57 protein-coding genes, 7 tRNA genes and 1 other RNA gene (1 of these 65 running past the window's edge) are annotated in these 56651 nt (G+C 53.1%); 15 read left to right on the forward strand and 50 right to left on the reverse strand.

Annotated features, from left to right (window positions below; translation table 11 throughout):
- Positions 1 to 163: 163 nt before the first annotated feature.
- Positions 164 to 1186: a glycosyltransferase family 9 protein gene (locus OEV59_07130; protein ID MDH4227511.1), complete on the reverse strand. Its 1023-nt coding sequence runs from the start codon at positions 1184 to 1186 to the stop codon at positions 164 to 166.
- Positions 1187 to 1361: 175 nt separating this feature from the next.
- On the opposite strand from OEV59_07130, the gene OEV59_07135 reads away from it, so the two are divergent.
- The 3 genes from OEV59_07135 (at position 1362) to OEV59_07145 (ending at position 3506) form a co-directional block, all read left to right on the forward strand.
- On the forward strand, positions 1362 to 2273 hold the full coding sequence (locus OEV59_07135) for a PfkB family carbohydrate kinase (protein ID MDH4227512.1): 912 nt from the start codon (positions 1362 to 1364) through the stop codon (positions 2271 to 2273).
- Positions 2270 to 2932 (forward strand): TVP38/TMEM64 family protein, encoded by a 663-nt coding sequence (locus OEV59_07140; GenBank protein ID MDH4227513.1) that lies wholly within the window; start codon positions 2270 to 2272, stop codon positions 2930 to 2932. Before OEV59_07135 ends, OEV59_07140 begins: the two co-directional genes overlap by 4 nt.
- A 91-nt stretch (positions 2933 to 3023) precedes the next feature.
- Complete coding sequence (locus OEV59_07145; protein ID MDH4227514.1) at positions 3024 to 3506, forward strand: DUF2914 domain-containing protein; 483 nt, start codon at positions 3024 to 3026, stop codon at positions 3504 to 3506.
- 16 nt (positions 3507 to 3522) lie between these two features.
- On the opposite strand, the gene OEV59_07150 is transcribed toward OEV59_07145, so the two are convergent.
- The 7 genes from OEV59_07150 to OEV59_07180 form a co-directional block, all read right to left on the reverse strand.
- Positions 3523 to 4338, reverse strand: a complete 816-nt coding sequence (locus OEV59_07150; protein ID MDH4227515.1) for a radical SAM protein — start codon at positions 4336 to 4338, stop codon at positions 3523 to 3525.
- A gap of 7 nt (positions 4339 to 4345) precedes the next feature.
- Positions 4346 to 5059 carry a ribonuclease III gene (gene rnc, locus OEV59_07155; protein ID MDH4227516.1) on the reverse strand — a complete coding sequence of 238 codons (714 nt, stop codon included), beginning with the start codon at positions 5057 to 5059 and terminating at the stop codon, positions 4346 to 4348.
- Entirely contained in the window at positions 5043 to 6374 is a 1332-nt protein-coding gene (gene mtaB / locus OEV59_07160) for a tRNA (N(6)-L-threonylcarbamoyladenosine(37)-C(2))-methylthiotransferase MtaB (protein MDH4227517.1), read from the reverse strand. The genes rnc and mtaB overlap by 17 nt, the downstream gene beginning before the upstream one ends.
- On the reverse strand, positions 6371 to 7477 hold the full coding sequence (gene mnmA, locus OEV59_07165; protein ID MDH4227518.1) for a tRNA 2-thiouridine(34) synthase MnmA: 1107 nt from the start codon (positions 7475 to 7477) through the stop codon (positions 6371 to 6373). Before mnmA ends, mtaB begins: the two co-directional genes overlap by 4 nt.
- A gap of 85 nt (positions 7478 to 7562) precedes the next feature.
- Entirely contained in the window at positions 7563 to 7940 is a 378-nt protein-coding gene (gene nifU / locus OEV59_07170) for a Fe-S cluster assembly scaffold protein NifU (protein ID MDH4227519.1), read from the reverse strand.
- Between the two features lie 38 nt (positions 7941 to 7978).
- Positions 7979 to 9184, reverse strand: a complete 1206-nt coding sequence (gene nifS, locus OEV59_07175; GenBank protein ID MDH4227520.1) for a cysteine desulfurase NifS — start codon at positions 9182 to 9184, stop codon at positions 7979 to 7981.
- Positions 9185 to 9222: 38 nt separating this feature from the next.
- The gene (locus OEV59_07180; protein MDH4227521.1) at positions 9223 to 9684 is read right to left on the reverse strand and encodes an Rrf2 family transcriptional regulator; all 462 of its coding nucleotides are present in this window, start codon (positions 9682 to 9684) and stop codon (positions 9223 to 9225) included.
- A gap of 300 nt (positions 9685 to 9984) precedes the next feature.
- Here OEV59_07180 and OEV59_07185 point away from each other — a divergent pair, with 300 nt between their 5' ends.
- Complete coding sequence (locus tag OEV59_07185) at positions 9985 to 11148, forward strand: cation:proton antiporter (protein ID MDH4227522.1); 1164 nt, start codon at positions 9985 to 9987, stop codon at positions 11146 to 11148.
- Positions 11149 to 11184: 36 nt separating this feature from the next.
- Here OEV59_07185 and OEV59_07190 read toward each other — a convergent pair whose 3' ends face one another.
- Entirely contained in the window at positions 11185 to 12438 is a 1254-nt protein-coding gene (locus tag OEV59_07190) for a hypothetical protein (protein ID MDH4227523.1), read from the reverse strand.
- Between the two features lie 98 nt (positions 12439 to 12536).
- Entirely contained in the window at positions 12537 to 12824 is a 288-nt protein-coding gene (locus OEV59_07195) for a hypothetical protein (protein ID MDH4227524.1), read from the reverse strand.
- A 230-nt stretch (positions 12825 to 13054) separates the two neighbouring features.
- Here OEV59_07195 and OEV59_07200 point away from each other — a divergent pair, with 230 nt between their 5' ends.
- Complete coding sequence (locus OEV59_07200; protein MDH4227525.1) at positions 13055 to 13597, forward strand: ankyrin repeat domain-containing protein; 543 nt, start codon at positions 13055 to 13057, stop codon at positions 13595 to 13597.
- An 86-nt stretch (positions 13598 to 13683) separates the two neighbouring features.
- Here OEV59_07200 and OEV59_07205 read toward each other — a convergent pair whose 3' ends face one another.
- From OEV59_07205 to OEV59_07345, 29 genes are all read right to left on the reverse strand, one after another.
- Positions 13684 to 15990, reverse strand: a complete 2307-nt coding sequence (locus OEV59_07205) for an MMPL family transporter (protein MDH4227526.1) — start codon at positions 15988 to 15990, stop codon at positions 13684 to 13686.
- A gap of 23 nt (positions 15991 to 16013) precedes the next feature.
- Positions 16014 to 16361 (reverse strand): metalloregulator ArsR/SmtB family transcription factor, encoded by a 348-nt coding sequence (locus OEV59_07210; GenBank protein ID MDH4227527.1) that lies wholly within the window; start codon positions 16359 to 16361, stop codon positions 16014 to 16016.
- A gap of 142 nt (positions 16362 to 16503) precedes the next feature.
- Positions 16504 to 17244 (reverse strand): response regulator, encoded by a 741-nt coding sequence (locus tag OEV59_07215; GenBank protein MDH4227528.1) that lies wholly within the window; start codon positions 17242 to 17244, stop codon positions 16504 to 16506.
- Between the two features lie 181 nt (positions 17245 to 17425).
- Positions 17426 to 18607 carry a cell division protein FtsZ gene (gene ftsZ, locus OEV59_07220; protein MDH4227529.1) on the reverse strand — a complete coding sequence of 394 codons (1182 nt, stop codon included), beginning with the start codon at positions 18605 to 18607 and terminating at the stop codon, positions 17426 to 17428.
- Between the two features lie 78 nt (positions 18608 to 18685).
- Positions 18686 to 19912: a cell division protein FtsA gene (gene ftsA, locus OEV59_07225; protein ID MDH4227530.1), complete on the reverse strand. Its 1227-nt coding sequence runs from the start codon at positions 19910 to 19912 to the stop codon at positions 18686 to 18688.
- Between the two features lie 16 nt (positions 19913 to 19928).
- Positions 19929 to 20735: an FtsQ-type POTRA domain-containing protein gene (locus tag OEV59_07230; GenBank protein MDH4227531.1), complete on the reverse strand. Its 807-nt coding sequence runs from the start codon at positions 20733 to 20735 to the stop codon at positions 19929 to 19931.
- Positions 20735 to 21682, reverse strand: coding sequence for a D-alanine--D-alanine ligase (locus OEV59_07235; protein ID MDH4227532.1), 948 nt, complete (start codon positions 21680 to 21682; stop codon positions 20735 to 20737). The genes OEV59_07230 and OEV59_07235 overlap by 1 nt, the downstream gene beginning before the upstream one ends.
- A gap of 1 nt (position 21683) precedes the next feature.
- A complete protein-coding gene (gene murB, locus OEV59_07240) occupies positions 21684 to 22592 on the reverse strand; it encodes a UDP-N-acetylmuramate dehydrogenase (GenBank protein MDH4227533.1) in 909 nt (302 codons plus the stop codon).
- A 3-nt stretch (positions 22593 to 22595) separates the two neighbouring features.
- Positions 22596 to 23981 (reverse strand): UDP-N-acetylmuramate--L-alanine ligase, encoded by a 1386-nt coding sequence (gene murC / locus OEV59_07245; GenBank protein MDH4227534.1) that lies wholly within the window; start codon positions 23979 to 23981, stop codon positions 22596 to 22598.
- Positions 23982 to 23984: 3 nt separating this feature from the next.
- A complete protein-coding gene (gene murG / locus OEV59_07250) occupies positions 23985 to 25070 on the reverse strand; it encodes an undecaprenyldiphospho-muramoylpentapeptide beta-N-acetylglucosaminyltransferase (GenBank protein MDH4227535.1) in 1086 nt (361 codons plus the stop codon).
- Positions 25067 to 26167, reverse strand: coding sequence for a putative lipid II flippase FtsW (ftsW, locus tag OEV59_07255; protein ID MDH4227536.1), 1101 nt, complete (start codon positions 26165 to 26167; stop codon positions 25067 to 25069). The genes murG and ftsW overlap by 4 nt, the downstream gene beginning before the upstream one ends.
- A 30-nt stretch (positions 26168 to 26197) precedes the next feature.
- Positions 26198 to 27586: a UDP-N-acetylmuramoyl-L-alanine--D-glutamate ligase gene (murD, locus tag OEV59_07260; GenBank protein ID MDH4227537.1), complete on the reverse strand. Its 1389-nt coding sequence runs from the start codon at positions 27584 to 27586 to the stop codon at positions 26198 to 26200.
- 3 nt (positions 27587 to 27589) lie between these two features.
- A complete protein-coding gene (mraY, locus tag OEV59_07265) occupies positions 27590 to 28663 on the reverse strand; it encodes a phospho-N-acetylmuramoyl-pentapeptide-transferase (GenBank protein ID MDH4227538.1) in 1074 nt (357 codons plus the stop codon).
- Complete coding sequence (locus tag OEV59_07270) at positions 28664 to 30127, reverse strand: UDP-N-acetylmuramoyl-tripeptide--D-alanyl-D-alanine ligase (GenBank protein ID MDH4227539.1); 1464 nt, start codon at positions 30125 to 30127, stop codon at positions 28664 to 28666. It abuts the gene before it with no gap.
- On the reverse strand, positions 30096 to 31610 hold the full coding sequence (locus OEV59_07275; GenBank protein MDH4227540.1) for a UDP-N-acetylmuramoyl-L-alanyl-D-glutamate--2,6-diaminopimelate ligase: 1515 nt from the start codon (positions 31608 to 31610) through the stop codon (positions 30096 to 30098). The genes OEV59_07270 and OEV59_07275 overlap by 32 nt, the downstream gene beginning before the upstream one ends.
- Positions 31611 to 31620: 10 nt before the next feature.
- A complete protein-coding gene (locus OEV59_07280; GenBank protein ID MDH4227541.1) occupies positions 31621 to 33588 on the reverse strand; it encodes a transpeptidase family protein in 1968 nt (655 codons plus the stop codon).
- A complete protein-coding gene (locus OEV59_07285) occupies positions 33588 to 33983 on the reverse strand; it encodes a cell division protein FtsL (protein ID MDH4227542.1) in 396 nt (131 codons plus the stop codon). The genes OEV59_07280 and OEV59_07285 overlap by 1 nt, the downstream gene beginning before the upstream one ends.
- Complete coding sequence (rsmH, locus tag OEV59_07290; protein MDH4227543.1) at positions 33970 to 34884, reverse strand: 16S rRNA (cytosine(1402)-N(4))-methyltransferase RsmH; 915 nt, start codon at positions 34882 to 34884, stop codon at positions 33970 to 33972. The genes OEV59_07285 and rsmH overlap by 14 nt, the downstream gene beginning before the upstream one ends.
- A gap of 37 nt (positions 34885 to 34921) precedes the next feature.
- Positions 34922 to 35356 (reverse strand): division/cell wall cluster transcriptional repressor MraZ, encoded by a 435-nt coding sequence (gene mraZ, locus OEV59_07295; protein MDH4227544.1) that lies wholly within the window; start codon positions 35354 to 35356, stop codon positions 34922 to 34924.
- A 249-nt stretch (positions 35357 to 35605) separates the two neighbouring features.
- Positions 35606 to 36158, reverse strand: an RNA gene (rnpB, locus tag OEV59_07300) — RNase P RNA component class A.
- 177 nt (positions 36159 to 36335) lie between these two features.
- Entirely contained in the window at positions 36336 to 36878 is a 543-nt protein-coding gene (locus tag OEV59_07305) for a ribonuclease HI family protein (GenBank protein MDH4227545.1), read from the reverse strand.
- Positions 36879 to 36906: 28 nt separating this feature from the next.
- Positions 36907 to 37644, reverse strand: coding sequence for a C4-type zinc ribbon domain-containing protein (locus OEV59_07310; protein MDH4227546.1), 738 nt, complete (start codon positions 37642 to 37644; stop codon positions 36907 to 36909).
- 35 nt (positions 37645 to 37679) lie between these two features.
- Positions 37680 to 37755: transfer RNA gene (locus OEV59_07315), tRNA-Ile, on the reverse strand.
- An 88-nt stretch (positions 37756 to 37843) separates the two neighbouring features.
- Complete coding sequence (locus tag OEV59_07320) at positions 37844 to 38551, reverse strand: formylglycine-generating enzyme family protein (GenBank protein ID MDH4227547.1); 708 nt, start codon at positions 38549 to 38551, stop codon at positions 37844 to 37846.
- On the reverse strand, positions 38548 to 39357 hold the full coding sequence (locus tag OEV59_07325; protein ID MDH4227548.1) for a formylglycine-generating enzyme family protein: 810 nt from the start codon (positions 39355 to 39357) through the stop codon (positions 38548 to 38550). Before OEV59_07325 ends, OEV59_07320 begins: the two co-directional genes overlap by 4 nt.
- The gene (locus OEV59_07330) at positions 39341 to 40348 is read right to left on the reverse strand and encodes a formylglycine-generating enzyme family protein (GenBank protein ID MDH4227549.1); all 1008 of its coding nucleotides are present in this window, start codon (positions 40346 to 40348) and stop codon (positions 39341 to 39343) included. The genes OEV59_07325 and OEV59_07330 overlap by 17 nt, the downstream gene beginning before the upstream one ends.
- The gene (locus OEV59_07335) at positions 40345 to 40788 is read right to left on the reverse strand and encodes a cytochrome c (protein MDH4227550.1); all 444 of its coding nucleotides are present in this window, start codon (positions 40786 to 40788) and stop codon (positions 40345 to 40347) included. The genes OEV59_07330 and OEV59_07335 overlap by 4 nt, the downstream gene beginning before the upstream one ends.
- A gap of 264 nt (positions 40789 to 41052) precedes the next feature.
- Positions 41053 to 42099, reverse strand: a complete 1047-nt coding sequence (locus OEV59_07340; GenBank protein ID MDH4227551.1) for a FecR family protein — start codon at positions 42097 to 42099, stop codon at positions 41053 to 41055.
- A 169-nt stretch (positions 42100 to 42268) separates the two neighbouring features.
- Positions 42269 to 42355, reverse strand: a tRNA-Leu gene (locus OEV59_07345).
- 152 nt (positions 42356 to 42507) lie between these two features.
- Between OEV59_07345 and OEV59_07350 the strand changes: the two genes are divergently transcribed.
- A complete protein-coding gene (locus tag OEV59_07350) occupies positions 42508 to 42888 on the forward strand; it encodes a helix-turn-helix domain-containing protein (GenBank protein ID MDH4227552.1) in 381 nt (126 codons plus the stop codon).
- A gap of 117 nt (positions 42889 to 43005) precedes the next feature.
- Here OEV59_07350 and otsB read toward each other — a convergent pair whose 3' ends face one another.
- The 6 genes from otsB to pal all read right to left on the reverse strand — a co-directional run bounded on the left by otsB (position 43006) and on the right by pal (position 48874).
- Positions 43006 to 43797 carry a trehalose-phosphatase gene (gene otsB / locus OEV59_07355; GenBank protein MDH4227553.1) on the reverse strand — a complete coding sequence of 264 codons (792 nt, stop codon included), beginning with the start codon at positions 43795 to 43797 and terminating at the stop codon, positions 43006 to 43008.
- Positions 43794 to 45212: a trehalose-6-phosphate synthase gene (locus tag OEV59_07360; GenBank protein MDH4227554.1), complete on the reverse strand. Its 1419-nt coding sequence runs from the start codon at positions 45210 to 45212 to the stop codon at positions 43794 to 43796. The genes otsB and OEV59_07360 overlap by 4 nt, the downstream gene beginning before the upstream one ends.
- A gap of 73 nt (positions 45213 to 45285) precedes the next feature.
- Positions 45286 to 46506 carry a glycosyltransferase gene (locus OEV59_07365; protein MDH4227555.1) on the reverse strand — a complete coding sequence of 407 codons (1221 nt, stop codon included), beginning with the start codon at positions 46504 to 46506 and terminating at the stop codon, positions 45286 to 45288.
- Entirely contained in the window at positions 46503 to 47183 is a 681-nt protein-coding gene (locus tag OEV59_07370; GenBank protein MDH4227556.1) for a DUF5752 family protein, read from the reverse strand. The genes OEV59_07365 and OEV59_07370 overlap by 4 nt, the downstream gene beginning before the upstream one ends.
- A gap of 35 nt (positions 47184 to 47218) precedes the next feature.
- The gene (locus OEV59_07375; protein MDH4227557.1) at positions 47219 to 48262 is read right to left on the reverse strand and encodes a mechanosensitive ion channel family protein; all 1044 of its coding nucleotides are present in this window, start codon (positions 48260 to 48262) and stop codon (positions 47219 to 47221) included.
- Between the two features lie 90 nt (positions 48263 to 48352).
- Positions 48353 to 48874 (reverse strand): peptidoglycan-associated lipoprotein Pal, encoded by a 522-nt coding sequence (gene pal / locus OEV59_07380; protein MDH4227558.1) that lies wholly within the window; start codon positions 48872 to 48874, stop codon positions 48353 to 48355.
- 254 nt (positions 48875 to 49128) lie between these two features.
- Here pal and OEV59_07385 point away from each other — a divergent pair, with 254 nt between their 5' ends.
- From OEV59_07385 to OEV59_07425, 9 genes are all read left to right on the forward strand, one after another.
- Positions 49129 to 49938 (forward strand): N-acetylmuramoyl-L-alanine amidase, encoded by an 810-nt coding sequence (locus OEV59_07385; protein ID MDH4227559.1) that lies wholly within the window; start codon positions 49129 to 49131, stop codon positions 49936 to 49938.
- Positions 49939 to 49966: 28 nt separating this feature from the next.
- Entirely contained in the window at positions 49967 to 50650 is a 684-nt protein-coding gene (rph, locus tag OEV59_07390) for a ribonuclease PH (protein ID MDH4227560.1), read from the forward strand.
- On the forward strand, positions 50647 to 51252 hold the full coding sequence (locus OEV59_07395; protein ID MDH4227561.1) for an XTP/dITP diphosphatase: 606 nt from the start codon (positions 50647 to 50649) through the stop codon (positions 51250 to 51252). The genes rph and OEV59_07395 overlap by 4 nt, the downstream gene beginning before the upstream one ends.
- Positions 51253 to 51280: 28 nt before the next feature.
- Positions 51281 to 51357, forward strand: a tRNA-Pro gene (locus tag OEV59_07400).
- A 79-nt stretch (positions 51358 to 51436) separates the two neighbouring features.
- Complete coding sequence (locus tag OEV59_07405; GenBank protein MDH4227562.1) at positions 51437 to 52543, forward strand: ADP-ribosylglycohydrolase family protein; 1107 nt, start codon at positions 51437 to 51439, stop codon at positions 52541 to 52543.
- A gap of 249 nt (positions 52544 to 52792) precedes the next feature.
- Positions 52793 to 52869: transfer RNA gene (locus tag OEV59_07410), tRNA-Arg, on the forward strand.
- A 168-nt stretch (positions 52870 to 53037) separates the two neighbouring features.
- Positions 53038 to 53114: transfer RNA gene (locus OEV59_07415), tRNA-His, on the forward strand.
- Positions 53115 to 53147: 33 nt separating this feature from the next.
- Positions 53148 to 53223: transfer RNA gene (locus OEV59_07420), tRNA-Arg, on the forward strand.
- Between the two features lie 43 nt (positions 53224 to 53266).
- Positions 53267 to 53342 (forward strand) — tRNA-Lys (locus tag OEV59_07425).
- Positions 53343 to 53428: 86 nt separating this feature from the next.
- Here OEV59_07425 and OEV59_07430 read toward each other — a convergent pair.
- The 5 genes from OEV59_07430 to OEV59_07450 form a co-directional block, all read right to left on the reverse strand.
- The gene (locus OEV59_07430; GenBank protein MDH4227563.1) at positions 53429 to 54244 is read right to left on the reverse strand and encodes a hypothetical protein; all 816 of its coding nucleotides are present in this window, start codon (positions 54242 to 54244) and stop codon (positions 53429 to 53431) included.
- Positions 54245 to 54294: 50 nt separating this feature from the next.
- Complete coding sequence (locus tag OEV59_07435) at positions 54295 to 55116, reverse strand: hypothetical protein (GenBank protein MDH4227564.1); 822 nt, start codon at positions 55114 to 55116, stop codon at positions 54295 to 54297.
- Positions 55117 to 55198: 82 nt separating this feature from the next.
- Positions 55199 to 55708: a hypothetical protein gene (locus OEV59_07440; protein ID MDH4227565.1), complete on the reverse strand. Its 510-nt coding sequence runs from the start codon at positions 55706 to 55708 to the stop codon at positions 55199 to 55201.
- A 6-nt stretch (positions 55709 to 55714) separates the two neighbouring features.
- A complete protein-coding gene (locus OEV59_07445; GenBank protein ID MDH4227566.1) occupies positions 55715 to 56311 on the reverse strand; it encodes a DNA-3-methyladenine glycosylase I in 597 nt (198 codons plus the stop codon).
- A gap of 75 nt (positions 56312 to 56386) precedes the next feature.
- Positions 56387 to 56651 carry the 3' end of an Lpg1974 family pore-forming outer membrane protein gene (locus tag OEV59_07450; protein MDH4227567.1) on the reverse strand. Its footprint extends 635 nt past the window's final position, so only the last 265 of its 900 coding nucleotides appear in the window; its start codon lies off the right edge, out of view; its stop codon occupies positions 56387 to 56389.

Below are 56651 nucleotides of genomic sequence, written 5' to 3' on the forward strand. Positions count from 1 at the left end.
GGAAGCACCCAGGGCTTGGCAACCACCGTGACCTTCGCCTCTGGCAAAAACTTCTTTAGCGCCATGGCAGCGGGCACACTCATCACAGCATCGCCTATCCAGTTCGGGGCGCGTAGCATTATTTTTTTAACATTTTTGAAATCGTCCTTTGACATACGTTCCCTTAACTCGACTTTAAAGTAAGCATCTCCCTTGCCGAAGTAAACACCTCGTCTACGCTCACCGCGTCCATGCATTTTAACGGCTCGCACTCTCTTTTCCTGCACGGCGCGCATTCTATGGAAGCCGTTATGGCCTTCGATTTCTTCGAATACGGCCCTATGTACGACGGGTCTGTCGGGCCAAACACGGCTACAAGCGGCGTGCCCACTGCTGAGCCAAGGTGCATTGTTCCCGAATCGCAGCTAAGGAGCAGATTGGATGCCTTGAGAACCGCCGCAAGCGTTATGAGGTCTGTTTTTCCGGCAAGGCTCACACATGGCATCTGCATGAAGGCAATTGTCGCGTTCACGTACTCGATATCTCCCTTGGTGCCGGTGAAAAATATACGGGCCCCGCATTCCTTGGTAAGCCTGTCGGCGACCTCGGCGAACTTTTTCGGCTGAAAGAGCTTACTCTTCCATCTTGTAGTCGGGCTTACGGCAACTACAGGGCCGCTGCCGGCTCCGATAAGCCCGGTTGCCCTTGCCGCGGCCTCTGCAGGTATTGTGAACGAAAAATCATACTGAGCGCTGCCTCGCTTTAGCCCTGCGTAATCCTCGATCACTGCCGCGTTCTCTTCGACCGCATGCACGCCCTTTGTCTTTCTTGGAATGCCGAGTTTACGCGTATGAAAAAGAAAACTTCCCTCGCGCGTGTTTGGGAGGCTCACCCGTTCCTTTGCCCCTGAAAAATAGCCTATGAGGGAACTCTTTAGTAACCCCTGCAAATCAAAGACCGTTGTTATGCCAAGCTTTCTTATCGCACCAAGCGCATCCATGGTGCCTGCAAGCCCTCCGCCCTTGCCATACACTATGACCGAGTCCAGGAAGTCCGAATATTTCAGAAGCCCTGCAAACGGCTCCTTTATGAGCCAATGGATGCGCGAATCAGGCCTTGCCTTCCTCAGTATTCGCACGGCAGGGATTGAGTTTATTATGTCGCCAAGCGAGCTGTATTTTATTATAAGAAAGTTCGAATCCTTCAAATATGCCGCCTTTGCCGCGTTTATGGCCGTAAAGATGCCTATACGACTTAATAAAGTAAAATATCAAAAAAAACCACCTATTACAATGACATTTAACGTCCAAAACCGCCCTCAAGAGGCTGCAGGCAACATAAATGGCATTGCAGCCAGGGCTGTTATTAAATATACTGTCTGGATGAAGAAAAACCTCCTGGCACTCGGGCTCGGGCAGGCCTCTCTGGACGTGCTTACGTATATCGACAGGCAGCCAAAGCCTGATTCAAAGCTCGAGACATCGGGCTTTCTTATCCAGGGCGGCGGCCCTGCGGCAACCGCGCTTGTAACGCTAAAAAGGCTCGGCGTTAAAGCAAGGTTTATCGGCGTTACAGGCGACGACGACGCTTCTGCGCTGATAATAAAAGGCCTTCGAGACGAAGGTGTGGACACCCTCGCCGTTATCAGGAGAAAACACGCCTCGTCGCAGCTTGCCTCGATAATCGTCGATACGAAGGCCGCACACCGCACCATACTCTGGAAAAGGCCCTCGGCCCTGCCCCTTAAGGCGTCAGAGATAAGCCCCGCGGCATTCAAAGGCGCTTCGATACTTCTTATAGACGGCCTTATGAAAGAAGCCTCTGTAAAGGCCGCGAAAATAGCGCGTGAAAAAGGCATCCCCGTGCTCCTCGATGCCGGACGGATGCGGCCGGGGATGCGCGAACTTATAAAACTTTCAACCCACATCGTGGGTTCCGAGGTATTATCCAAAGACATTGCAAAAACTCCGGAAGCGGCACTAAGAAAACTACGTGCCATAAATAGAACAGCGGAGCTGACCATAACGCTTGGCAAAAAGGGCAGCATCACGCTCATTGAAGACAAGGTAATAAAAACGCCAGCATTCAAGGTAACTGCAATCGACACAACGGGCGCAGGGGACGTGTTCCACGGCGCGTACGCCTACGGCATAATAACAGGCATGGATATAAAAGCCACCATCACGTTCGCCTCTGCGGTAAGCGCCCTTAAATGCACGAAACGCGGCGGCAGAACAGGCATTCCGTCACTTAAGGAAACGGTATTGTTCATGCGGCGCGCCGTAAATCAATGAACACGTCTGCAAAAAACATACTCCTTCCGCTCACACTCCTTGCCTGTATCACTTTGGCAGCATGGATAATTGGCAGGGCAGCGGTATTCGACCCGGCGGTCATAAGTGAGTTTATCGAGGGCTTTGGCCCTTGGGGCCCGCTCGTCTACATACTCGTATACTCGGTTGCCCCTTCCCTCATGCTCCCCGGGCTTCCGCTCACTCTTGCCTCCGGCGTGCTCTTTGGCCCTGTATACGGAATAATATACACCTCTATCGGCGCGACAATCGGCTCATCCGTTGCCTTTCTCATAGCAAGAAGGCTCGGCAGAAGATGGGTCTTCGAAAAAATCATCCGTGGCTCGAGGCTTGAAGAGATCGACATGGCTGTTCTAAAGCACGGATGGAAGGCGGTCGCAGTAGCAAGGCTTATTCCGCTAATACCTTTTAACGCGCTCAACTACGCCCTCGGGCTAACCGGCGTAAGGTTCTCGCACTTTGCAGGAGCGTCCTTCGTATTCATGCTTCCCGGCATAACCGCGTACGTGCTTCTTGCCGACTCGCTTGGAAGCGTTATAGGAGGCAAGGCAGGCGCACCGTACATGCTTATGGCCGCAGCCGCTCTCGTAATAATACTTATGCTGATTGCGGCAGCGTGGCGCAGAAAAACACGGCAATAACCGCGCTGCTGCAAAATACTGTGGACTTGGCAAACACCTTATGGTATTTTTAATTCTATGTACCTTCAACCCTGAAGGAGGAGTTACAAAAATGAAAAAATCGATACTGCTTCTACTTGCCGCAATGCTGATACAGGCCTTTACGTCCTTTGCCATTGCAGAGGATCCAAAAACAGGCTCGTCCGTTGTAACGGTCACGGGAAGCGGCGCCGCACCGACCAACACTACGCCAACAGCCAAGCCGCAGGGCGCTACACTCTCTGTTATGGAAAGCGCCATCGCAACCGGCATAAAGGACGCGGCCCCGGTAGGCCCGGGCGAAAAATTCCCGGCATCCGTAGGAAAGCTCTACTGCTACACGAGAATAGCAGGAGCGTCCGCCGAGGCCCTTGTCACGCACAAATGGTTCCTTAACGGAAAGCTCCTGGACGCCATAGTGCTAAGGGTAAAAGGCGACCCGTACAGGATATACAGCGCAAAGACCGTCACGCCCTACATGAAAGGCGACTGGAAGGTAGAGGTAGTGGACGAGAGCGGCAAGCTTCTAAAGACCATCAACTTTAAGGTCGAGTAAACTTCCCAAAACCCATTCAACGCGCTAAAGCCCGCTCAACCATATCGCGAAACGCCGGATGGTAGGGGCCTGCGGCAATGTTTTTTTCGAGCTCCACGGTAGGCTGAAGCCCTACGCGTATCACCTTGATGCCAAAGCCGCCAAACACACCGAGCATCTTCGAGCAAAGCATGGCCATGCGGTCAAGCGTCCACGGCTCGTATGCGCCGCTATTGTACATGCGCTCAAGCTCCGTGCCCTTTATTACAAGTGTCGGATAGATGCGAACGAAATCGGGCTTAAGGGCTGCCGCTTCCTCCGCGCTCGCCGTGGCCTTTTCCTCTGTGTCACCAGGGAGCCCCGGCATTAACTGAAGCCCGAGCCTTAAGCCGTTTTCTTTTATAAGAACAGCTGCTCTCTTGACATCTGCTGCAGAATGCGGCCTGCCGGATAGTTTCAACACCTCGTCGTCAAAGGACTGCACCCCAAGCTCTATTGTCTTAACGCCGTAACCGATAAGAAGCTTAAGCACAGCGCTGTCAATAGAGTCCGGCCTCGTCGACACTCGTATGGAATCGAGCCTGCCGGAGGCCACGAAAGAGTGGGCAGCGGAGAGCATGCGCCTCTGCTCGACCTCGGGAATTGCAGTAAAGCTTCCGCCGTAGAACGCGGCCTCCTTTAGGCCGCCCCCGCGCCAGGTTGAAAGGTATTTTTCTATGTCCGCCTCTATCTGGGCAGACGTTGGAAACGAAGAAGCCCCGGAAATCTTCTTCTGGTCGCAGAATACGCACCTCTTATCGCAGCCGCCAAACGGCGCGAATATGGGGATTATGAGTTGTTTCTTCCTTGCCATAGAAGGGCTACGCGCCGCGCTCCTTCAGTTTTTCAAATGCAGCCTTTGCAGCAGCCTGCTCCGCTTCCTTTTTAGTTGCGCCAGTGCCAGAGCCAAGTTCCTCGCCTTTTATGGAGACGCCGACTGTAAAGACTTTCTTATGCGACGGCCCGTCCTCCCTCACCACCTCGTAAATGGGCGAGACAAAGAACATGCGCTGCGAAGCCTCCTGCAATATGCCCTTCCAGTCGAAGTCCGAGGCCTCGGCCTTCAATGCGGCGTCTATCGACTCCCCAAGTGTTTTTACGATAAACTCGCGCGAAGCATCGGCACCGGCCTCCGTATACAATAGCCCTATGACAGCCTCGAAGGCGTCGGCAAGTATGGAGGGGTTATCGGCGCCCCCGCCCTTTCTCTCACCCTTACCAAGGAGCAAAAGCTCCTTTATGCCGGCATTGACCGCCGCATCAGAGAGGGCCTTTTTATTTACTATCCTTGCCCTAAGCTTCGTAAGCTCGCCTTCGGGAACGTCCGGAAGCCTTTCGTAAAGAAGCGCGCTTATGACAAAGGACAGCACAGCGTCGCCAAGAAACTCAAGACGCTCGTTCGACACGAACCCGGCTCCTGGGTTTTCGTTCACGTATGAACTGTGCACAAAGGCCCGCTCAAGCGAAGAAGCGTGCTTTAGCACGGCGCAGTAAGTCGAAATAAAATTTTCCAGAAGCTTACCCCTTGAATACATCTGCCTCACACACGATAAAGTCTTTGGTTGATTTAACGGCCTTTAGCATAACGGTCTTTCTCTTAAGTTCATCTCCGGCCTTGATGAGCGCCGGGATGTAACTACGCGTCCTGCCCTTTAAAAACCCTGTTTTTTTATCCCTCGAAGTTTCTATGAGCACCTCCTGCACAGTGCCAACAAACCTCGCGTTAAACGCTGCCCGCTTTTCCATATCGAGAATCTTAAGGGCCTCGCACCTTTCCTTTGTAACCTTCGGGCTAACGCGGCCTTTGAAACCTTCTGCTGAAGTGCCCTTCCTGACAGAGTACGGAAAGATGTGCAGATAACTTACAGGCAACTTTTTCAAAAGCTCTAGCGTATTCCCGAATGCCTTATCGTCCTCTCCCGGGAACCCGGCGATAACGTCAGCGCCGATGTTTATTCCTTCCACCTTCTTAAAAAGCCTCAAAACAGCATCGGAAAAATCCAGGGCAGTATACGACCTTCGCATGAGCCTTAATATTCGGTCATCTCCGCTTTGCAGTGAAAGATGCATGTGGTTACAAAACACCCTGCTACCGGCAAACGCGTCTATGAATTCATCTGTCACCTCGTCCGGATCAAGCGAGCTTATGCGTCCGCGGCATTTATCCGTAAGCCCGAGCCCGTCTATTGCACGCACAAGCTCGGTTATGGAGGACTTCGGTTTTAAATCAAGCCCGTAAGCGCCAAGGTGTATGCCCGTTAGCACTATCTCGCCAAACCCGGCATCAGCAAGGCCGCGAAACTCTTTAAGCGCTGCATCCAGAGTAACGCTTCTCGAAGCCCCCCTTGCCCTCGGTATTATACAATAAGTGCATGCCTTATCGCACCCGTCCTGAAGCTTAAGGTTGGCGCGCGTCCTTGATTCGAATGACACGGCCCTAAGCTCCATTATACCGGCCTCGCCGCCAACCATCACAACCGCGCCGCCTTCCGGCCTGCCCTTTAGCGCGCACTCGACAACCTTCGACTTCTCAGGGTTACCGAGCACGTAGTCTACACCTTCTATGGAGGCAACCTCGTTAGCAGCGACCTCGGCGTAGCAGCCCGTAACTATCAGAACAGACGACGGGTTCTCTCTTCTTATCTTTCTTATGAGCTGCCTTGACTGCGAGTCAGTCGGGCCCGTGACCGTGCAGGTGTTTATCACATAGGCCGAGGCCCCGGCATTCAAAGGCACGATATCAAAGTCCGCCTTTTTAAAGGAATCCTCAAGGGCGCTCGAATCGTACTGGTTCGAGCGGCAGCCAAGTGTCGTAACCGCCACGGTTCTCGAAGCTACAGTGGGGCTCACCTTAGAGACTCCTCTATCCACGCGCCGCCAAGCACCACATCGCCGCTATAGAACACCGCGGCCTGCCCAGGTGTAACGGACTTTCCAGGCTCCATAAACTCGACCTTCACCTTTGCGCCACCAAGCGAAGTTATCTTCGATAAAACTCCTCCGTGCCTGTAGCGGATCTTTACATTCGCATCTATTGCAACATCCGGCTTGCCGGTTATCCAGTTTACACCCGAGGCGATAAAGCCTTTTGAAGTAAGCTCGTCTTCCTTGCCGACAATCAAACGGTTGTCCTTTGTCTCCATGCCAACGACATAGTAGGGCCCTTTGCCGTCCTTGATATCGAGGCCGCGCCTCTGGCCTATGGTATAATTAAAAAGCCCGGCGTGCCTTCCAAGCACGTTACCGGAATTATCCACGATATCTCCGGGCGGCAATGTCTTTGCCGCATACTCGCCGACAAACGCGCCGTAGTCGTCGTTATCTATGAAGCAAATCTCCTGACTTTCCTTTTTATCGTGAACCTTAAGACCGAACTTCGAGGCCAGCGCCCTTGCCTCCATTTTTGTGTAACTGCCGAGCGGAAAAAGCACCTTTGCCATTTCGTCCTGCGTCATTGTAAAAAGAAAGTACGACTGGTCTTTGTCCGTATCAACGCCCTTAAGAAGCCTGTAGCGGCCCTCCGCCGCCGCCTTTTCTATTCTCGCGTAGTGGCCTGTTGCGAGAAAGTCCGCGCCCATGGCCAGCGCCCTCGTAAGAAGGGCCTTGAACTTCATAACCTCGTTGCATTTAACGCACGGGTTCGGCGTCATTGCCGAAAGATAGCTTTTCACGAAATACTCGACGACTTCCTTTGTGAAAAGCTCCTCGACATTGACAACATAAAAGGGGATTCCAAGCTTATCTGCCACGCGCCTTGCGTCGTAGATGTCGTCAAGAGAGCAACAGCTGCCTTCTTTCGCGGCTCCGTCGTCCTTTTTCGCGTAGTCCCAAAGCTGCATGGAGATGCCGACGACGTTATAGCCTTCCTCTTTCAAAAGCGCGGCGGCAACGGAAGAGTCCACCCCTCCGCTCATGGCAACGACCACGGTCTTATCCTTGTTGTCTTTCGTCATAACGTAGGCGGCCCCGTAAAAAAACGGGCGGGCACAGTGCCCGCCCGCCGTTTAGAGGCCTAAACACACACATTGCCATTCCGGCTTACTTGGCGCCTTCCTTGCCCTTCTTGTAATTCTCGATTGCCGCGTGAAGCGCGTCTGCCGCGAGGTTAGAACAATGCATCTTAACAGGCGGAAGCCCGTCCAGGGCCTCTGCTACCGTTGCGTTCGATATCTTCTCGACCTCGTCGAGCTTTTTCCCTTTTACAAGCTCGGTGACCATGGAACTCGTTGCTATTGCCGCGCCGCAGCCAAATGTCTTGAACTTTACGTCCTGGATGACGTTACCTTCTATCTTAAGTGTCAACTTCATTATGTCGCCGCACTCGGGATTACCGACAGTGCCCTCGCCGTTTGCTCCCTCGACCTCGCCGACATTTCTCGGGTTCGAAAAGTGATCCATTACTTTTTGGCTATACATGGCTTTATATACCTACCTTTTTCTGTTTTTGTTTTGGATTAACCGCACTTCTTTGTGTCGAAATCTATCATCTTCCCGGTCTTCTCCGCATCGTTCCAGAGAGGCGACATGCTCCGCACACGCTCGACAATCGGCGGAAGCTTCTCAATCACGTACTCGACGTCATCCATGGTGTTGGACTTTCCGAGACTAAACCTCAGTGACCCGTGCAGGCTCTCGGGCGGAAGCCCCATTGCGCCGAGCACGTGCGATGGCTCGAGACTTCCGGATGTGCATGCAGAGCCGCTTGAAGCAGCAACGCCAAGCATGTCGAGGCTTAAGAGCAGCGACTCGCCTTCTATGTACTCAAAACTTATATTCGTAGTGTTTGGAAGCCTCGAAGCCTTCTTGCCGTTTAAGAGCACGTGCGGCACCTTTGCCGCCAACCCCTCTTCGAGCCTGTTTCTAAGTGTTGAAAGATGCTCTGCTTCCTTTTCCATGTCCCTTGAGGCTATCTCGCATGCCTTGCCAAGCGCCACTATGCCTGCGACGTTCTCGGTGCCTGCGCGCCTGTTTCTCTCCTGATGCCCGCCGTGGATTACAGGGGTAAGCCTCACGCCGCGCTTTACATACAACGCTCCGATACCCTTTGGCGCATAGAGCTTATGCCCGGATATGGTTAGAAGGTCGATTCCAAGATCTTTTACGTCAAGAGTGACCTTGCCCGCTGCCTGCACAGCGTCGGTGTGCACAAGGACCTTATTCTCGGCGCCTATCGCTGCAATTTCCTTTATCGGAAATACAACACCTGTCTCGTTATTCGCAAACATCACGGTTATAAGGGCCGTGTCCTTACGTATCGCTGCCTTAAGTTCATCGAGGCTCAAGTTGCCGTCTTTATCGACTCCTAGATACGTTACCTCGTAGCCTTCCTTTTCAAGGTATTTACAGGTGGAGAGCACTGCCGGATGCTCGACCTTGGTCGTTATGACGTGCTTGCCTTTTTTGGAGGCATTAAGCGCCCCCTTTATTGCGAGGTTGTTACTCTCAGAACCGGAGCTCGTAAATATCAGCTCAACCGCAGAGCAGTTAAGGAACTTACATACCTTTTCCCTGGCGTCGTCAACGGCCTTTTTCGGCGCCCTTCCGGCCCAGTGTATGCTCGAGGGGTTGCCCCATTCGTCCTTAAGAAAAGGAAGCATCTCGTTAAACACTTCCTCGTGCACGGGCGTTGTCGCGTTATGGTCGAAATATACTTTTCTCAAGAAACAGCCTCCGTTCTAAAATTTTTCTTCTCTATATCTTATAGCGCCTTTGCCGGCCTGTCGCACTTCTTAAGAGGGCCCTCGCTTCCGTAGGTAGCAAGCTCGGACCTCAAATCCTCTATGCTTATGGAGCCCAGAAACTCCTTAATCCTGTCGCCAAGGCCCTTCCAGACCTTCTGGGTGATGCACACCGGAGCCCTGTCGCACCCTGCATCCTTATCAAGGCATGCAACCGGGTTTAGAGGCTCCTCGACAACCGATATAACCTCGGCTACACTTATCACCGACGGATCCTTTGCAAGCACATAGCCTCCGCCCGGGCCCCTAACGCTTTTTACGATGTTACCTTTACGAAGCTTTACAAAAAGCTGCTCGAGATAGGCTAAAGATATGCCCTCCTCGCCTGATATGTCCTTTAGAGACACCGGGCGCGCGCCATTGTGGGACGCGAGCGTTACCATTGCCCTTACAGCGTATTGACCTTTTGTCGTAAGCCTCATGCAATCAACCCTCTAAAACAACCTTGCCAAATAACCCTACTCTTTATGGAACAATGTCCATGAGATAATATCTTAGTATACCTTATCAATTTTGTCAAGTATTGAAAACGGGTTTTTCAAGGCTTGCCAAAAAACCAATAATTACAACAAGATAGCGGTTGTTGGCTTTCTCTCTCTGCACAAGTAGTGCTTTAGACTTCCAAATTATCAAAAGCCGTGCTATTATTCTCTGCGCATGTCTCCACTACCAAGGCCACATAGCATCCGGCTTCGGTGGTTTTTGTACCCCGAAAATCACTCATGACATACATTCTTATCATAGCGCTCTGCGCGATAGTGCTCATATCCTACGTCTTCGACATCTCGGCCTCCAAGACAAGGATACCCAGCGTGATACTGCTTCTGGCAGTTGGCATAGCGCTAAAGTTAATCTCCCATTTCCTCGACCTGCCGACTCAAGACCTTAAAACCGTGCTTCCGTTGCTCGGCACCATAGGGCTCATACTGATAGTGCTCGAAGGCACGCTGGAGATAAGGCTTGGCAAGGAAAAAACAGGGATAATAAAATCCTCATTTCTCTCTGCCGTCATCGCGCTCTTTATCTTCACCCTTCTTTTCAGCTTGCCGCTTCACTACCTTTTAGACATGCCCTACAGGGATTGTCTTTTAAACGCGCTTCCCTTTGGCGTCATAAGCAGCGCCATCGCAATACCAACGGCGCGCGTACTTGACGAAAACAAGCGCGAGTTCGTTGTTTACGAAAGCTCCATCTCCGACATCCTCGGCATCATGCTCTTCGATTACTTCGCCTCCAAGCAGAGCTATCTCTCGATGACCGTAAAACTTCCGCTCGATATACTCGCAATCCTCATCATAGCCGTGGCGGCAAGCCTGCTTCTCGGCTACATAATGAACAAGATACACCACCACATAAAGTTCGTTCCCATAGTCACCACACTTATCCTGGTCTATGCCCTTGCAAAGATGGTCCACCTGCCCGCACTTCTTCTTATCCTCATATTCGGGCTGTTCCTTAATAACGCGCGGCTGCTCCTTGCCGGGCGAAGCGTTGAGAGGTTCATGCCGACAATATCCTACGACGAGCTAAAAGCCTTCAAACTGCTTGTCGGAGAGACGACATTTCTCGTGCGCTCCTTCTTCTTCATAATGTTTGGGTACTATACCGACATATTCTCGCTTGCGGACCCAAAAACTATTGCCATAGCAATTGCGCTAATGGCGCTGGCAATAGGCTCAAGGGGCGCTACCCTTAAGGCCCTTAGAGAGCCCCTCTACCCGCTCATCTACATAGCCCCGCGCGGCCTCATATCCATACTGCTATTTCTAAGCATTCCTGCGGCAAGCAGGATATCATGGATAAACGAAGGCCTGCTTGCCGCAGTAATAATCATCTCCGCGCTTTTTATGATGTTTGGCATGGGCCGCCTCAAGGCTTCGCAGTAGTAACCCGCTGCATCGTAAAACGCCGCCCTGCACTGCTCAGTGCGTCTCTTTATGATGCCCGCCGTGCTCTCCTATCATCATGACGAACTGCAAAAAGAACTCACGGTTTACCCTGTTATCCCTTGCCGAAAGGTCGTGACCGTACTGAAGCCTTATCCGTGAGGCATCGGAAGGATGTATCTCAAGCGCGCCGGAAATCCTCCTTGGCGCCCTGCCGAAATCGTTACTTATGCCGTCCAGCAAATACTCGTCCTTTCCAACGGCGAGCTTATCGTACCTTACGGCCCAGGCCCATCTGCCAAGCCTGTACACGGCCTGCGCGTAAAAACCGTCCTGCCTCCTCTCTAAGACCGAAGAGGTAAGAAGCGTCGTGTCCGTAAGCTCTCCGTCCTGAACGCGGTAGAAGTACTCGGCCTCCATAATAAGGCCGTGCTCGTGTGAACGCTCCCAGCCAAGCGAGAGCTCTGCTGCGTAGAGCCTTGAGTCCCCGGCAAGCTCAAAGCCCTTAGCCGCGGATTCGGTTAGCGTGTCGCCCTTTGCGCCGGAAGCTCCTATGCGAAGCGTAACCGTGTCGGTTATGCCAAAAAACGCCCTCATGTAGGCTGCGTAGGCGTGCGCCCCTGACCTCGCGCCGGAGCCAAAGAGAACCTCATTATCGCCTTCTAGCGCCTCTATGCCTAATTCCGCGTGAAACGGCAGCCCCGGCTCGTACACAAGCGATGCGCCGTTCTCTATCAGCCCCTCGCTGCCAAGGAACGCCGAATACACAAGCGGCGCGTCGGCAAAGGCCCATTCGTGCGGATGCATCTTGTTCATAAGGCCAAAACCGCTTTTAAAGCGCCCTCCTTTTACGCCGAGTCCAAACGGCAACGCGGTTGTTGCAAAATACGCCTCCTCGAGCTCCGCGCCGTCAACACCTATAGGGATGGTCGTATGCAGCCTGAAATACGGGTCAACGGGCGCGAATATGAATAGCTCGGCAACGGCATCGAAGCCGTTTGACTTATCAAAGGCAGCCGTATTGAACCCGGGAAGCTGCCGTGCCTCGAGCTCAGCGTCATTGAACTTAGACGAATAAAACGCGGTATCCAGCACAAGGGATATCTTTGGCGCGGACATTGCGGCCTTTTCTCCGTGCCCAGGCGCGCTGCGCTCAGGTACCATATTGTCCAACACAGCCTGCTGCTTTTTAACAGCCTCTTCGAGCGCCTTTAGCCTTATCTCGGTATCTTCGGCAAGGGCAGGCACTGAAAAAATAATTACAATAATAACCGTAAGCAACGCTTTCATGAAAAATCCTCCTTAATGGAAAAATAAGCCCGCCTGCGCGCGCGCAAAAACGCCCACTGTAAACAAGCGGTCTCTTACGAATCGGATTGACTTATGAATTAGCTTACAAAGAAAGGAGGAGCTCTGGCAGCCATGCCCTGCTGCAACAAAGGCCCGGCAAAGATAGCGGCATATATAAAGACCCTGCCAAAGATATCGCTAAACAACGTGGCAGCAGCACTTGACGCGGCATGCACGGCTCCGTGCGCATGCGAGACAATAACGCAAACAGAGCAGTCGTTATGCTCGAGCCCGTCGGCGTGCGCATGCATAGCGCCGGCAACGATAAAAAAGATAATCATGACAGCGGCAGCGGCGCCTATATATTTTTTAACTGTCTTTCCCATACAAGGGAAGCAATGATACTACAGCGCGGCGTTAAAGGCAAAGATTTTCGGCGCGCCTTTTGCCGGCTTAAAAACTCTTAAACACCCTTACACCTGAGCCGCCGCGTTCCCAACCCTTGCATATTTTCACAGGATATACTAAGCTTACACAATCCGGATGGTGTTGGCCGTAAATACACGGCAAACGCCAGACCGCACGGCACAACAAAACCAAAAGGAGAACGACCGATATGAAGCTTAAGGCCATACTGCTATTTCTGCTGATTACGGCAATATTTACCGTTACAAACGCAGATGCCGACGACATACACAAGGCAGCGAAAAAGGGCGACGTTGCCAAGATAAAGACGCTTCTTGACGGCGGGGCAAACATAAACGCAACCGACTGGCTAAAAACGACCGCGCTCCACTACGCAACAGCCGGCGGGCATAAGGATGCTGTAGCGCTTCTTATCGAAAAAGGCGCTGACATAGGCGCCAAGAACGTTCAAAACAATACCGCGCTTCATCTTGCGGCAATCGGCGAGCATGTGGAGATTGCAGAGATGCTACTTACAAAAGGCGCTGACATAAACGCAATAAACGCAAGCGGCGGCACACCGCTTCATGAGGCCGCGATATGGAACAGGCCCGAGATCATAAAGCTGCTGCTTACCAAGGGCGCTGATACTAACATAAAGGATAACGACAAATTCACGGCCCTTGACCGCGCAAAAACAAAACATAGCAAGGAAGCCGAGGCGCTGCTCGAGGCTCCCACACAAGGCAAATAACCGGATAAAAGAACATCACGTGCTCAAAACAAAACGGCCCGCAGCCTGAAAAAGGCTCCGGGCCGTTTCTTTTACATAACCAAAACTCAGTTCGCCAGAAGTTTTTTCCTAAAGAGCACCACCAGCGCCGTCACATAGACTATCGTAAAGAGCGAGCTTAGGCCCATCATGCTAACGATGAACGCGCCAACTGTTACATACGGCGTAAGCGAGGCAAAAAGCATCACCGAGAAGGCAGAGGCAAAGAGCACGGCGTTACGCATAATCCCCTTACCGGGCCTTGCCGCAGTCCAGAGGAGCGCGTCCTTAACTGCCGTAAGATTCGACACATCGGCCTTTTCATCGGTAAGACGCTGCTTAAAGCGGCTTATGAAGTGTATGGCAAAGTCAACTGCCATGCCAAGGGAAAGGCAACTTAAGACCGATATCGGCATGTCAAAGTCCTTGCCGATAAAGCCCACCACCCCGTATATAAGGAGTATGGTAAAGAGAAGCGGCACATACCCGACGATTGCCCACTTTATCGAGCGGAAGTTTAGCGCAAGTATTACGAACACCACTATAAGGGCTATTATGAAGCCCATGAGCATGTCCCAGAGCACTTCGTGGTTCCAGACAAGGTTAAAGTACGCAGTGCCAGCTGGTTCTAACTTTAGCTTCGATGGGTTTTGCTTTTCGTACTCCTTTAGCGCGTCAACGACACTTTGCATAGCGCTTGCGTCCCAGCTCTTTAGCTGCACCCAGACATTCGCGCTCTTATAATCGAAGTCAACGACGTTTTCCAGGTCCGCCGGCTTTGCAGACATGGAGAACAGGAATAAGTACTGGCCAACGGTCTTTCTGTCGGCAGGAACGACGTCGTAGGCCTTATCATTGTCGTGGAGCACCAAATTAATGCGCTTTACGAAGTCCACCACAGACCCGGTCTTGCCGACTACGGGAAGTTTTTCAAGATGGCGCTGCAACCCGTCTATGTAGCGAAGCGCCTCCGGCTCGTACATATAGCCGTCATTCTCCGCTGTGGCGATAACATAACCAAGCGATGTGCCGCCAAGGGCCTTGCTCATGACGTCGTCTGCAACGCGGATTTCGCTATTTTTCTTGAACCAGCCGACCATGTTGTTATTTACAACAAGCTTCGAAACTCCGACTATGGATATGACGACCACCACCGCGCCCACTATTGCCGTTATAAGCGGCTTTCTTGCGCCTATGCCCGCAAGCGAGGCAAGGGCTCTGGCGGTAAACCCGGAGCCTTCGTCCGTGGTCTTCGCTGCCTTTAGCTTCTTATCGTCGACAAGCATAAGTATCGCCGGAATGAAGCTGAAGCTAAGTAGCCTTAACATCACAGTGCCAAACGCTATAAGGCCGCCAAACACCTTCACAGGCACGATTTGCATGAAGAGGAGCACGGCAAAGGCCGCGGTCGTTGCAAGGGCCGTGTACTTTACAGGACGGCCTACCTCGCGCATGGTCTCGAGGATGGCGGTTCGCTTATCAGGGCATTCCCTAAGCTTATAGAAATATTCGTTGAATATATGTATGCCGTCTGTGGCAATTGCCATCAAAAAGACCGGGGCCATGGAGCTCATAATGTGCACCGGGAAGCCAAGCGCAATTAAAAGCCCCATGCTCCATATGATGCTTATCATGGCAGCGCCCATGAGCGAAACGGAAAGCGCAGCGCTCCTGAACATGATGTAGACAGCAAAAAGCATGATAACGCCGGCAATCGGCGAGAAAACCGCCATGAGCTTAAACATCACAGCGCCGAAGGTGTCTCTTGCAACAGGGTCGCCTGCGACATAGAACTTCTCCGGCCCGCCTTCCTTTGCTACTATTTCCTTTAACTTATCGGCAACTATCTTGCCGTTCGTGCCCTTTACAAGCGGTATGTAGATGGCAGTGGTCGTGGCGTCCGCGGATATGACGCGGTTTACAAAGAGCGGGTTCTCAAGAAGCGACTTCTTGAAGGCCTCGAGACCTTCCTTGGTCTCGGGCACGTCCCTTAGAAGAGGCCCCACAAGAAGCGCGCCGTCCTCGGCCTCGACATTCGTGATGGTGGTAAAACCGTTTACGTCCCTCGAAGCCACACCTTCTATCTTCTCAATTTCCGAAATAATGCGCTTAATCTTCTGAAGTGTTGCCGTATTGACAACGCCTAAGTCGTTTACAACGCCAAGCACCATCATGTCCTCGTAGAGGCCAAATGTCTTGTCCACCCTGTCGTTTAACACCCGGACGTCCGAGGAGGGCGGCAGCATGTTCTTGGGGTTTGTGTCTATCTTGATTTTCGGAAACTGCGTAAGAAAGATAACAGAAAGCACGGCCGCTATTATAAGTATCGTCTTTGGCCTGTTAATCGAGAACTCTACGAGCGAGAATTTTTTCATACCGCTTACTCTCCTTTTGAGATTTAGCGCCGCGCTGCGGCCTTTTTAAGAATCCCTTGTTCGACCTTCATGTGCTCGAAGAGCACTTCCTTCATAAGCGCGCAGGCCTTTGCCACCTTATCGCTTGAAAGCGAGTATATCACGGATTTTCCGTCCCGCCTGCTCGTAAGTATGCCCTTATCCCTCATCATGGCAAGGTGCTGCGAGGCAAGGGCCTTTGATATCCCGGCCTTTTTGGCAAGCACGGTCGAGCAGAGAGGGCCGTCCTTTAAGGCGGCTATTATCTCAAGGCGCCTGGGATTGGCGAGGCAGAGGCAAATCTCGGCCTGCATTTCGTATATGCCGCTATGTCCTGTTGTTTTAGTAGTCATAGAATTCAATAGTTTAGATACAGCTTAATTATTGCACAAAAGAAAACACCTGTCAAGTGGGAGCGCTGCCTGTTAAAAAAACGCTATCGGGGCACAGTATGGCAAAGATGTGTTTACAGCAGGGTGACGGCTGAACCGGCGTTTACGCGGCGTAGACGCCGACAAACTCGGTGATGTTTCTCTCCTCTGCAGGAGGAAGCGAGATGAACTCTATACCGGCGCCGGCAAACAGGTTGCCGCCGCGCCCCTTAAAACGCTGCTCGGGCTGGTTCGGGGTTGTCCAGCGCACCACGGCAACCGGCTCAATAGAGCGGCTCTCATAAGCGTCGAGCTTGAACCTCAGCTTCAATACGGCATTGGGCTCAAGCGGGATATTGCTTCTAAGAAAGGCCCCTTTCCTGCTGATATTTAGGAACATGCCGTCATAGAAGTACTGTCCTACCCTGAAGCCTGTCTTTAATTTCCCGAACATTCTTCTATTCCTGTCCAGGCCTGTATTGTTGCCAAAAACAGCCGTGTTGAACTCGGAAACGAACTTCTCCGAAGACATATCCTTTGTAAGCACGTTGTCTGCGCCCGTTGCGCTGACAACTGCCGATATGGCTGCGTTCGTCCTCTTTGCCGCAAGGCATACCGTCTTTAGGCGCTCATCCCTGTTATTCGTACCGAGCCACTCGAGGACATCGTAGCCTCCGGGCATATCGAGGTCGAGGATAACGGCCTTTACGACATGCGATATGGCGTTGAGCGTAATGATAGCGGAATCCGTATCATATACGGCGCTTACCTTATGCCCTGCTGTAGTAAGGGCATCGGAGGAAAGTGTAGCAAGATGCTTATCATCACTTGCGAGAAGTATGTTGGCCGACTGCTTGGATATCATCTTTTTTTAGCTTTCTCTTTTCCTTTCAAGCACAGAAACGGCATACACGCCGCCCCTTGTCCATATAAAATAATACTACCAACCTCCGAAAAGTCAACCCTCAAACAAGGCATGTTACCCGATTGGGTAACATGGCCCAAAAACACGAAATCGGCCGCCAATATTGCCCCGCCAGGCAGCGTCAATCCGCCTGCTTTCTAAGGAAGGCCGGGGTATCGTATACATCCTCATCGCTTGTGTACACGCCGCCGAACTTTACCGCCCTCTCGACGTCGTTACGTGTTATCTCGACCGGAGCGCCGTTTGCCGCAGCCCTCATCTCCCGCCTTAAAATCGCCGGGACTTCGAGGTTGCCAAGGGCGCGCGTGTTAACACTTGCCGGAGCGGCCTTTTTACCGGTCTCAACAGCGCCAAACCCTGTAGCAATGACGGTGACACGCACGTTGTCGCCCATGGTCTCGTCTATTACTGCGCCGATGATGATGTTGGCGTCCGGATGAGCCTCCTCGTGAATAAGGCTCGAAGCCTCGTTCATATCGGTAAGCGTAAGGTTCGAAGAACCTGTGACGTTTATAAGCACGCCCTTTGCGCCCTTTATGGAGACCTCTTCAAGAAGCGGGCTCGAGATGGCCTGCTTTGCCGCATCAACACCTCGGCTGTCTCCGTTTGCAACACCGCTTCCCATAAGCGCCTGCCCGGTGACCGACATGATGGTCCTTACGTCGGCAAAGTCCACGTTCACAAGCCCCGGAACCGTGATTACGTCCGAAATGCCCTTTACCGCCTGGAGAAGCACTTCGTCTGCCTTCTTGAAGGCCTCCTTTAGAGAGGTGTTCCTCATTGCAACCGAGAGAAGCCTCTGGTTCGGTATGGTGATGACCGTATCGACAGCGTCCTTTAACCTCTTTAGCCCGTCGTCTGCCTGCTTCGCCTTTTTCCCGCCCTCGAAGGCAAAGGGCTTTGTTACAACCGCAACAACCAGGGCGCCGCACTCCTTTGCAGCCTCGGCGACGATTGGCGCTGCTCCGGTGCCTGTTCCGCCGCCCATGCCCGCGGTTATAAATACCATATCCGCGCCTCGGCACACGTCCATCAAAAGCTCCTTACTTTCAAGAGCCGCGCCCCGTCCGACCTCCGGGTTTGCGCCCGCTCCGAGGCCCTTCGTGAGATTTGCGCCAAGCTGCACCTTGATATCGGCGAGCGAGGCGTTTAGAGCCTGGCTGTCGGTGTTGGCTGCTACGAACGTAACACCGTCCATGCCGTAGGTTATCATCGTATCGAGCGCGTTACCACCGCACCCGCCAACCCCTATTACCTTTATGCTCGCGCTTCTGTTGAAACTGTCCGCCAGATCGAAACCCATGATATCCTCCTTTTGGTTTAGCGTTTTATTGTTCTAATCCCGATGTAAAGCTCCCCCTGCCCGTTAACCCTTCTCTATCTAAAAAAAGTCCTTCATCCAGCCCTGCATCCTCGACATTATCTTGTTAAACGATTTGCCGCCGCCCCTCTTAAACTGCATGACCGCCGAGTGCTTGATGCCGTACCTTACAAGCCCGACCGCTGTTGAGTACATAGGGTTCTCGACCTGGGAGGCAAGCCCAAGGAGGTTACCCGGGATACCGCGCCTTACAGGAAGCCCAAATACCTGCTCTGCAAGCTCCGGGGCGCCTTCTATGGCCGAGGTGCCGCCGGTTATGACAACGCCGGAAGGAATGAGGCCGTCGTACCCTGCCTTCACGATTTCCCGTTTTGCAAGGTCGAATATCTCCTCCATCCTCGGCTCTATTATCTCGGCAAGAAGCCGCTTTGTGGCTGTCCTCGGCTTTTGACCTCCCACACTTACGACCTCGAAGGTATCTGTATCGCTTGTGGCTGCGGCGAGCGCGTGGCCGTACTTTTTCTTGATTTTCTCGGCGTCCGCTGTCGGGGTCCTTAGCCCGACGGCTATGTCTCCGGTGACCTGGTTGCCGCCAAGCGATATTACCGTCGTGTACTTTATGTGCCCGCCGTGGAATATGGCTATGTCGGTTGTGCCGCCGCCTATGTCTATTAGCGCTACCCCCAAGTCCCTTTCGTCCTGAGTAAGCACGGCCTCGCTCGACGCTATCTGCTGGAGCGCGATGTCTGCGACATCGAGCCCTGCCTTATTGGCGCACTTTATGATGTTTTGCGCCGATGTAACCGCTGCCGTGACTATATGCACCTTGACCTCGAGCCTTATCCCGCTCATGCCGATTGGTTCCTGTATGCCGCCCTGTTCGTCTATGATGTACTCCTGAGGGATTATGTGTATGACCTCTCTATCGGGCGGTATGGCGATTGCCTGCGCAGCCTCAATGACCCTGTCGACATCGGCCTTGTCTATCTCGCCGTTCTTAACCGCTATGACGCCGTGACTGTTAAAGGCCCTTATGTGCGACCCCGATATACCCGCGTACACGGTGTTTATCTGGCACCCGGCCATGAGCTCGGCCTCCTCGATGGCCTTTTTCGTGGCCTCGACAGTGCTCTCGATATTCACGACCACGCCCTTTCTAAGCCCCTTCGAAGGGTGAGTGCCTATGCCTATTATTTCCACGCCATCGGGGGTGCTCTCGCCGACAACGGCGCATATCTTCGTAGTGCCTATGTCGAGCCCCACTATGAGATTGTCGCGTTTTGCCATCCTTACCCCCTTTCGCTTATGCGGCGGCTATCGCGCTCTTAACGACAGCGCCGCGCTTGTTATTCAAGTCAATTGACTCTATGCCCACAAACGTCTTTCCCCTTGTCTCTATAACCTTATCGAGCAACTCTGTTTTTTCCGCAAACCCGTCGCTTCCGAACTCCAGTTTCACTGCATCGTTAAGAACGAGCACCGTAAAGCCGTAGACCGGGTCCGAGTGTATCTCGGAGACCATTTCCGGCTTTATGCTTCTTGATGCGGCAAGGGCGCCCAGAAGCTCAAGTAGCCTCGGCGCGGCCGCTGCAAAAGACTCGGGCCTCGACTCGAACCCCGTAACGACCGGCAAATCGAGGGCGTCGTCGTTAGCGTATTTCTTGAAAAGCGCGCCGCTTGAGTCCATCACGTAAAGCTCTCCTGCCTTCACAAGGAGCGCCGGGACATGCTCCGTTATCCTCACCTCTATGGTCGACGGGAAAACGCGCCTTACATTCGCGCTCTCGACATACGAGTGAGAGGCTATGGCAGCCTCAACGCCGTCGACATTAATAGTAAGTATGTTTTGCCCGGCATACAGGCCGCCCAGCTCCACTACCTCGCCATCCTTTACCCGCTTTGCGCCTATGAGCGTAACCTTATCGACGGCAAGCACCGGCGTCGAGAGCAGCTCCGCGCGCACGTTATAGCCAAACACCGCGGCGATAACGCCAACAACCACCACAATAAGAAACTTTACGCCGCGCCCTGCAATCCTTTTACGCCGCTCGGGGGCCGTGTCCGAAAGCCTTACATTCCTCTTGAACTTCTTTTTATTGTATACAAACATTACTTCCCCTTTAGCGATGCCGCAAAGAGCATCCTCTCGACAAGCTCCGGATACGTAAGCCCCACTGCCGCAGCTGCCTTTGGAAAAAGGCTAAGCGAGGTCATCCCGGGCGACGTGTTTACTTCCAGCACATACGGCCTGTTCTTTTTATCCAGCATCACATCTACCCTTGCCGCCCCCGAGCACCCAAGCGATTCGTATGCCCCAAGGGCCGCGTCCTTTACCTTGCGCTCAACCGGCCCTGCGAGTTTGGCCGGCACTATGAACTCGGTCATGCCCTTTACGTACTTTGCCTTGAAGTCGTATATCCCGGCCTTTGGCCTTATCTCTATTACCGGAAATACGGTAGAACCAAGCACCGCAACAGTGAACTCTCTACCCTCGACAAACTCCTCGACAATGGCCTCTGTGCCGTGCTTTAGCGCAAAGCATACTGCCGCAGCATACTCGCTCTTTTTTCTTACCACACTTACGCCTATGGTCGAGCCCTGAGAGTTGGGCTTTACAATGACCGGAAGCTTTAAGCGCAACGTTTTATCCCTGCTGCCGGTAGCCACGTAAGACCCGGGCGTTGGAACGCCAGAGTCCTTAAAGAACACCTTTGCAGCCGCCTTGTCCATGCCTACAGCGCAGGCCATCACGCCCGAGCCTGTATAAGGTATGCCCATCATCTCGAGTGTGCCCTGCATCATGCCGTCCTCGCCGTAGCGTCCGTGAAGGGCGATAAAGGCAACGTCTATGGCAGCCTTCCTTATCCTAGCTATAGCGTCCTTCTCAGTATCTATGGCAACGGCCCTGTAACCGCGCTCTTTTAAAGCTCCAAGCACGGAAGTGCCGCTTCTAAGAGAGATCTCTCTTTCCTCCGACACCCCGCCCATAAGAACGCCTATTTTTTTTGCCTTGAACTTTCTTCTTAGCGCGGCCATATTTTTTCCAGCAAGCGGCATCCTAATCCTCTCCAACGACCTTTATCTCCGGCTCGAGCAGTACGCCGTTTTTCGAGTACACCTTGTCCCTTATAAGGGCCATAAGTGCAAGCACGTCCTTGGCCCTTGCCTTGCCGGTGTTTATTATGTAATTGGCGTGCACGCTGGATATCTCGGCGCCGCCTGATTTCTCTCCCTTTAGCCCTGCACCGTCGATTAATTTACCCGCACTCATGCCCTCCGGGTTCTTGAACACAGAGCCCGCGTTCTGGCACTTTATGGGGCTCGTTGTCTCTCGTTTTTTCTTATACTCGCTCATCAGCCCTTCTATCTCGTCCTTATCCCCGTTTACGAGCCTAAGATGCGCCCTGACTATTATGGTCTCGGGCTCGAGCTTCGATCTTCTGTAGCCAAAATCAATGTCCTTTGCCTGCACGAATTTTTTCTTACCCTTAAAATCCATTATCTCGATGCCTTCTATAACGTCCTTCATTTCACGGCCATAAGCCCCTGCATTCATCACAACGGCCCCGCCTATTGTCCCGGGGATGCCGCTTGCGAACTCGAGCCCGGTAAGCTCTCTCTCTGAGGCGTGGCGCGAAAGGGTCGAGAGCCGCATCCCGGCTCCTACAACTACCGAGCCGCCTTCGTTCCAGGTAACGTCCTTAAACCCGTCGCACATGTTCACCACTATGCCGCGTATGCCTTTGTCTCTCACAAGGAGGTTCGTGCCTCCGCCGAGTATGAATACCGAGAACTTCTTCGATGCCGCAAAGGACAATATGTCTTTAAGGTCGGCCTCGTCCTTTGGAAACGCCATCGCGTCCACAGGCCCGCCGATGCCAAGCGAGGTATACTCGCTCATGGGCACGCCAAAGAGCACCTTGCCTTTGAACTTCTGAACAAAGAACAATTGAAATTGTTCAGGCATCGCCTACGCGCCCTTTCCTGTTTTCAAAAGCTCCAGGAACTTCTCCCCTGCCTTCCATATGTCACCGGCGCCAAGCGTTATGACCATGTCGCCCTGCTTCACTATCTTTTCCAGAACGCCCGGAACATCCGCCACAGAACCAACGCACTCGACACTTCTATGGCCGTGGTCCTTTATCGCCTTGCAAAGCTTCTCGGCGCTTACGCCGGGCCTTGGCTCCTCGCCTGCGGCGTAGATACCCGTCATAACGAGCGCATCGGCGTCGTTAAAGGCCGTCACGAATTCCATGAAAAGCTCCTCTGTGCGCGAGTGCCTGTGCGGCTGAAAGGCAACGATTGCACGCCTTTTCCAGTTGTCCTTAATGGCCCTTAGAACGGCCCTTATCTCGACCGGATGGTGGCCGTAGTCATCCACGACCGTAACGCCACCAACCTCGCCCTTTACCTGAAATCGCCTCTCAACGCCCTTAAAGCTCTCGAGCCCTTCGAGTATCTTTTTCGTATCTATGCCAAGCTCCATTGCCACACACACGCACGCAAGGGCGTTCGTCGCATTATGCGCTCCCGGCATCTTAAGCGTTACCCTGCCAAGCTCTACTCCCGAGGCAACGACCGTAAACGACGTCTTGCCGCCTTCCTGCGTAATGTCAACGGCCCTGACCTCTGCCTGCGCCGAGAGCCCGTATGTGATATGCCGCCTCGATATGCCTGGTAAAAGCTCCTGCAATACCGGGTGGTCGAGGCACACGACACTCAAGCCGTAGAACGGAACTTTATTTAAGAACTCGAGGTACGCCTTCTTCACGCTCTCCATGTCGCTGTAATAGTTCATGTGTTCCTTATCTATGTTCGTGACGACCGTAATGGTCGGCGATAGCTTTAGAAAACTTCCATCGCTCTCATCAGCCTCGGCAACGAGGAAATCCCCGCCGCCAAGCTTGGCGTTTGCGCCAATGGAATTAAGCTTACCTCCGGTCACAACGGTCGGGTCCATGCCAGCGTGGCCAAGCACCGTCGCCACCATGCTCGTAGTGGTCGTCTTGCCGTGCGTGCCGCCTATTGCTATGCCGTACTTAAGACGCATAAGCTCGGCAAGCATCTCGGCTCTCGGGATTACCGGTATCTGGGCCCTCACGGCCTCCACTACCTCCGGGTTGTCGGCCTTTACAGCAGACGAATAAACCACACAGTCCACACCCTTCACGTTTTCGCCGGCATGCCCTTTGAACACCTTTGCCCCGAGCCCGGCAAGCCGTTTTGTAACGGCCGTGTCGGCCATGTCCGAGCCCGAGACCGAGTAGCCCATGTTCAGGAGCACCTCGGCTATGCCGCTCATGCCGCTACCGCCAATGCCGATAAAGTGAATTTTATTTATCTTCCCTCTGTACATGTCTTACCTTGCCCTTCCCATGATAAACTTCCCGAAGTCGTCGGCTATGGTTTCCGCTGCCTTTGGTCTTGCCATTGCCTTAGCAGCCTCTCTTATCCTTCTAAGCTCTTCCGGGTTGTCGACGAGCCTTCTTATTACATTTGCAAGTGTCAGCCCCGTAAGCTCGTGCTGCTTTATGACAATGGCCGCGCCGTTTCGCTCAAGCGCTGCGGCATTAAAGTCCTGGTGCGAATCTGCTGCAAAAGGATACGGTATAAGTATCGACGCAATGCCAACGGCTGTGATTTCGGCTATGCTCGTAGCGCCTGCGCGGCATACTATCAAATCGCATTTAGAGTATGCCGAGGCCATGTCGTCTATGAACTTATGGAGCTCGACATTCAAATTCTTTCTCCCGTACGCTTCCTTCGCAAGATCGAACCCAGCATCCCCTGTCTGGTGCACGACATCCAGCCTGCCCCAGATGTCGGCAAGGTGCTCTGCCGCGTCTATGAAGGCCGCGTTCACGGCGGTAGCGCCCTGGCTTCCGCCGAAGACAAAGAGAGTAAGCCTGTCGCTCCTCTTTCTCTCGCCCCTTGCAAGCGCGATTTCCCTTCTTACGGGATTACCGGCAAGCACGCTTCTCCAGGCCGGAAAGAACCTGGCTGCCTCATCGAATGCTATGTAGACCTTCCCGGCAAACCGGCCAAGTATCCTGTTTGTCAGCCCGGGGTACGCGTTCTGCTCGAGTATCGCTGTCTTTATGCCAAGAAGCCTTGCCGCAAGCACCACAGGGCCAGAGGAATAACTGCCGCTTCCGATAACTCCGTTGGGTTTGAACTTGCGTAAAAAGCTCATGCTCTTTATCGTCGCAGTAAAGGCGTTAAAGAGCGCGGCCAACTTCCTTATCCCCCTTGTCTGCTTAAGCCCTCCGACCTTGAGGGTAATGAGCCTGTAGCCCCTGGCCGGAACGACACGGGCCTCTATACCTCTATCGGTGCCTACAAACACTATCTCGCTCGAAGAATCACGCCTTTTGAACTCATCTGCCAGCGCAATCGCCGGAAAAAGATGGCCCCCGGTGCCTCCGCCTGCGATTACGAACCTCATGCCTCATTCCCCCTGATACATACGTTTAAGAGCACGCCCGCTGCAAAAAGGCTCATCAGAAGGGACGTGCCACCGTAGCTTATAAACGGCAGCGGCAGCCCCTTTGGCGGAAGCGCGCCCATGACAACTGCCATGTTGATGGCGGCCTGGAGTACCAGCATCAAGGTTATACCGAGTGCGAGGTACGAGCCGAAGGCGTCGCGCGTCTTTGCCGCAATTTTTAAGCCGCTTACAAGTATCGCTGCGTAAAGCACCACGACGAACATCACGCCTAAAAGCCCTGTCTCCTCGCCTATTACCGAAAATATATAGTCCGTATGTGCCTCGGGCAGATAGAATAATTTCTGTTTGCCGTCGCCAAGCCCGACCCCCGATATCCCGCCGGAGCCGAAGGCCAGAAACGACTGTATGGTCTGGAACCCTGCGCCGTCCGGGTACTTCCATGGGTCAAGGAACACAAGGATGCGCGTTTTCATGTACGCAAACTTGCTTATCACGAACAATGCCGCGCATGCGCCTGCCGCGCCGATTAAAGCCATATGGGAAAGCCTCACGCCTCCAACGAAACACATGATGCCCACTATCATGGCTATCGTAACCGTGGTGCCAAGATCGGGCTCGATTACTATGAGCCCAAGCAGCGCGCCCGGGATAATGATGTTTGGCAAAAACCCTGTTGAAAATTTCTGAATATAATCTTTCTTCGCCTCGAGCGAGTACGCAAGGAACACAACCGTTGCGAACTTCGCAAGCTCTGAGGGCTGGAACGTGAACCCCGCAACACCAAGCCAGCGCCTTGCCCCTCCGACCTTGTGCCCTATGCCAGGAATAAGCACCAGGGCCAGACATATTGCCGCAACTATAAGAAGCGGATACGCAAGCTTTCTGTATATGTGATACGGTATCCTTGAGCCCGCCACAAAGAGCGAGAGCCCCATGAACACGAATACGAGATGCTTTTTTACGTAATAGTACTCATCGCCAACGCGCTTTAGCGCGACGACATAGCTCGTCGAGAGCACCATGACAACGCCCACACTCACGAGCAAAAGAACCGATACTATGAGAATCCTGTCCGAATCCCTCTCGCTTATCACAACGTCTCCGCTTTCCGTGCGTTACACGTCCTAAAGCTCCTCAACGAGCCTCCTGAAAATCATGCCGCGTTCTTCGTAGTTCTTGAACATGTCGAAGCTCGAGCACGCCGGGCAAAGGAGCACCGTATCGCCGCGCTTCGCGTTGGCAAAGGCTATGATCACGGCCTCTTCGATCCCGTCTGCGCGTATCATGTCGGTTGAGCGTCCAAGCGCATCTATTATCTTTTCCTTTGCCTCTCCGATTACGACCATGAGCTTTACGCGGCCTTTTATGGTCTCTTTAAGAACGCCGTAATCGCCGCCCTTATCCTTGCCTCCTGCTATGACGATAAGACGCGGCGTGCCGTTTGCCGCAAAGCCGCTAAGGGCGCTGTATAAAGAACCCACATTCGTGCCCTTCGAGTCGTTATAGTACTTAACCCCGTTAAGCTCCCTTACGAACTCCATTCTGTGCGGCAAACCCCCGAACTGGTATATCGCTTCCATCACTGCCTCCTTTCGTGCGCCGCTTACGCGAGATGCCGCGATAACGGCCATGATGTTTTCGATGTTATGAAGACCTGCCAGTTTTATCCCCGCCGTCGGGTACTTCTCCTCGACTCCGCCCCGTCTAAACACTATCTCCGCGCCCTTCAAAAAAACGCCTTCCTTAAGCTCTTCCTTGACCGAGTACCTTACGACCTCGGCCCCCATCTTCGTCTCTCTTAGCATCCTTACGCTGACTGCGTCGCCGGCATTCACCACCGCAAAATCCGAAGGACCCTGTTTCTTAAATACCTCGAACTTTACCCTTGCATACTCATCGAAGCCCGAGTACCTGTCAAGATGGTCCTCGGTAATATTCAACATCACTGCAACGCGCGGCCTGAATTCCTTTACGTTCTCCAGGTGAAAGCTGCTTATCTCGAGTACGCAGGCATCGTAGCCTCCCTCCGGCCTCTCAAAGTACTTCATCACAGGGTTGCCGATGTTGCCGCCTGTAAAAACCTTTTTCCCGCTCTTCTCAAGCGCCAGGGAAACAAGTGTCGTTACTGTGGACTTGCCGTTCGTGCCGGTGATTGCCACAACCGGCTCCTCTATCATCCTCGAGGCAAGCTCTATGTCGCTTACCACCTCAACGCCGCGCCTTCTTGCCTCTTCGTAGGCGCCGCCCCTTGCGTCCACCCCGGGGCTTACCACTATGAACTCGGCATCCTCAAAACACTTTTTCGGTATGCCGCCTGTCTCTACCTTTACGCCAAGCCTTTCGAGCTCGTCTACGGCCTTTAGCTTTTCCCTTGGCTTATCATCTGCAGCCGAGACCTTCATGCCGTTCTCTGCAAGAAAAGCCGCGACCGAACTCCCTGTTACGCCAAGCCCAACCACGAAGGCCCTTTTCCCTATAAGATACTGCAGCTTCTTTTTAAAAACGCCGTCCATTGCCTATCTCAGCTTAAGCGTGCTTATCGCCACCAGGGCGAGAAGTATCGAGATTATCCAGAACCTGACAATTATCTTGGGCTCGGCCCATCCCTTAAGCTCGAAGTGGTGGTGTATGGGCGCCATCCTGAAAACGCGCTTACCCGTGAGCTTGAAGGACGCGACCTGCACTATGACACTCAAGGCCTCGAGCACGAACACGCCTCCGACTATCACAAGGAGCACCTCATTCTTGGTTATTATCGCAAGTGTGCCAAGAGAGCCTCCAAGCGAGAGCGCTCCGATATCACCCATAAAGACCTGCGCCGGGTACGTATTAAACCAGAGGAACCCGAGGCTTGCTCCTACAAGCGCGCCTGCGAAGACCGCCATCTCGCCGGCCCCCGGGACATGCATTATCTGAAGATAATTGGCAATCTTCACATGCCCGACTATATAGGCAAGGAGCAGATACGTTGCCGCAGATATTATCGTCGGGCCGATTGCGAGGCCGTCAAGGCCGTCTGTGAGGTTAACGGCATTGGATGCCCCGGTTATCACAAGCACCACGAACGGGATATAAAACACGCCAAGCTCTATCTTGACATTCTTAAAAAACGGCATGGTGATAGAGGTATCGAACCCGGTAAAGTAAAGATACAATGCCGCGGCAAGGGCAACGCCGAACTGCGCCAGGTACTTTGGCTTTGGCCTAAGCCCCTTCTTATCTTTAAGTATCACCTTCCTGTAATCGTCTATGTAGCCGATAACAGCCATGCCAAGCGTTACGAATATAAGCACCCAGACGTACCTGTTAAGAAGGTTACCCCAGAGAAGCACCGAGCCTATGGCCGCTATTATGATGAGCGCGCCTCCCATGGTCGGAGTGCCTGCCTTTATAAAGTGGGTCGCGGGGCCGTCGTCTCTAACGACCTCTGCCACCTGCATGAGCTTTAATTTGTTTATCAGGTACGGCCCGAACACCAGGCACACGACAAGCGCCGTCACGGCCGCATATATGGTCCTAAACGTGATGTACTGGAACACGTTGAAGACCGTATGGTACTTGGCAAGCGGATATAAAAGATGATAAAGCATCTAACTCAATTTCTCCTTTAGCTTATTTACGACCTCTTCCATGCGCATGCCGCGCGAGCCTTTTACCAGTATGACGTCGCCTTCGGAAACCATCTCGAGCAGGGCTGCCGCGGCCTCTGCGTTACCGGAGACCACACTGGCATTCTTCGAGGGCATCCCGGCCTTTAGCGCGCCGTCAATAACGCTCGAGGCAAAACTGCCGGTTGCTATTATCTCGTTAACTCCGGACTCTGCCATAAACGAGCCTACCTCTTCATGGAGCGAGGCGGAAAGAGCGCCAAGCTCGAGCATGTCGCCGGATATTACTATCTTTCTTCCCGAATAAGAGCTCATGGTCTTTAGCGCGGCCTTCATGCTCTCCGGGTTCGCGTTGTAAGTATCGTCAAGGAGCGTTACTCCTACAAGCTTTACAACGGCCATCCTGCCCTTCGCAGGCACGTAGGTTGAAAGCGCCTCGGCCATGTCAGAGAGGGAAACGCCGTAACAGAGAGACGCGGCCATTGCCGCTGCCCCGTTTTGCGCGTTAGAGACAAGCGGCGAAGGGTACTTTACTTCCACATGCTCGCCCCCGACCGAGTACGAGGCTAAAAGCGTGCCGTTTACCCTCGAATACCCTTTTATGACAACATCCGCGCCGTCTCTCATGGCGAAGGTAACGTCGCTTCTTGCGCGGCCGTACTTCTCGACAAAGGCGCGTATATAATCGTCGTCCATATTCACTACCCTTACCCCGCCCTTTTTAAGCGACATGAAGAGCTTGAGTTTTTCCTCGGCAACCATCTCCCTGGTCTTTAGCCCCTCAAGATGCGACATGCCGATGTTGGTTACAAGCGCTACGTCCGGCGCGCATATGGAGGCAAGCTTTTCCATCTCTCCTGGAATGCTGATGCCAAGCTCTATCACAGCGGCTTCGTCGTCCTCGGTAAGCCTAAAGAGCGTTAACGGCAACCCGATAAGGTTATTCAAGTTACCCTCTGTCTTTAGCGTCTTTCTGGACCTCGAAAGTATCGCGGCTGTCATGTCCTTTGTAGTGGTCTTACCCGCGCTCCCGGTAATTGCCATGACCTTTGCCTTGGAGCTCTTTCTCGACAGCCTGGCGGCTGCGCCCAGGGCAGTTAACGTATCTGCCACCACTATCACGCCCGAGCCTGCCGCCCTTAGCGCCATAGCGCCCTCTGATGCGGCAAAACGCTCGTCAACCACCACCCACTCAGCGCCTGCCTTTGCCGCAGTGGCAGCAAAGTCGTGGCCGTCGTGGTTTACTCCCCTTAGAGCAAAAAACATCTCGCCGCCCTTGATAGTGCGGCTGTCGGTAGAAAAGCTCTCGACCCTGGCCGACTCATCTCCCGAGACAAGGCTTCCTGAAGACGCCTTCAATATGTCGCGAACCGAAAGCTTCACCTTATAAGGCCCTTTTGAGGTATTACGTTCATCAGCAGCGTTTACGAGAGCCGAGTATCGCACGTAGCTCCTCTCTGTCGTCGAAGTGGTGCTTAACGCCCTTTACTATCTGGTAGTCCTCGTGGCCCTTGCCAGCGACAAGAAGCGTATCGCCATCTGTAATGAGCATGACCGCTGCCTTCAAGGCCTCTTTCCTGTCGACTACGGCCATGTACCCTTTTTCCGGGCCTTGCGGCGCAGAGGAAAACTTTTTTGCCCCTGTCATCCCTGTCTCGACCTCGGCTATGATATCGCCGGGGTCCTCGTCCCTCGGGTTATCGGAGGTAACGATTGTAAAGTCCGAGAGCTCGATCGCTGCCTTGCCCATCCGCGGTCTCTTTGTGCGGTCACGGTTACCGCCGCAGCCGAATACCGTTACAAGCCTTTTACCTCTCTCATCGGTAAGCTTCCTTAAAACCTTTAGCGTTCTCTCGAGAGCGTCGGATGTATGGCCGTAATCAACATACGCCCAAACGCCGCTCTCCGGAGAAACGCGCTCGAGCCTGCCGGGGACGTTTTTCAAGTTCCTTATGCCTGCCTCGATGTTCCTTGCCGAAATGCCAAGCGAGAACGCCGCTCCTGCCGCAGCCATGATGTTATAAAGGTTATGCTCGCCGGTCATTACGGTATCAACCCTAAAGTTGCCCCACGGGCTCTCGACCTCGGCCTTGATGCCAGAAGAGCTTACGCTATAGCTCCTTGGCCTGATGGACGCGCCTTTTGCCTCGATTGAGTACGTTATCGCGCCCTTTACCATGACAGCGAGCTTTTTACCCCACTCATCGTCTATATTTATGACGGCAGAGCCCTTGCCAAACGATTCCTCAGCAATAAAGAGCTTTGCCTTTGCTATGAAGTACTCGTCCATGTTTTTGTGGTAATCGAGGTGCTCGGGCGTAAGGTTGGTAAATATCTTTGCCACGAACGCGCAGGCCTCGACCCTTCTCTCCTCCACCGCATGAGATGAAACCTCCATCACGCAGTGCGAAACCCCGGACTGCGCCATATTCGAAAGAAGCCACTGAAGCTCGACTGCCAGAGGTGTAGTGTGCGGCGCATCTATCACATTACCCGCATACCTGTAATTTACAGTGCCGATTACGCCTGAGCTTAGCGCGGCGGCTCCGAATATCGACTCCATAAGGTACGTTATCGTCGTCTTGCCGTTCGTGCCTGTAACGCCTACGAGCTTCATCTTCTTAGAAGGCTCGCCGTAGAACCTGGCGGCGCACCGTGCGAGCGCGCTCTTTGCATCGCGCACGGAAAGCACCGGAACCTTTGCGCTGATATTTACGCCGTTTTCAACTGCAATCGCTGCGGCCCCGGCCTTAAGTGCGGCGTCCACGAACTTTACGCCGTCGGCGTGCTGGCCCTTCAGGGCAAAGAACATGTCTCCCTTTATAACGTTCCTCGAATCGTACTTTATGCCTGTTATCTCCACGCCGGAGTCGCCCTTTAGCTCGTACGAGCCTTGTTTTAACGCGGTTATGATCTCATTTAGCATCATCGATACCCTTTTATTTAAAACTAACGGCGACCTTATCGCCGTCCTTTACGACCGCGCCAGGGACGTGGCTCTGCGTTACGGCCTTGCCCGTGCCGCTAACTTTTATCTCTATTGAACTCTCTCTTGCAACCTTGAGAGCCGCTCTAAGCGTAAGCCCGGTAAAATCCGGCACCACACCCTTTGACGGCGCAACATAGGAAACCAGAGAGCCGCCTTCCGCCGTATACGCGGCATTTACCACCTTGAAGGGCTTGTCTGTCTTGGCCATATCAACGCGCGGCTTTGCTGCCTTTGGCGTAACGCCCATGTACGAGAGCGTTTCCCTGGCAATATCGCTAAACGCAGGCGCCGCTATCGTGCCGCCGTAGATATCGCCCTTCTTCGGCTCGTCCACGACGACAATTATCGCTATCTTCGGGTCGTTTGCCGGAACAAACCCCAAAAACGAAACGACATACTTATCCTTCATGTACCCGCCGTTTTTGTGGTCGGGCTTTTGCGCTGTTCCGGTTTTTCCCGCAACCGGGAATTCTTCGGCAAAGTTCGCCAGCACTCCGGTGCCGCCCTCGGCCGTAACGCTTTGCATTATCTTCGTAGTGGTCGCCGCGGTACTTTCCGATATGACGCGCCTTAAGACAGTCGGATAAAAATCCTCGCTTACGGCCCCGTCAATCCCCTTTACGGACTTTACAAGATGAGGCTTCATAAGATAACCGCCGTTGGCTATCGCAGAAACAGCGGTCACCAATTGCAGAGGCGAGGTCGATATGCCGTGGCCAAACGAAGCGGTCGAGAACTTAACGTCGCTCCAGTTCTTAAGCTCGCCTATGTTGCCGCCCTGCTCGCCGTTTATGTCTATGCCGGTCTTATCGCCAAACCCGAAGGCCGTCAGGTACCCGTAGTACCTGTTCTTGCCGAGCTTGTTTGCCATTTTTATCGCGCCTATGTTGCTCGAATTCTTTATTACCTCTGCGGCGGTGAGCCAGCCGTGCTTTTTCGAGTCATGAAAAACCCTGTCGCGCACCTTGTATGAGCCGTTCTCGCAAAAGAACCTGTCGGCCGGCTTAACAGCCCCTTCCTCCATGGCGCCGGCCATCAAAAACACCTTCATGGTCGAACCGGGCTCGAAGGTATCGGCAACGGCGCCGTTACGCCACGCTGCGCTCGAATAGGACTTGAACTCGTTTGGGTCGAATGTCGGCAAATTGGCCATTGCCAGTATTTCTCCGCTAAACGGCTCCATCACGATTACCGAGCCGCCTTTTGCGTTGTAATCGGAAACCGTCGAGGCAAGGGCCTTCTCAGCTATATACTGAATGTTCTTGTCTATGGTAAGCACCAGGTCGCTACCCTGCACTCCGGTCTCTATGTCCTCATATAAAAGCGCCCTGCCGGTTGCGTCCTTTGCTGTCCTTACCTTTCTCGGTATACCGCTAAGGCGCTTATTGTACGCGCTCTCTATGCCTTCCAACCCCTTCATGTCAACGCCGGAAAACCCGATGACATTGGCAAGGAGCCTGCCGTTGGGGTAAAACCTCCTGCCTTCCTTCACGATGCCTACGCCGTCTACCGAATCAACGAACTCGGCTGCGTCGCCGGAAAGATCTATCTGGCGCTTCAACCACACAAAGCCCTTGTCTGAAGAAAGCCCTTTTTTGAGTTCGCTCTTCTCCACCGTCAGCACCTTCGAGAGGCTCTTTGCCGCGCTCGACGCGTTCTCCACCTCTCCGGGACGCGCGTAGACCGAAGTGACATCCATGCTTACGGCAAGCTCCGCGCCGTTTCTGTCGTATATGCCGCCGCGCTTAAGCGGTATGTCGAGTGTCGCAAGCTGCTGCGTTGCGGCGCGCTTGCTAAGCTTTCCGCCGTCTATCACCTGAAGCTCGAAGGCGCGCCAGAGAAGGGCGGCAAACAAAAGCCCTGCCCCCAAAGCCACGGCCTTGAACCTCCAGCCCCTTATGCTAAATCCCTTTGCCATCACCTTAATTGGACTATCTGTTTAGGGGTCGGGTACACAAGCCCCAGTTCCTTCGATGCCATGGTCTCGAGCCTCTGCGGGGATTTAAGCCGCATGAGTTCGAACTTAAGACGCTTGTTTTTCTCCATCTCCACGCCGCGCGCATCGCTTAGCCTCGACATCTCGTAGCCAAGGTCCACAACCACAAGACGGCTCCAGAGTATAAAGAGCCCGGCAACGACCACGATAAAGGCCGTCAGGGCCGCGGTGTAGAAAAAGCCCAGGTCCTTTAAATTCCTCCTGAGCTTCACGTCCTGCCCCGTAAGTACCCCCGCCTCACCCCGCCTTATTTTCGCTCCGTTTATACGCCCTACCGCAGTGGCCATCGCGTTTACTCTCTCCTCAAAGTTTTTCAACGGCGCGAAGCTTGGCGCTTCTTGCCCTCGGGTTGGAATTCACTTCATCCTCGGAGGCCGTAAGCGCCTTTTTCGTAAGCGCCGCCACAACAGGCTTTTTCCCGCACGCACACACAGGCAAATCCCTCGGACAAGCGCACGGAGAGATAAGAGAGCGAAACCTCTCCTTCACAATCCTGTCTTCGAGCGAATGAAACGATATGGCAATAAGCCTGCCGCCACCCTTCAAGACCCCTAATGCGGCATCAAGCCCGGCCTTCACGTTACCGAGTTCGTTATTCACCTCTATCCTTATCGCCTGAAATACCCTTGTGGCAGGATGTATCTTTTCTTTCCTCATGTAAGAGGGCGGGTACGAGGCCTCGACTATCCTCGAAAGTGCTGCCGTGGTCCTTATTGGCGCGCCCTCTCTCTGCCTCACTATGGCCCTCGCTATGGCAGAGGCCCTTCTCTCCTCGCCGTAATCCCTGAATACGCGCGTAAGCTCTTCTACGCCGTAAGTGTTAACGACATCGTATGCCGTAAGCCCGCCTCTATTGTCCATCCTCATATCCAGCATCTCGTCAAAGCGGAAACTGAAACCTCTTTTGGCGTCGTCCATCTGCATCGAGGAAGTGCCGAAATCAAAAAGCACGCCGTCGACCTTTTCAATTCCAAGCTTTGTAAGTTCTTCTCTCATGTTCACGTAGCTTTCTCTCACTATGGTCACGCGCCCGGCGAACTCATTTAAGATCTTTTTAGCCTCTGTTATCGCATCCTCATCGACATCGAACCCGATTACGCGGCCATCGGGCGAAGAGCTACGAAGCATATCCGCCGCATGCCCCCCGGCGCCGAGCGTTGCGTCCACATAGACGCCGCCCGGCCTGGCCTGCATGAGGGCAGAAACTTCCCGCGCCATCACGGGAATGTGGGCCCTGGAAACAGATTCGTTCACGCTATATGCCCAAACGCTCGAGTATGGAAGCAATGTCCTCTTTGGAGGCGGACGCTTCTGCAACGTCCCACATTGCCTTACTCCATACCTCGAACTGCTTAAAGGCGCCGACAAGGACAACGTCCTTATCGAGCTTCGCGTAATCCCTTAGCGGCTGCGGAATAAGAATACGGCCGAGCTTGTCAATTGGACAATCGGCAGCGCTCGAATAAAAGAACCGAAGAAACGCCCTCGTATCTTTTTTGAACTCAGGTAGCCCGGCGATACGCTCTTCCAGCACTCGCCACTCCTGATAAGGATATGCGATGAGACAACTGTCGAAAGTGGTGATGACAAGACGTCCGTCGTAATTCTCGGTCAGCTCCTCGCGAAACCGCGAAGGAATGCTCAACCTTCCCTTGGCGTCAAGTGTATGTTCGTATCTTCCGCGAAACATTGGTTATTTCCCCTCTATTCCACCAAACCCCTTTTTCATAACACTATATACCACTCTATACCACTTTTCGCTAACTATATTCCGATTCCATTGTTTTGTCAAGGTTTTTTTTGATATCTGTGGATAAGCTGTGGACAGAGAAGTGCCATGCCTTTTGCAGGCAAAAAACATGTTTTTTTAGCAGGAAAAATACTTCCGGGGAAAAAAGAAAAAATACTCCGAAATAAACTGCGGAAAAGAAAAAATACGGAGGCCTCTGTAAGCCGGATTCTGTCCCCCTTGCAGGGTAACGGCCATTTATCTGGGATAAGCGTTGCCGCTTACCTCGAGCAGCCAACCCGTCCCACCTTCCGATGCCTCTTGTGGTACCGGGGGAAACCCTTCTGTAGAAGGGTTTCCCCCCGGACCCCCTTCCGAAGACTTTTGCCTTGTTGTTTTGCGTGCCCCCATATGGGGGCACGCAAAACAAGGTGAAAGTTTTTGGATGGAGTTTGAGGAAACCTTTTTACAAAAAGGTTTCCTCAATACTACAAGAGGCATCGGAGAAGACGCGAGCAGCGCCGTAAGTGGGACCTATTTGGCCTTGCACCGGGAGGGGGTTGCATAGCCGCGCCGGTCGCCCGGCGCGCTGGCGGGCTCTTACCCCGCCGTTTCACCCTTACCCCTTGCGGGGCGGTTTACTTTCTGTTGCCCTTATCCCTGGGGTCGCCCCCGGTCGCCGTTAGCGACCTCCCTGCCCTATAGTGTCCGGACTTTCCTCCGCCGTGGTTATCTTATCGAGAGAACCTTTTTGTAAAAAAGGTTCTCTCGAACTCTCTCCAAAAACCTTTTACTTGGGTCTGCGTGCCCCCATATGGGGGCACGCAGACCCAGGCAGTCAAAAGTCTTTGAAGGGGGTTCGGGGGAAACTTTCTACAGAAAGTTTCCCCCGATAAAACAATAACGGCGGCGGCCGTTCGATGGCCTCCGTATTGTCATATTATACGGCGTCTATGGCCTCGTTTGCAAGCCTGTCGGCCTCGGAGTTCTTTTCTCTATCTACGTGGGAGATTTTGAACTTACGGAAGGTATCTTTGAGGGTTACTGCCTTTGAATATAGCGGAATGAGGCCTTCGCTTTTTACGCGATACTCGCCGTTTATCTGTTTTACCATGAGTTCGGAGTCCGCGTGCACGATGACATCGGTTGCGTCCATGGCACGGGCCTCTTCGAGGCCGAGGATGAGGGCCTCGTACTCGGCAACGTTGTTTGTGGCAATGCCAAGGGCCTTGCGAAGTTTTTTTATGACATTGCCGTCTCTGTCTTTTATTATTGCGCCTGCCCCGGCCTTTCCGGGATTGCCTTTGGAGGCGCCGTCGACGTTTATGGTCACGGCAACTGTATCCGGGTAGAGTTTTTTATAAAGGTCGATGAATATCTTTTGGGCGTCGGCGTACTGAAGACCTGCTTCTCTGGCAGCCTCGTCAACTAAGCGGCCTTCGGAAAGGGCCTTTATGAACGCCTTTGCCTTGGAATCGCTCAACTGAGTGCTCCTTTGGCGGCTGCGGCCATTAAGCGGTAGTGGCTGCGGCCTGCTCTTCGGTTTCGTAGTAGAGGATTCTGTGGCAGTGCGGGCAGGTGATGAGTTCTTCGGTGCCGCCCTTGATGAGCTGTAAAAAAAGCTGCGGCGGGATCTGGATATAGCAGCCCTGGCAGGCTTCTTTTTTAACGGGTACGATGCCGATGCCTGCGCGTTTGGATTTAACGAGCTCGTAGCGCTTTAGTTCCTGGGGTTTGATGGAGGCTGCTACGGAGGAGCGCTTCGTCTTTTTCTCGGTAATGATTGCGTTCCACTTTGCGCGGTTATCTTCGAGTTCCTTTAAGAGCGCGGCAACGGCCTCTTCCTTTTGCTTTATTTCTGCTTCCTTATCGGATATTTCCTTTGTCTTCGAGGCAACCTTTTCATCAAGCGCGGTTTTTTCCATCTCGAGGAGCTTTATCGCCTTATCGGCGTCAGAGACCTCTTTTGTGACGGCCTTATACTGCTTGTCGTTCTTGATTTCATTAAGGCGCTTCTTATCTTTATCAATACGCTCTCTATTGACCCTGAAGCCGTCCTCTATTCTTTTTTTGCCCTCGTCAAACGCGGCGAACTCGGCCTTTGCGTTCCCGAGCGCTGCGGTAAGCGTCTCGACTTCCTTTTTTATGCCGTCTATTTCCGCTATATCGGCCTGCTCTTCCCTGCCTATTGCGTCTATTTCGGCATCGAGCTTTTGTACTTCCCTAAGTAGTTTTATTGTTTCGGGCAAAACCGCCTCCGCAAGCCTCTTTTTGTAAAACAATTTGGTGGGCCCACCTGGACTCGAACCAGGGACCGACCGGTTATGAGCCGGTGGCTCTTCCAACTGAGCTATGGGCCCTCACGAACAAACCGCCATGAAAACGTGATTAGGATATTCTAAGAATTAAGCGGCAACTTGTCAAGCAGTTATAAAAATATTTTCAAATCTAGTTATCCAAAGCGCACCGAAAGCCGAGGTTATTGACGGCGGTATCTGGGTTATAGGCGCCGCGAAAGTACGTCGTGGCAAAGCGGTGGGTGAGTCCCCAGGAGCCTCCCCTTACAACCTTTGTCCTGTCGTTAAAGTCCGAGGTTGTCCATTCCCAGACGTTTCCGGCCATGTCGTAGGCGCCGTAGGGGCTTTTGCCTGTCTCGTACTGGCCAACACGTGTTGTGCCTATAACGCCCGAGAGGCTGGTGTTGGCATTGTTTTTATCGAAACCGCTGCCCCATGGATATGTCCTTCCATCCGCGCCTCTGGCGGCCTTTTCCCATTCATCTTCGGTAGGGAGCCTTTTGCCGGCCCACTTACAATAGCTTTCCGCATCTTTATAGCTCACGAACACGACGGGATATTTAAGGGCGTCCTCGGGGAGGCCGTATGCCTCCCAGTCCTTAGGCTGCCGGTGCTTTTGTGCTTCCACAAATTTCTTATAAGCGCCGTTTGCGACCTCGTACTTGTCGATATAAAAGGATTTGACAAACACCTTGCGCGCAGGTTTTTCATCTGCCTCGCCAGTATCCGAGCCCACGGTGAACTCGCCCTCTTCAACGAGCGCCATATCGTCCTTGCCCTTTGAGCAAGCGGCAAGGAGTGCCGCTACAAAGACCGCGCCGATTAGCAGCGCTATTTTAGTTTTGCCGTACTGTATCATTTTCCCTCTGCGGATTTCGCGCACCGAAAGCCCACGTCCCCGCCAGCGCCTCCGGGCAGGTAATAGCGCCTTGCCGAACCTCTGGCGTATATCTTCGGCAGCGCGTAGTGGCCTGTGGAAGTGCCCTCGCCGCCCCTGAATACTTTATACTGTTCGCCGTACTCTTTACTCTGGGATTTATTGCCCGGGTACGCGAGATACCAATCATCGACCCACTCCGCCACATTCCCGGCCATATCAAAAACGCCATACGGGCTTTTATCGGTCTGGGCACTGCCGACCTCGACACTTTCACCGCTAACCAGATTTGCTTTTTTCTGGTCGAAATCGTTGCCCCACGGATATACGTTGCCGTTGGGGCCCCTTGCGGCCTTTTCCCATTCGGCCTCTGTCGGAAGCCTTTTACCCGCCCATGTGCAGTAATTAGCAGCATCATACCAGGTAACACCCGCAACCGGGTGCCTGCCGAGCTTTTCCTGGTACTTGCCGTTTTCCCATGTAGTAGGGATATATTTATACGAAACAGCATTTATAAAATCCCTGTACTCGGCATTGGTTACCTCGTACTTGTCGATATAGTAGCCGTCTATATCCACTTTATGCACCGGAGCCTCGTTTTCGAAAAATTTTCCGGAACGAAGCCCGAACTCGACACCGAGGGCCGCGGTATCTTTTTCCTCGCTGCCCATGGTAAAGGCCCCTCCCGGGACATGCACCATGCCTGGAACCTCAGGAGCGCCCTTTGAGCACGAAAACGTAAAGACCGCCGCAAACAGCATAAGAAGAATTTTATTGTTTATCCGCATCTTTTACTCCCCTGTTTTTTTCATCGGCATCTGCGGCGCACCGAAAGCCGTAGGAATCGTTCCTTGTCTTGGACACGAGAAACGACCTGTTGAATGTCGGCGCAGATATGCCGCAGCCGTAAAACATGCAATCCCACCATGAACCGCCCTTTGCAATCTTATACTGGAAGAACTCGGGGCTTACGTAATCAGAGCCCGGATGCGGCCTGTACTCGTCGTCGACCCACTCCCAGACATTGCCGCTTACGTCGAAGAGCCCAAGCGGGCTCCTGCCCTGCGGATACATGCCGATAGGACGCGTGTCCTCGAACCCGGCAAGAGGATTGTTTGATTTGGTCATGTCCCAGACGCTGCCCCACGGAAATGTCCGTCCGTCGGTGCCGCGCGCGGCCTTTTCCCATTCGCGCTCTCTAGGAAGGCGCTTACCGAGGCTTCGGCAATATTCGTCGGCATCGTGCCAGTCAACGAACACTACCGGATGGCTTTCCTTGCCTTTCGGGATACGCCCACCGTCCCAGTGGTCCGGAGCGCGGTGCCCGGTCAAGGCAACAAATTTCTTATAATCGGAGTTAGTTACTTCGTACCTGTCGATATAAAAGGCGCCTATATAAACGACATGCGCGGGCTTTTCGTCGCGAAGCCTGTCGTCCGAGCCCATAAGAAACTCTCCTTCCGAAACAAATATCATGGACGAGGTATCGGCCTTTTTCCCGGCCGTTATTTTCTTATCTCCACTCACAGGCTCTGCCGCATCGGCAACGGACGCGCCAAAGCGAGAGAGATAGTCCTTCACGGCTTCTTCTTTAAGCGGGTGTCCTGCTGCGCCGTGGCAGGCAAGGCACTGCGTGAGCACATTTTTATCTGTCTTCGTGAACTTGGGGTTTGTGTGGCACTCAACACAGCTCTCGCGTGCGGCATCGGCCAGGGAGGCAAGGCAGAGAAGAGCTACGGCAAGAAAGACCGCTATCGAAAAATACTTTGTCGTTTTCATTGCCCGAACTTCAAATCGACCTTTCTAAGTTTCTGGTGCGACACAAGACCGTCGTACTGGCACTTACAGAGCTCGCGAAGGTATTTTACCAGGGCCTTTATCTCCCCGGCAGTAAGCGTCTTGTCCCATGCAGGCATAAGAGGGCTTTTCGCGGCCTTGGTGCCGCCGCCGTGGATTACATCCTCAAACTGCTCATCGGACCTTGTGCTCATGAAGTTAGCATCGGTATGATCTCTCGGGTTGATGGACATATCGAGCGTAGAGTTTACGCCATCGCCCTTGCCTGTAAGGCCGTGGCATGAACTGCAGAGATGGAGATAGTTGGTCCTGGCATCGCTGCCTGCCGCGCCAAGCCATACGGCTGCCGACAACACGGCAAACGCAGCGACAAAGACCGCGGACTTAACGGCTGGCAAAAACAATTTTCTCATCTGTTCCATAAGATACGCATTGGCAGCGGCAAGGCGCGCCATAAATTAAATTACTTGAATTAAAAACCAATGTCAAGGCCGCCGGAAGGGGCCGCGCGCAAAGCAAAAGGCCCGGCACCGCAAACCCCGCGATGCCGGGCACAAGAAAACTATTACAAGACTATAAACCTTTGCGATAACCCTATTAATGATTACCACTACATATGATAACTACAAGTAACGGCCTAATTCACAGACACGGCCTGCTGCATAGGCTCAAGCAGCCTCATCTGTTTAATCTTCTTTTAAGACCGGCAAAGCCTCTTCTATGGAAGACGGCGCATCTTCTGCAGGCGCTGCTGTTTTCTCAGGGGCCTTTTCTTCGGCATCCTTTAGAGCCTCACCCTCTGACGCAGCCCCTTCCTTAACTACGGCCCCCTCGGCAGGAAGGTCCTTTTCAGACGGATCCGGCTCTCCAATCGTTATTGGTTCAACGCTTGGCTCCATCTCAGCAGGAATAGCCTCGCCGCCCGCAGGCTTTTGCCAAGCCCCCTCTTCTTCTTTCTTTTTTTCCTTAACCGGCAAAGGATTGAATGCTTTTTTCTTGCCGTCTATTATTACTTCCTCAACCTCATCATCATCGACAAACCCGACAAAAAGACCGCCCAATATATCTTCCATCTTGTAATCTTCCACTTCCTTGGGTACGGTCGGCGGATCGTACTTCAATACCTTGGATACCTGGTTGGCCACGACCTTCATTTCGCCGTGCACACTGCGCTTCGCATTCCTAAACAACACCTCGCCCGAGCCAACGCTCAAGATAGTAACATTGTCTGCGTCTATTTCCACGGCAAAGGTCGCGTCCTTTGTCTTAACAATCGAGGTATTTGTTTCGACACGCACAAGCGAATTCGTCCATGTCTTCCGTTTATTTTCCGAGTCAACAGCCCCGCGCTTCATGATAAAAACGCTGATCTTGCCTTTAAAAAGAGTTATGGCCACCTTGCGCTCGCCAACAGAAGTATCCAGCACAAACCCGGAAACCCTCGCCGTCGTATTCTCAAAGAGAGCGACCCTTGTCCCGTCCTCGAGTTCTATCAGCGCGATATCGCCTTTTTTCGTCTTTATATTATCGCCTACCCTCAGGTCAGCGCCCCTTGAAACTGCTTCCGTCCTAAAAGAACCTAGCATGCCAACCTCGGCATTGTTCTTTATCGAAATAAACTTGCCTATGACCGTATTCTTTATCTTTGCCTGTGAGCTTGCCGGAGAAAAAATAACGGCCAAAACAGACAAAAAAAGTACCGCCGCCGCAAAGCGAAAACCGCCTATCGCCATGTCAAAGATACCTCCTTGGTCCGTGCTGCCGGAATTTTTGAAAAAACTCGGGGTCTATATACGGTGAGCATTACCTTTTTAAATACACCATCGAGAGGCAAGTGTCAAGGAAAAATCCTTTTGGTAACCGCTGGTTATGCGCGTAAAAAAAGGCTGCTTCCGTAAAATCTGGTGCCGGAGGCGGGAATCGAACCCGCACGGGGTTGCCCCCACGGGATTTTGAGTCCCGCGCGTCTGCCTGTTTCACCACTCCGGCACTTGCTTATTTATCACTAACACAGAGAACGCCAAGAGTCAAGCGGCAATAACGGCCTTACTGCGCGGCTAATTTCAAAAATACATTATCTTTTTCACCGTATCTTTATTTTACGGTTGCCATAATGACGGCCTGGGTATATACTTACGTGCATGTTGAGCACACACGACATACTGTGCAGGCTAAGAGAGGTCAGGGAAGAGAGACGGCTCAAACAGGACAGCGTGGCAAAGAACATCGGGGTAGACCGAACTACCTACATACGCAAGGAACAGGGCGTCATCCCGATAACCACCGAAGAATGGTTAAGACTCGCCAAGACGATGCGCCATGAGCCTTCGTACTTCTTCGGCGGCAACGGCAACAGCGGAATTGCCGACTCCCTGGAGATTAAACTCCTGGAACTCTACCGCACGCTCGAGAACGACGAAAAGGCCGACCTCATCTCATGCATCCATCTGGTGCTTAAGGGAATAAAAAGAAAAACCACCAGGGATGCGCTAAAACGCCTCTCAAGGGGCAAAAAGAAGTAAGCCTGACACATGGACTCTTTGCGCATATCGCCGTATACGAACGGATTCGACGCCGCTACGGAGTAAATGTGCTTTTTAAGCACAGGCAGGCTATAAACAACGTTTATACCTTCGAACTCACCCGTGGTTTTGCCGCTTGCCTCTGCAAAGGTCCTTAAGCTTCGCGAGAAACACGTCCACATCGCTTTGCAGCGAGAACACGTAATCCGAGGAATCGTCCGGCACTCCTACATATATCGACACGCCTCTACCGTTGACCACGGCAAATGCGTCCTTATCGGTAGTATCGTCGCCTATATAGACCGGGTACGTGCCGCAAAATTCGTCCTTCGATAAAAGCCACTCAACGGCGCTTCCCTTATTCCAGGCAAACGATGGGCGCACCTCATATACCATCTTGCCACTAAAAACGCTTACGGCCCCTATAAAAGGCCCTACCGTATCCTCGAACTCCTTGCAAAAAGCAGCGACAAATCGCGCATCAAGCATCCGGTAATGCACGCTAAACGTCGCCCCTTTCTGCTCAAACAGCGCACCGCCAAACCTGGCGCAGAGGGAATCTATGCGGGGCCTTAACTCTTCAAAGGCTGCCCTACACGCGGCGCCCTGATCCACTATGAGAGTATAATCAGGCGCCGATATCTCCCAGCCGTGATTGGCAACGTACGTTATGCCGTCTATCCCGACACGCTCCTTTAGATCGGCAAGCCCCCTGCCGCTCACTATAGCCACCTGATAAATGCCTGACAACGCCTTGAGAATTGTCTTTGTCTTATAGGAAAGGAAGGCTTTTTCAGGATGCGCGGCAATGGGAGTGAGCGTGCCGTCATAATCGAAAAATAAAGACACAGGCCGCTTGGCTATCTCCAGCGCGAACCCTTCGATGTCGCTAACTATAACCCCGCTCACTTTATCGTCTTCATCTCTTTTAGTATGTCGTAGACCCACCTGTTGATGTCCATTTCCTTTATATACCATCTGGCACGCTGCATCTCCGTGCGCTTATCGGCAATCGGCCTCTCCAGGGCCTCCTTCATCGCGTCGGCACAGCCTTCTATGTCGTAAGGGTTTATCACTGTTGCTCCCGGAAGGTCCTCGGCAGCACCGGCGAACTCGCTTATGAGAAGAACTCCGTTTAAGTCGACCTGGGAAGCCGCGTACTCCTTTGCAACAAGGTTCATGCCGTCGTATATGGAGCCTATCTTGGCGAAGTCAGCGCCGCGGTAAAGCGCGGCGAGATCGCGGTGCGCTATCTTTCTATCGATATACTCTATCGGCCTCCATGCGCCCCTGGAATACTTGCGATTTATCTCTGTAACGCGCTTCCTCACGCTTTCTGTATAGCTTAAAAACGGCTCGACCTTTCTCGTTGGAACGGCCACCTGCACATAGGTAAACTTGCCCTGATACTTATGATACTTCGAAAAAAACATATCCACCGCGTCCAACGACTTTATCAGCCCCTTTGTGTAATCGAGCCTATCGACGGCAAGCCCGAGCTTTATGCCTTCAAGGCGCTTATATTTCCTAAAGCGCCTCATGAAACCAATAGAGCGCTCCTCGCTGGCAGCGGAATCGAACCAATCGTAATCAATACTTATAGGGAACGACTTTACCCTGCTTACATGCCCAAGGTGCGAGACCTCGTCTACGTTTTGCCCGCTTCCACGCCCAAGTTCCTTGCCAACACACCTTAAAAAATTTGTCTTGAAAGAATCTATCTGAAAACCTATAAGATCGTTAGCGAGAACGCCTTCGAGTATTTCTTTTCTCTGCGGACATACGCGAAAAACGTCATACGGCGGCCACGGGATGTGCCAGAACATCGCAACCGTCACCCTCGGCATGAGCTTCTTTATGAACTTTGCGCAAAGCGCGAGGTGGTAGTCCTGCAGCCAGACAAAGGCCGTTCTCCATTCGCGCTTTTTTATCTCATCCACGACCGCCTCGGCAAAAAGCCTGTTGACCTTTACGTAGCTTTGCCAGTACCGCTTTCTCAGATACACCCTGTCGAGCGCCATATGGCAAAGCGGCCAGAGAAGCCTGTTCGAGTACCCGTTATAGTAGTTCTCCATATCAAAGGAATTCAAGACCACGAGCCTGGCTGTGTACGCCGGGTCGTCAAACGGGACCTTGTAGCTGGTTATTTTGAGGTCTTTTCTTTCGGTAGCAGAGGCTATCCAAACGCCTCCTACAGAGCGCATCACGCCGTCAAGCGCGGAGACGAGCCCTCCAACGGTCTTCTCGCTCCTGCCGCGCTTTATTGAATAAGGCTCTCTGTTGGATACGACAATAAGCCTTTCTATCGGAATTCTTTTGATCATCAGCCCCGCTTGCTTCTCCCCTTACAAAAAACCGATGAATCAGCCCCAAGGCTTCGTGCATCCATTTTTAACGTCAAAGATAGATAAGACTCGAGTCCCTGTGCTCCATGGCAACCCAAAGAGCGAGATAGCTCTTGATGTGCGTTGTAATAAGGAAGTTCCTTCTCATATGCTCCCTTGCGGCCTCGCCCATGGCAAGCCCGAGCTTCGGGTTCTCGAGAAGCTGCCTTATCCTGTAGGCAGTGCCCTCGACCGAGCGGACAAGGTAGCCGGTAGTTCCGTTTATGACCTGAAGAGGTATGCCGCCTACATCTCCTGCTATAACCGGCTTTCGCTTCCAGAGCGCCTCGGCAACCACAAGGCCGAAACCCTCTTTCGTGGATTTCTGTATAACTATATCGGCGCCGGACTGGAGCGCGTTTATATCGCGGTCGCTAAACGGCGGCAAAAGAAGCACATGTATATCCGGGTCCTTGTCTGTCTTTGCCATGACCTCTTCAAGTACCGCCGCGCCCTCGGGGTCGTCGTCTGCAGAGCCTCCTGCAAGCACAAGGCGGCACTTATGGTACTTTCTCACGCTCTTGAAGGCCGCGATAACGCCGACCGGGTCCTTAAAGCGGTCGAAACGTGACACCTGAAGGAGCACCGGCATATCTCGCGGCACGCCGAACTTTTCATAGACCTCGGAAACCTCTCCCTCTGAGAGCTCTATGTTTTTTTCGCTAAGCGGGTCGATGGATGGCGGTATTATGAACTGCGGCTGGGGAAGGGCTTGGGCAAAGCTTGCTACCGAGAATATAGCGGCGTCGTACTTGTCGACTATCCTTTTAAGAAGGTACCATGTGCCCCTGTCCGGCGAGGATATGTCTATATGGCATCTCCAGACCCAGTTGCCGCCCTTTTTCTTGTCTATAAGCATGGCTGGCTGCGGGTCGTGTATGAACACGCAGTCGCCATCGGTGTCTATTTTCTTCGCGTTCTTAGCGTTGACCTCTTCATATGTCTCCCACATTTTTTTGGATATGAGCACGCTCTGGCCCTGAAGGCTGTTATGTATGCGCTTGGTGACGTCGAAAAAGGGCTGTGTGCCCTTGAAGACCTTCCATATGGCATCGACCCCCAATTCGCGCATAAGAGGCACCATGCGCTGCAAAAGCTCGGCAACGCCGCCGCCAACTGCCGTTGAATTAACATGCAAAAACCGCCTGCCGCGAAGCCTCTCGCTAAGCCTCTCTATGGCGCGAATATCACCAGGCAACGCTATGCCGTCGTAATCCCTAAGCCCCGGGTTCATAGGACACCTCTAATGCCTTTCTCGATTATACCGACGAGCTTACCCCTTAACATCTCGGTCGTATACATGTATGGGTCAAGCGAGCGTATGGCAGAGGCCATGCGCTTACATCTTTCATCGTCGAAACAATCGGTAAGAAAACGGCTGAAATCGTCGTGCGCCTTGCCAAGCCTAAGCCTTGCCTCGTAGAAATGAAAATATATGCTGGAAGAGTCTACCGTCTTTACCGCCTCGAGAAACCCCTCAAGACTCGTCACCTCATGCCCCGATGGCAGCACTATCGTAACGCCTTCGGCGAAAAAGAATTCCTTGCCCTTTATAACAGGCCTTGGCGCCGGGTATTCTTTCAAGTGCCCGGTTATGATGCGTATGATTTCACTTTTTATCTGGCTTATGCCCGCGTATTCGAAGGGGTTTATATTGGCAAGCCGCTCTGCGAGTATCTTTTCTTCAAGCGCCTCTGCGGCCCACACGGCAAAGTCATTTGTGAACTCTGGAGGCTTCACATGGGGCCTTAAAAAGCTCTGGTGCATATGATGGAATATGACGGAGTCGCTAAGTGTCTCGAGTATCTCGACAAACTCTATCACGTCGCCGGCCTTCCTGCCGGTGACCTTCAAAAGCGCCATGCACTCGTTAAAACGAAACGGCTCCTTTGACATGAGTTCTTTTGACATGCGTGGGTGCCTATTCCTTTCCGCAGGCAAGGGCTTTAGTGTTCCTTCTTAAGATGAACCGTTCTTATCGGGAACGGTATCTCGATGCCCTCCTGCTTAAATCTCTTGAATATTCTTTTACGAAGTTCGTGCTGCACATGATATTGGTCGACAAACTCGCGCACGCGGCATATGAGCGTAAAATCCAGCGACGACTCGCCAAACCCCGGGATAAAGCGCACAAACGGCGCCGGGTCGGGAAGTAACCCGTCCACCTCTGTTGCCGCCTTTGTCGCCTCCTCTATAAGCACGGCCTCGACCTTGTCGATGTCGCTATCATAACTTACGCCGACACTTACCAAAAGCGACATGTTCTGTTCAGGCAGATTATAATTCGTAACTATGCTCTGCGCGAGCTTGTTATTTGGCACGATGACCATGTTGTTCTGGAGCTTTCGTATCTTTACCGTTCTCCAGCCTATGTCCTCGACGTAACCTTCCTCGCCGCTGTCGAGTTTTATATAATCTCCAACCCTAACCGACTGCTCGGCTAGCATGTAAATGCCGGCAAAGACGTTCGAGAGCGTATCCTGGAGCGCCAGGGCCACCGCAAGGCCTCCAACGCCAAGGGCCGTGACTATCGGGGTTATGGATACGCCAAGACCGTTTAAAACAACGAGGCCACCAAGGAGCAGCACGATACCCTTTATGACGATAATCAGCAGCCCCGTGACAGGCACCGCCTTAACGCTTCTCTCGAGATGGTAGCGCACGGCGCCGGCAAGGATATTGGCGACCGCGAATGTGACGGAGAAGATTATAAGAACGTTCAAGGCGCTAAGCGCGTACCTGACGTACCTCTCGCCAAACTCGGACATAGCTATGGCCGCATACAGGGAAAGCGCAAGCACCCAGAAAAACGAGGGCTGGCGGACGGCCTCGATGGCCATATCGTCAAGCTTCGTCTCTGTCGAGCGCGCCCATCTTACAAGGGCCCTCATAGCAAGAGAGCGCAGCACAAAGAGAATTAGCGCCGCGACCAGAAAAACGGTCACGGAGAAGATAATATTATCCTCGCCAAGGTCTTTAAAAAAATACATATGATTGAGCTTTCTTTGGGAATCGGCGCCCCTTTCATCTGCCTGCCAAAGGACGCCGATATGATCGAGTTGAACTGAAAAACTTGCCGGCTACCTTACTACGAAGTGACCTCTTCTATTCTGTTGCCAGCAACTCTCTGTCGAGGCCGTGCAAAACGGCTTTTCCTCGCCGTAGCTCTTTACCTGTATGGAGGATTCCTTAACGCCAAGCATCACGAGATACCTTTTCACGGCCTCGGCCCTCTTTTGCCCGACGGCGATATTGTACTCGGATGTTCCGCGCTCGTCGCAGTGCCCTTCGACAAGAACACTTTGCCCCTTCGCCTTCAACGTTGCCGCGTTATCCCTAAGGGTCGCCTTGGCGTCTTCCCTTAGCACGTATGAATTATAATCGAAGAACACGTCACCGACGGGCTTTAGCCCCGCGGTATCGTCAACCGGCTCCTCCTGTAGCGGCGCCGGAGCCGTTGGCTCTGGCACGGCCGCTGCCTCCTGCTGCTGCGGCTCATCGGCCACCGGCTCTGAGGGCGGCGGATTCTTTGGACATCCCGAAAGCAACATACCTGCCGCAAAAAGAGCGGCCACAACCCACACAAAACCTGTTTTCTTCATCACCTCGTACCTCCTTCTTTTTTTACACCTTGCAACACGCATTGCGATAGTAATCAAGGACGCAGAAAAAACTCACTACCCAGTTTACCAGACGCATACGGGCCATGTCAAGGCGCGACGGGCGAATTTACAAAAAAATCACGACATAAGCGACGGCGCCTGACGTAGCTAGCCCTGCGCCTTGACGTATGTATTGACATAACGCCCTTTGCGGCTTAAAATTGAATTTTACGCACAAAACACCAGTGAGAACAATGATAAGGACCATAGCGGCCATATTGGCGGCCATTACATTCGCGTGCGCAGCGCCCATCCATGCCGGCAACGTTCCCGGCACCGTGCGGACGATAGTCATAGACCCGGGGCACGGCGGCGATGACGTCGGCGCAGTAGGCCCGGGCGGGACAAAGGAAAAGCTCGTAACGCTAAAGGTTGCCTCCGCATTGAAGGACGAGATAGAGCGCGCGATGCCCGGGGTAAAGGTGGTGCTCACGCGCACAAACGACTCAACTCTAACGCTGGAAGACAGAACGAACCTTGCCAACGAAAAACGCGCTGACATATTCATAAGCATACACGCCAACGCTGCCAAGAGAAAGGACGCCTCCGGGGTGGAGACGTTTTTCTTAAGCCTCGATTCTTCCGACGACGACGCTCGCATGACGGCGGCTTACGAAAACAACGTCCTCTCCGTTGACGAAAACAAGTACGGCGACGATACCGACAATTTAAAGTCCATACTCTGGGACATGGTGCAGGCCGAGGCTCACAAGGAGAGCTCGCTTCTGGCCGAAATAATACAGGCCCGCGTCGTGGATACGCTTGGCTCTGGCAACAGGGGCATAAAACAGGCTCCATTCCACGTCCTCTTTGGCGCGACAATGCCGGCAATCCTCGTCGAAGTTGGTTTTATCTCCAACCCTAAAGAGGAAAAACTGCTAAGCGACCGCGACCACATAGCAAAGATAGCCCTGGCCCTCGCGTCAGGAATAACGGACTTCGACGAAGAACTGACAAAACGCATAAGCACGGCAAGGAGAACCAGTGCAAAAACCAAGGATTAACGACAGGGCCGACAACGCCCTTAGGGAAATGAACATCGAAAGAAATTATCTGCGCTTTGCCGGAGGCTCGGCCCTCATAAAGGCCGGAGAAACACACGTCATCTGCAGCGCGACATGCGAGGAAGGCGTGCCTCCGTTTTTAAAAGGCTCCTCAAAGGGCTGGATAACGGCCGAGTACTCTATGCTCCCGGCCTCCTCGCAAAAAAGGATACAGAGAGAGAGTAAAAGCGGCAAGCTCACCGGCAGAACGCACGAGATTCAGCGCCTGATAGGCAGAAGCCTTCGCGCAATCGCCGACACAGCGGCCCTTGGCGAGCGGACAATAACAATCGACTGCGACGTGGTGCAGGCAGACGGCGGCACACGGACCGCCTCCATAACAGGGGCGTACGTGGCCCTTGCAGACGTTATAGCTAAACTCATGGCCTCTGGCGCAATCACAAAGAACCCGCTTATCGACTCGGTAGCGGCAACGAGTGTGGGAATGGTCGGCGGCAGAGCGCTTCTAGACCTCGACTACTTTGAGGATTCGACAGCTGAAGTCGACATGAACGTAGTTATGACAGGCTCCGGGAAAATAATCGAGATACAGGGCACGGCCGAGGCCGCGCCTTTTTCAAGGGAAGACCTGAATGCGCTTATAACCCTTGCCACAAAGGGCATAAACGAGCTCACCGCGCTCCAAATGGCAGTGCTCTCGAAACAAAAGTGAAGAAGCTCGCCGTAGCCACAAATAATAAAGGCAAGATAAAGGAAATAGAGGCTATCCTCGAAGGCCTTGGCATTGAGCTTGTTTCTCTTAGCGCTATCCATGGCGCAAAGCTTCCGCCGGAAACAGAGACGACATTTCAGGGAAACGCACTCCTAAAGGCACGCGCAATCGCCTCGACTAGCGGCATTGCCTCGCTTGCCGACGACTCGGGGCTCGAGGTCGATGCGCTAAAGGGCGCTCCGGGAGTATACTCGGCAAGGTACGCAGGCGAGAACGCAACGGATGAAGCAAACAACCAAAAGCTCCTTGGCGCGTTAAAAAACGTGCCAAAGGAAAAACGCTCGGCGCGCTTTGTCTGTTCCATAGCGCTCGTGCTGCCCGGAGGCGAAGAATTCACGTTCGAAGGAACCATGGAAGGAACCATCGCTTTCGAGGAAAAAGGCGCAAACGGCTTTGGCTACGACCCGCTCTTTATCCCTGCTGGCATGGACAAAACCTCTGCCGAGCTTTCATACGAGGAGAAAAACAGGATAAGCCACCGCGGCAAGGCCCTTGAAAAATTCAAGTCTTTTATATCATCTTCGAGAAACCCCTTGAAATAGAGCACGCGGCATAATAAAATTAACAAATCGGGGCGTAGCGCAGCCCGGTAGCGCGCCTGCTTTGGGAGCAGGATGCCGGAGGTTCGAATCCTCTCGCCCCGACCATATTTATAAAAATAGCTAACCCTTCTCGCACCTAACAAGCAAGCAACCTGTCACGCGCGACGCAGCGCACCGGACAATCGTGGACACAGTAAAAACAACTTCGACAAAAGCCTCCACCGACCGCACACTCGATGCGCTAAGTGGCTGCCTCCTTGGCACTGCCGTTGGCGACTCTGTCGGGCTTCCTGCCGAGGGCATGAGGCCAGACAGGATAAAAAAGCTCTACCACGGCCATTGGCGTCACAGGTTTGTCTTTGGCCGCGGCATGCTTAGCGACGACACCGAACACGCGTTCTTCACGGCCAAGGCGCTTCTCGATTATCCAGACGACGTCAGGGGCTTCGAACGCTCTCTTGCCAAGAGCCTTAAGCTCTGGTTTCTCTCTCTTCCTGCAGGCATAGGGCTTGCTACCCTCAGGGCGTGCATAAAGCTCTGCCTCGGTTTTCCTCCGTCAGGAAGCGGCGTACGCTCTGCCGGAAACGGCGCGGCAATGCGAAGCGCGATAATCGGCGCGTATTTCTCGGATAACGAAGACGCAAGGGTCTCTTACGTCAGGGCCTCGACTATGATGACGCATACCGACTCGCGCGCTCTAACAGGGGCCTTGGCAGTAGCCAACATTGCAGCCCTTGCGGCAAGGCATGACAGCCGGGCTCTGCCGACAATAAAGGACATAGCTGCTGCGCTCGAAAAAGCCGGCACAGGCGATAAGGAGTGGCTAAGGTTAACGGCCGAAATGCTAAAAGCAAACGAGAAAGGCCTCTCTGTAGCCGAATTCGCGGCCAAAGTAACGGATATCGAAAAAGGTGTTGGCGGCTACGTGTACTCGACAGTGCCGATAGCGATATACTCATGGCTTCGCCATTATACGGATTTTCGCATGGCAATCGAAGCAACCTTGTCGCTTGGCGGCGACACCGACACCGTAGGCGCCATAACAGGGGCGCTCTCAGGCATAAGCGCCGGAGAAAAGGGCCTGCCGCGCGAATGGGTAAGCGGCATAGCCGACTGGCCGCTCTCCGTAAATCTCTTAAGAAAAACAGCAAGTTGCCTTGCGGCCCAAAAAACCGGAGAAGTAGCGCCTGATAAGGTGTTCTACTTTTACCCGGGCGTAATAATACGCAACCCGTTTTTCATGCTCACCGTGCTCATTCACGGCCTAAGGCGCCTTCTGCCGCCGTACTAACGCACAAAGAAAGCCAACCCTTGACAACCCCCGTGATTTTCTATAATATTATAAGGTTAACGGAAGCCGTCCAGTCAATACACGGACAGCATCGATAAAGCACTATTGCAGCGCCTTAAGCGTCGGTCCCAGGGCCGTGTTTAGCAGTCAGAGAGCCGCAAACGGCAGGGACAGCAGAAGACGCTTTATTTTTTTAAGCTACACGGCGGCACGCGCCGTCAGAAACAAGAGCGCCGCCCGTTACGGTTTGCGCCCGTAGCTCAGTCGGATAGAGCAACTGCCTTCTAAGCAGTGGGTCGGGGGTTCGATTCCCTCCGGGCGCGCCAAGTAAAACAGTTATCGGTTATCAGTTATCGGTTTGCGGTTTGCGGTTGTCGGTTATCAGCTATCGGTTTGCGGTTGTCAGTTATCGGTTGTCGGTTATCAGTTATCGGTTTGCGGTTACGGATATTTTTCTCCGGCAACCGTTCACCGTCCACCGATAACTTCTTATGGTGGGCGTAGCTCAGCTGGTTAGAGCACCGGACTGTGACTCCGGGTGTCGGGGGTTCAAATCCCCTCGTCCACCCCAGTTTTGACATAAAGAGAGAGTTTTGAAACCGTTGCGCCTGTAGCTCAGTGGATAGAGCATCGGCCTCCGACGCCGAGGGTCAGAGGTTCAAATCCTCTCAGGCGCGCCAACGTTGGGCGCTATAGAGATAAAGAACATTTTGCAGCACACTTGGGCCGCTAGCTCAGTTGGTAGAGCAGCTGACTCTTAATCAGCGGGTCGCAGGTTCGATCCCTGCGCGGCCCACCAAGAAATCAGGCGGGGGCACGGTCAAACACCGTGCCCCCGCCTTTTTTACTTCACATAAACCGCACCGCACGCCGGGCCGGGCGCCGTCAAAATTCGACCTTTACGACCTCCTGGTTCTCGAACTTGACACCCTCTATCTTGGATATCTCTTCAGGGTTCATGTCCTTGCCGGCGCCATTGAAGAACTTCTCGAACTGCTTTTCGTCATTCACTATCTTTCCGAAATCGATGTCCATGATGGTCACCAGCCCCTCGGCGGCCTTTGCGTGCCGGGCATTGGTCTTGACTATCTTGCCGCCGACCTTCACCACAACGGATATCCTCATTTTCTCGAACATCGTCTTCATCATGGCCTTTGCGGTTTCCGTCTCCGCATCGCTTTTGGCCGTCTCGCCGGTCTGTGCCGCCGCGCCGTCTTTCGCGGCCTTGCCTTCCTCTTTTGCCGCAGCCTTCTTTTTGTCCTTATCCTGCGGAAGATTCACTGTGAGCACGGCGTTATCCCCGCTTCGCTCGAAACCGAAGGTAATGGGCCGCTTATCGCCGCCCTGCCCCGAATCGGCAGGCGCGCCTCCAAAGACCCTGTCCTTGCCGAGCTTGACGTTCCTTATATCGTCGAAAACATATACCGTGCGCATACCAACGCCCTTATCTGTCTTCACCTGCTCAACGGACTTGAACCTTACGCCCGTTGCCGCGTCCTCGGCGCCGTGGTCTTTGTTTTTCTCTTCCTCAACGGTTTTCTTCAAATCCTCCTCGGTAATCGGCATGCCAACAAAAAGCACTGTCAAGGACATCTCTCCGCTGCCGTCCTTTTTAACGTCTATGACCGTTTCGGCATCGAGGCACCCTGAGAGCAAAAAGGCCAGCGCCGCCACCAACAATAAAATATGCCTGTTTACCATGTTGTCTCTCCCTATTGTAATGAAATTAGACGCAGCCGCTCGCGCCGCCATTAAAACACAATATCGACGGCCTTTGCCCTGTCGGCAAACAGCTCGTCATAACGGCCGGAAAGCTCGTCCATCTTGTCGGCCTTCTTGCCTTCGCCAAGGAAACGCTTAAGTTTCTTTTCGTCATTTATGAGCTTGCCGTAGTTTATATCCATCATCGTTACAGCGCCGCCGTCCTTGTCAACGCGCGCCGCGTTCGTCTTTTTTATCTTACCATCCACCTTCACGGTAAGGGCCATACGGAAGCCGTCAAACATCTTTTTAAACATTTCCTCGTCCCTGGCCTCTTCTTCGGGAGTTTTCCGCTTTTTTGCTCCGGAGGCCTTGTCCTTTGGCTCGGCCTTTTTCTTATCGCGCTTGGGCGCTATCACAGTCAGGAGCACTGATTCCGGATTAGCGTTACCGGCCTTTACAGTTTTGCCTGCGGCGTTATTTTTGAAGGCAAACGTATAGAACGTCGCTGCCGCGTTATCCTTGGACGATTCCCCCATCATGTTCTCGGTGCTTATCTTTACCTTGCTTATGTCGGTAAAGGCGTACTGCACCCTGATGCCGTGGCCGTTATCGGCCTTCACCGGCTCTACGGCCTTAAGCGTCACGCCTTCGCCCATTTCGGCGGCAAGAGCCTCGTACTTCTTGGTCATGGCCTCGTCCACCACAGTCGGCTTTGCGTCCGCTGACTTCGACGCGGCAACGAATATTATCCTCGAAGTTATCTCGCCGCTGCCGTCCTTCTTTACGCTGACAGACGTATCGGTATCCACACATCCGGCCAACAAAAACATAACCGCTGCAATTAACGCAAGGAATACTCCGTTTTTCATGCCAAACCTCCGCTTGATTGTTTATACCGAAAAGCCCTCAGCGCGTCTACACGGTTTATATAAGCACACCCCGCATTACCTGTCAATACGCCCCTCCTCGACGCCGCTTCAGATACCTTGCAATTAACGCAACGGCAAGACTTACTACTCCAAGAATCAACGCAAATACGTCTTGAGCAAAGGTAAAGAACGGCGTGAACATGTCGTCTGGCGGATATTCTCCCGTCCGTTCGGTGAACTCTACTATCGATTTCACATAATTCCATCTGGGCACATCTGTGGCGGCCAGGAGCAATGCAAACGCCAGATTCAACCAGACAAGCCTTGATGAACCGGAAAGCCTGCTTATGCCAAATACAAAAACCGCCAGCACGAAAAACGGAAACGAGTAAAATCCGGCCGTAAACAGCGCTCCAGCAATATCAAAGGATTTTTCGGGATATCTTGCACCAAAGAATAAATGATAACAGTGGAGTATGCCCACCTGTAAAATAGCGCCAAGCAAGAGCACGTAATACGGATATGCCCTAAAATTACCGATACGCCTGTACAGGCCCGGCGCAGCCGCCGTATCTTCAGAGGATGCCGCCATTGCCGCTCACCGTTTCTTTCTCTGCACCTCTTTATGGCGAAAACAGCCGACCACATGGTCGTTTACGAGCCCGGCAGCCTGCATGTGCGCGTACATGGTGGTTGGGCCGACGAACTTGAAGCCGCGCCGCTTAAGTTCCATGCTAAGCGCAGCCGATTCCTCCGACACAGCCGGAAGCTCGCTCATCTTCTTCCACCTGTTTACCTTCGGCGCGCCCCCTACGAAACTCCACATGAAAGAAGAAAACGTCCCGAACTCGGCCCTTACCTTCAAAAACGCCCTGGCGTTAGCAACTGCCGCGCTTATCTTCTGCCTGTTACGTATGATGGCGGCATCTTTCATAAGGCTCTCGACCTTGCGTTTATCGAAGCGAGCGACCTTTACCGGGTCGAAGGCGGCAAAGGCCCGTCTATAACCTTCGCGCTTATATAAGACAGTACGCCAGCTAAGCCCTGCCTGCGCGACCTCGAGCATGAGAAACTCAAAGTGCTTCATGTCATTATACAAGGGGACGCCCCATTCCTTGTCATGGTATGCCGTCATGAGCTTGTCGCCCTCCGGCCAGGAACAGCGGCTTACAATCTTCTTATCCCTCTTCTTCATATCATCCCCCAAACAAAAGCCCCCTTTGCCTTATACAGAGCAAAGGGGGCCGGGTAGAGCGCATTAACAGGTCTATCAGAACCCGTAGGTAAAGCTTAGCGTAACGCCCTGCGTTCCTATGCTCTCGGTGGTGTTCGTGCCGCCAGGCGTCCAATCATCCACAAACTGCTCAGGTGTCTGGACTCCGTCAAGGTGCGAAATTACGTACCCAAGCCCGAGTGCCGCGTGCTCGCCCAAATGGAAAACGCCCTTTATCTCAGCCTCGAACATGGGGTTTACCCTGTTCTCTTCCTTGGAGAACTTTACCGTAGCCGTCTCGGTATGCTTGTAATCGAACTCC

The sequence above is a fragment of the Deltaproteobacteria bacterium genome (assembly GCA_029858205.1).
Classification (GTDB): domain Bacteria; phylum Desulfobacterota; class GWC2-55-46; order GWC2-55-46; family DRQE01; genus JAOUFM01.

Excerpts from the sequence above, each read along its gene's own strand:
- mraY (MDH4227538.1), bottom strand. The coding sequence starts at position 28,663 with ATGCTTTATCATCTTTTATATCCGCTTGCCAAGTACCATACGGTCTTC.
- OEV59_07195 (MDH4227524.1), bottom strand. The coding sequence starts at position 12,824 with ATGGGAAAGACAGTTAAAAAATATATAGGCGCCGCTGCCGCTGTCATG.
- rsmH (MDH4227543.1), bottom strand. The coding sequence starts at position 34,884 with ATGGCGCGGGAAGTTTCTGCCCTCATGCAGGCCAGGCCGGGCGGCGTC.
- mnmA (MDH4227518.1), bottom strand. The coding sequence starts at position 7,477 with ATGACGAAAGACAACAAGGATAAGACCGTGGTCGTTGCCATGAGCGGA.
- rph (MDH4227560.1), top strand. The coding sequence starts at position 49,967 with ATGAACATCGAAAGAAATTATCTGCGCTTTGCCGGAGGCTCGGCCCTC.
- mraZ (MDH4227544.1), bottom strand. The coding sequence starts at position 35,356 with ATGTTTCGCGGAAGATACGAACATACACTTGACGCCAAGGGAAGGTTG.
- OEV59_07135 (MDH4227512.1), top strand. The coding sequence starts at position 1,362 with ATGAAGAAAAACCTCCTGGCACTCGGGCTCGGGCAGGCCTCTCTGGAC.
- OEV59_07145 (MDH4227514.1), top strand. The coding sequence starts at position 3,024 with ATGAAAAAATCGATACTGCTTCTACTTGCCGCAATGCTGATACAGGCC.
- OEV59_07320 (MDH4227547.1), bottom strand. The coding sequence starts at position 38,551 with ATGATACAGTACGGCAAAACTAAAATAGCGCTGCTAATCGGCGCGGTC.
- murC (MDH4227534.1), bottom strand. The coding sequence starts at position 23,981 with ATGTACAGAGGGAAGATAAATAAAATTCACTTTATCGGCATTGGCGGT.
- murG (MDH4227535.1), bottom strand. The coding sequence starts at position 25,070 with ATGAGGTTCGTAATCGCAGGCGGAGGCACCGGGGGCCATCTTTTTCCG.
- OEV59_07375 (MDH4227557.1), bottom strand. The coding sequence starts at position 48,262 with ATGTATTTTTTTAAAGACCTTGGCGAGGATAATATTATCTTCTCCGTG.
- OEV59_07325 (MDH4227548.1), bottom strand. The coding sequence starts at position 39,357 with ATGCGGATAAACAATAAAATTCTTCTTATGCTGTTTGCGGCGGTCTTT.
- OEV59_07365 (MDH4227555.1), bottom strand. The coding sequence starts at position 46,506 with ATGAACCCGGGGCTTAGGGATTACGACGGCATAGCGTTGCCTGGTGAT.
- ftsA (MDH4227530.1), bottom strand. The coding sequence starts at position 19,912 with ATGGCAAAACGCGACAATCTCATAGTGGGGCTCGACATAGGCACTACG.
- OEV59_07340 (MDH4227551.1), bottom strand. The coding sequence starts at position 42,099 with ATGGCGATAGGCGGTTTTCGCTTTGCGGCGGCGGTACTTTTTTTGTCT.
- OEV59_07385 (MDH4227559.1), top strand. The coding sequence starts at position 49,129 with ATGATAAGGACCATAGCGGCCATATTGGCGGCCATTACATTCGCGTGC.
- ftsZ (MDH4227529.1), bottom strand. The coding sequence starts at position 18,607 with ATGGGTTTCGATCTGGCGGACAGTTTCAACAGAAGCGCGAGCATAAAG.
- OEV59_07275 (MDH4227540.1), bottom strand. The coding sequence starts at position 31,610 with ATGATGCTAAATGAGATCATAACCGCGTTAAAACAAGGCTCGTACGAG.
- OEV59_07190 (MDH4227523.1), bottom strand. The coding sequence starts at position 12,438 with ATGAAAGCGTTGCTTACGGTTATTATTGTAATTATTTTTTCAGTGCCT.
- OEV59_07235 (MDH4227532.1), bottom strand. The coding sequence starts at position 21,682 with ATGCCGCTTGCTGGAAAAAATATGGCCGCGCTAAGAAGAAAGTTCAAG.
- OEV59_07430 (MDH4227563.1), bottom strand. The coding sequence starts at position 54,244 with ATGGTAAACAGGCATATTTTATTGTTGGTGGCGGCGCTGGCCTTTTTG.
- OEV59_07215 (MDH4227528.1), bottom strand. The coding sequence starts at position 17,244 with ATGATATCCAAGCAGTCGGCCAACATACTTCTCGCAAGTGATGATAAG.
- OEV59_07330 (MDH4227549.1), bottom strand. The coding sequence starts at position 40,348 with ATGAAAACGACAAAGTATTTTTCGATAGCGGTCTTTCTTGCCGTAGCT.
- OEV59_07205 (MDH4227526.1), bottom strand. The coding sequence starts at position 15,990 with ATGAAAAAATTCTCGCTCGTAGAGTTCTCGATTAACAGGCCAAAGACG.
- murD (MDH4227537.1), bottom strand. The coding sequence starts at position 27,586 with ATGGACGGCGTTTTTAAAAAGAAGCTGCAGTATCTTATAGGGAAAAGG.
- OEV59_07445 (MDH4227566.1), bottom strand. The coding sequence starts at position 56,311 with ATGAAGAAGAGGGATAAGAAGATTGTAAGCCGCTGTTCCTGGCCGGAG.
- OEV59_07280 (MDH4227541.1), bottom strand. The coding sequence starts at position 33,588 with ATGGCAAAGGGATTTAGCATAAGGGGCTGGAGGTTCAAGGCCGTGGCT.
- OEV59_07200 (MDH4227525.1), top strand. The coding sequence starts at position 13,055 with ATGAAGCTTAAGGCCATACTGCTATTTCTGCTGATTACGGCAATATTT.
- rnc (MDH4227516.1), bottom strand. The coding sequence starts at position 5,059 with ATGTATTCAAGGGGTAAGCTTCTGGAAAATTTTATTTCGACTTACTGC.
- OEV59_07185 (MDH4227522.1), top strand. The coding sequence starts at position 9,985 with ATGACATACATTCTTATCATAGCGCTCTGCGCGATAGTGCTCATATCC.
- murB (MDH4227533.1), bottom strand. The coding sequence starts at position 22,592 with ATGCCTGAACAATTTCAATTGTTCTTTGTTCAGAAGTTCAAAGGCAAG.
- OEV59_07435 (MDH4227564.1), bottom strand. The coding sequence starts at position 55,116 with ATGAAAAACGGAGTATTCCTTGCGTTAATTGCAGCGGTTATGTTTTTG.
- OEV59_07350 (MDH4227552.1), top strand. The coding sequence starts at position 42,508 with ATGTTGAGCACACACGACATACTGTGCAGGCTAAGAGAGGTCAGGGAA.
- OEV59_07210 (MDH4227527.1), bottom strand. The coding sequence starts at position 16,361 with ATGACTACTAAAACAACAGGACATAGCGGCATATACGAAATGCAGGCC.
- OEV59_07335 (MDH4227550.1), bottom strand. The coding sequence starts at position 40,788 with ATGGAACAGATGAGAAAATTGTTTTTGCCAGCCGTTAAGTCCGCGGTC.
- OEV59_07360 (MDH4227554.1), bottom strand. The coding sequence starts at position 45,212 with ATGATCAAAAGAATTCCGATAGAAAGGCTTATTGTCGTATCCAACAGA.
- OEV59_07440 (MDH4227565.1), bottom strand. The coding sequence starts at position 55,708 with ATGGCGGCATCCTCTGAAGATACGGCGGCTGCGCCGGGCCTGTACAGG.
- OEV59_07230 (MDH4227531.1), bottom strand. The coding sequence starts at position 20,735 with ATGTTTGTATACAATAAAAAGAAGTTCAAGAGGAATGTAAGGCTTTCG.
- pal (MDH4227558.1), bottom strand. The coding sequence starts at position 48,874 with ATGAAGAAAACAGGTTTTGTGTGGGTTGTGGCCGCTCTTTTTGCGGCA.
- OEV59_07150 (MDH4227515.1), bottom strand. The coding sequence starts at position 4,338 with ATGGCAAGGAAGAAACAACTCATAATCCCCATATTCGCGCCGTTTGGC.
- OEV59_07140 (MDH4227513.1), top strand. The coding sequence starts at position 2,270 with ATGAACACGTCTGCAAAAAACATACTCCTTCCGCTCACACTCCTTGCC.
- OEV59_07180 (MDH4227521.1), bottom strand. The coding sequence starts at position 9,684 with ATGAGGCTTACGACAAAAGGTCAATACGCTGTAAGGGCAATGGTAACG.
- nifU (MDH4227519.1), bottom strand. The coding sequence starts at position 7,940 with ATGTATAGCCAAAAAGTAATGGATCACTTTTCGAACCCGAGAAATGTC.
- OEV59_07370 (MDH4227556.1), bottom strand. The coding sequence starts at position 47,183 with ATGTCAAAAGAACTCATGTCAAAGGAGCCGTTTCGTTTTAACGAGTGC.